This is a genomic window from Bacillus sp. UNC41MFS5 (assembly GCF_000686805.1).
The window spans coordinates 1-57,671 of record NZ_JMLP01000020.1 but is presented as its reverse complement, the minus strand read 5'-3'; the positions used below and the strand labels follow the sequence as shown (position 1 = coordinate 57,671).

51 protein-coding genes, 1 rRNA gene and 2 riboswitches are annotated in these 57,671 nt (G+C 38.8%); of the genes, 43 read left to right on the top strand and 9 right to left on the bottom strand.

Features of this window, described 5'->3' with window-relative positions; genetic code table 11:
• Positions 1-73 precede the first annotated feature (73 nt).
• From BR30_RS33255 to BR30_RS0111975, 11 genes are all read left to right on the top strand, one after another.
• Entirely contained in the window at positions 74-298 is a 225-nt protein-coding gene (locus tag BR30_RS33255; RefSeq protein ID WP_231507687.1) for a phosphoheptose isomerase family protein, read from the top strand.
• 349 nt (positions 299-647) lie between these two features.
• On the top strand, positions 648-1,841 hold the full coding sequence (locus tag BR30_RS33250; protein WP_051633587.1) for an NADP-dependent malic enzyme: 1,194 nt from the start codon (positions 648-650) through the stop codon (positions 1,839-1,841).
• A gap of 142 nt (positions 1,842-1,983) precedes the next feature.
• Complete coding sequence (gene dcuS / locus BR30_RS0112015; protein WP_026565241.1) at positions 1,984-3,588, top strand: DcuS/MalK family sensor histidine kinase; 1,605 nt, start codon at positions 1,984-1,986, stop codon at positions 3,586-3,588.
• Entirely contained in the window at positions 3,581-4,288 is a 708-nt protein-coding gene (locus BR30_RS0112010) for a response regulator (protein WP_026565240.1), read from the top strand. Before dcuS ends, BR30_RS0112010 begins: the two co-directional genes overlap by 8 nt.
• Before the next feature lie 121 nt (positions 4,289-4,409).
• The gene (locus BR30_RS0112005; RefSeq protein WP_026565239.1) at positions 4,410-5,378 is read left to right on the top strand and encodes a 2-keto-3-deoxygluconate permease; all 969 of its coding nucleotides are present in this window, start codon (positions 4,410-4,412) and stop codon (positions 5,376-5,378) included.
• A 213-nt stretch (positions 5,379-5,591) separates the two neighbouring features.
• Complete coding sequence (locus tag BR30_RS0112000; RefSeq protein ID WP_026565238.1) at positions 5,592-7,307, top strand: NAD-dependent malic enzyme; 1,716 nt, start codon at positions 5,592-5,594, stop codon at positions 7,305-7,307.
• A 242-nt stretch (positions 7,308-7,549) separates the two neighbouring features.
• Positions 7,550-8,545 (top strand): LacI family DNA-binding transcriptional regulator, encoded by a 996-nt coding sequence (locus BR30_RS0111995; RefSeq protein WP_026565237.1) that lies wholly within the window; start codon positions 7,550-7,552, stop codon positions 8,543-8,545.
• Between the two features lie 186 nt (positions 8,546-8,731).
• Positions 8,732-10,180, top strand: coding sequence for a sucrose-specific PTS transporter subunit IIBC (locus BR30_RS0111990; protein WP_026565236.1), 1,449 nt, complete (start codon positions 8,732-8,734; stop codon positions 10,178-10,180).
• 58 nt (positions 10,181-10,238) lie between these two features.
• Positions 10,239-11,714, top strand: a complete 1,476-nt coding sequence (locus BR30_RS0111985; protein WP_026565235.1) for a sucrose-6-phosphate hydrolase — start codon at positions 10,239-10,241, stop codon at positions 11,712-11,714.
• A gap of 28 nt (positions 11,715-11,742) precedes the next feature.
• A complete protein-coding gene (locus BR30_RS0111980; RefSeq protein WP_026565234.1) occupies positions 11,743-12,711 on the top strand; it encodes a carbohydrate kinase family protein in 969 nt (322 codons plus the stop codon).
• A gap of 158 nt (positions 12,712-12,869) precedes the next feature.
• On the top strand, positions 12,870-13,154 hold the full coding sequence (locus tag BR30_RS0111975; protein WP_026565233.1) for a LysR family transcriptional regulator: 285 nt from the start codon (positions 12,870-12,872) through the stop codon (positions 13,152-13,154).
• Between the two features lie 136 nt (positions 13,155-13,290).
• On the opposite strand, the gene BR30_RS0111970 is transcribed toward BR30_RS0111975, so the two are convergent.
• The 9 genes from BR30_RS0111970 to BR30_RS0111930 form a co-directional block, all read right to left on the bottom strand.
• The gene (locus BR30_RS0111970) at positions 13,291-13,611 is read right to left on the bottom strand and encodes a DMT family transporter (RefSeq protein ID WP_026565232.1); all 321 of its coding nucleotides are present in this window, start codon (positions 13,609-13,611) and stop codon (positions 13,291-13,293) included.
• A 40-nt stretch (positions 13,612-13,651) separates the two neighbouring features.
• Positions 13,652-13,981, bottom strand: coding sequence for a DMT family transporter (locus BR30_RS0111965; RefSeq protein WP_026565231.1), 330 nt, complete (start codon positions 13,979-13,981; stop codon positions 13,652-13,654).
• Between the two features lie 32 nt (positions 13,982-14,013).
• A complete protein-coding gene (locus BR30_RS0111960) occupies positions 14,014-14,883 on the bottom strand; it encodes a Cof-type HAD-IIB family hydrolase (RefSeq protein WP_026565230.1) in 870 nt (289 codons plus the stop codon).
• A gap of 130 nt (positions 14,884-15,013) precedes the next feature.
• Positions 15,014-15,796: a DeoR/GlpR family DNA-binding transcription regulator gene (locus BR30_RS0111955; RefSeq protein WP_026565229.1), complete on the bottom strand. Its 783-nt coding sequence runs from the start codon at positions 15,794-15,796 to the stop codon at positions 15,014-15,016.
• Between the two features lie 27 nt (positions 15,797-15,823).
• Positions 15,824-16,837, bottom strand: coding sequence for an ABC transporter ATP-binding protein (locus tag BR30_RS0111950; protein ID WP_026565228.1), 1,014 nt, complete (start codon positions 16,835-16,837; stop codon positions 15,824-15,826).
• The gene (locus tag BR30_RS0111945) at positions 16,837-17,712 is read right to left on the bottom strand and encodes an ABC transporter permease (protein WP_026565227.1); all 876 of its coding nucleotides are present in this window, start codon (positions 17,710-17,712) and stop codon (positions 16,837-16,839) included. Before BR30_RS0111945 ends, BR30_RS0111950 begins: the two co-directional genes overlap by 1 nt.
• The gene (locus BR30_RS0111940; RefSeq protein ID WP_026565226.1) at positions 17,709-18,554 is read right to left on the bottom strand and encodes an ABC transporter permease; all 846 of its coding nucleotides are present in this window, start codon (positions 18,552-18,554) and stop codon (positions 17,709-17,711) included. Before BR30_RS0111940 ends, BR30_RS0111945 begins: the two co-directional genes overlap by 4 nt.
• 110 nt (positions 18,555-18,664) lie before the next feature.
• Positions 18,665-19,498, bottom strand: coding sequence for an alkaline phosphatase family protein (locus tag BR30_RS0111935; RefSeq protein ID WP_026565225.1), 834 nt, complete (start codon positions 19,496-19,498; stop codon positions 18,665-18,667).
• Entirely contained in the window at positions 19,488-20,552 is a 1,065-nt protein-coding gene (locus BR30_RS0111930) for an ABC transporter substrate-binding protein (RefSeq protein WP_442852970.1), read from the bottom strand. The genes BR30_RS0111935 and BR30_RS0111930 overlap by 11 nt, the downstream gene beginning before the upstream one ends.
• 405 nt (positions 20,553-20,957) lie before the next feature.
• Between BR30_RS0111930 and BR30_RS38405 the strand changes: the two genes are divergently transcribed.
• The 32 genes from BR30_RS38405 to BR30_RS0111770 form a co-directional block, all read left to right on the top strand.
• A complete protein-coding gene (locus tag BR30_RS38405) occupies positions 20,958-21,089 on the top strand; it encodes a hypothetical protein (protein ID WP_269320608.1) in 132 nt (43 codons plus the stop codon).
• Positions 21,089-22,654: a spore germination protein gene (locus BR30_RS0111920; protein ID WP_442852969.1), complete on the top strand. Its 1,566-nt coding sequence runs from the start codon at positions 21,089-21,091 to the stop codon at positions 22,652-22,654. Before BR30_RS38405 ends, BR30_RS0111920 begins: the two co-directional genes overlap by 1 nt.
• A 24-nt stretch (positions 22,655-22,678) precedes the next feature.
• Entirely contained in the window at positions 22,679-23,779 is a 1,101-nt protein-coding gene (locus tag BR30_RS0111915; RefSeq protein ID WP_026565222.1) for a GerAB/ArcD/ProY family transporter, read from the top strand.
• A gap of 28 nt (positions 23,780-23,807) precedes the next feature.
• Positions 23,808-24,920, top strand: a complete 1,113-nt coding sequence (locus BR30_RS0111910; RefSeq protein ID WP_231507686.1) for a Ger(x)C family spore germination protein — start codon at positions 23,808-23,810, stop codon at positions 24,918-24,920.
• A gap of 350 nt (positions 24,921-25,270) precedes the next feature.
• Positions 25,271-26,278 (top strand): ABC transporter substrate-binding protein, encoded by a 1,008-nt coding sequence (locus BR30_RS0111905; RefSeq protein WP_026565220.1) that lies wholly within the window; start codon positions 25,271-25,273, stop codon positions 26,276-26,278.
• A 122-nt stretch (positions 26,279-26,400) separates the two neighbouring features.
• Positions 26,401-27,108 (top strand): SH3 domain-containing protein, encoded by a 708-nt coding sequence (locus BR30_RS0111900; protein ID WP_026565219.1) that lies wholly within the window; start codon positions 26,401-26,403, stop codon positions 27,106-27,108.
• Between the two features lie 637 nt (positions 27,109-27,745).
• Entirely contained in the window at positions 27,746-28,042 is a 297-nt protein-coding gene (locus tag BR30_RS0111895) for a WXG100 family type VII secretion target (RefSeq protein WP_026565218.1), read from the top strand.
• A gap of 209 nt (positions 28,043-28,251) precedes the next feature.
• The gene (gene esaA, locus BR30_RS0111890; protein WP_026565217.1) at positions 28,252-31,620 is read left to right on the top strand and encodes a type VII secretion protein EsaA; all 3,369 of its coding nucleotides are present in this window, start codon (positions 28,252-28,254) and stop codon (positions 31,618-31,620) included.
• Positions 31,595-32,107 (top strand): type VII secretion protein EssA, encoded by a 513-nt coding sequence (gene essA / locus BR30_RS0111885; RefSeq protein WP_026565216.1) that lies wholly within the window; start codon positions 31,595-31,597, stop codon positions 32,105-32,107. Before esaA ends, essA begins: the two co-directional genes overlap by 26 nt.
• Before the next feature lie 13 nt (positions 32,108-32,120).
• Positions 32,121-32,372: an EsaB/YukD family protein gene (locus BR30_RS0111880; RefSeq protein WP_026565215.1), complete on the top strand. Its 252-nt coding sequence runs from the start codon at positions 32,121-32,123 to the stop codon at positions 32,370-32,372.
• Positions 32,373-32,436: 64 nt separating this feature from the next.
• A complete protein-coding gene (gene essB, locus BR30_RS0111875; RefSeq protein WP_026565214.1) occupies positions 32,437-33,618 on the top strand; it encodes a type VII secretion protein EssB in 1,182 nt (393 codons plus the stop codon).
• Positions 33,619-33,629: 11 nt separating this feature from the next.
• Positions 33,630-38,168, top strand: coding sequence for a type VII secretion protein EssC (gene essC / locus BR30_RS0111870; protein ID WP_026565213.1), 4,539 nt, complete (start codon positions 33,630-33,632; stop codon positions 38,166-38,168).
• Positions 38,155-38,565 (top strand): hypothetical protein, encoded by a 411-nt coding sequence (locus BR30_RS0111865; RefSeq protein WP_026565212.1) that lies wholly within the window; start codon positions 38,155-38,157, stop codon positions 38,563-38,565. The genes essC and BR30_RS0111865 overlap by 14 nt, the downstream gene beginning before the upstream one ends.
• Positions 38,552-38,851, top strand: a complete 300-nt coding sequence (locus BR30_RS0111860) for a WXG100 family type VII secretion target (RefSeq protein ID WP_026565211.1) — start codon at positions 38,552-38,554, stop codon at positions 38,849-38,851. Before BR30_RS0111865 ends, BR30_RS0111860 begins: the two co-directional genes overlap by 14 nt.
• Complete coding sequence (locus BR30_RS0111855) at positions 38,848-39,558, top strand: DUF5081 family protein (RefSeq protein WP_026565210.1); 711 nt, start codon at positions 38,848-38,850, stop codon at positions 39,556-39,558. Before BR30_RS0111860 ends, BR30_RS0111855 begins: the two co-directional genes overlap by 4 nt.
• Positions 39,551-39,877, top strand: a complete 327-nt coding sequence (locus BR30_RS0111850) for a hypothetical protein (protein ID WP_035445450.1) — start codon at positions 39,551-39,553, stop codon at positions 39,875-39,877. Before BR30_RS0111855 ends, BR30_RS0111850 begins: the two co-directional genes overlap by 8 nt.
• Positions 39,878-39,881: 4 nt before the next feature.
• Positions 39,882-41,963: a hypothetical protein gene (locus BR30_RS35190; protein WP_051633581.1), complete on the top strand. Its 2,082-nt coding sequence runs from the start codon at positions 39,882-39,884 to the stop codon at positions 41,961-41,963.
• A gap of 3 nt (positions 41,964-41,966) precedes the next feature.
• Positions 41,967-42,215: a hypothetical protein gene (locus BR30_RS0111840; protein ID WP_026565208.1), complete on the top strand. Its 249-nt coding sequence runs from the start codon at positions 41,967-41,969 to the stop codon at positions 42,213-42,215.
• A 127-nt stretch (positions 42,216-42,342) separates the two neighbouring features.
• Positions 42,343-42,588, top strand: a complete 246-nt coding sequence (locus tag BR30_RS0111835) for an Imm59 family immunity protein (RefSeq protein WP_026565207.1) — start codon at positions 42,343-42,345, stop codon at positions 42,586-42,588.
• Positions 42,589-42,638: 50 nt separating this feature from the next.
• Positions 42,639-43,103 carry a hypothetical protein gene (locus BR30_RS0111830; RefSeq protein ID WP_026565206.1) on the top strand — a complete coding sequence of 155 codons (465 nt, stop codon included), beginning with the start codon at positions 42,639-42,641 and terminating at the stop codon, positions 43,101-43,103.
• Between the two features lie 53 nt (positions 43,104-43,156).
• Positions 43,157-43,549, top strand: a complete 393-nt coding sequence (locus tag BR30_RS0111825) for a hypothetical protein (RefSeq protein WP_026565205.1) — start codon at positions 43,157-43,159, stop codon at positions 43,547-43,549.
• A gap of 191 nt (positions 43,550-43,740) precedes the next feature.
• Positions 43,741-43,995, top strand: coding sequence for a hypothetical protein (locus BR30_RS0111820; protein ID WP_026565204.1), 255 nt, complete (start codon positions 43,741-43,743; stop codon positions 43,993-43,995).
• Between the two features lie 38 nt (positions 43,996-44,033).
• Positions 44,034-44,438, top strand: a complete 405-nt coding sequence (locus BR30_RS0111815) for a hypothetical protein (protein ID WP_026565203.1) — start codon at positions 44,034-44,036, stop codon at positions 44,436-44,438.
• Positions 44,439-44,690: 252 nt separating this feature from the next.
• The gene (locus BR30_RS0111810) at positions 44,691-45,248 is read left to right on the top strand and encodes a DUF6241 domain-containing protein (protein ID WP_051633580.1); all 558 of its coding nucleotides are present in this window, start codon (positions 44,691-44,693) and stop codon (positions 45,246-45,248) included.
• 418 nt (positions 45,249-45,666) lie between these two features.
• Positions 45,667-46,623: an AAA family ATPase gene (locus BR30_RS0111805; RefSeq protein WP_026565201.1), complete on the top strand. Its 957-nt coding sequence runs from the start codon at positions 45,667-45,669 to the stop codon at positions 46,621-46,623.
• On the top strand, positions 46,624-47,844 hold the full coding sequence (locus BR30_RS0111800; protein ID WP_026565200.1) for a DUF58 domain-containing protein: 1,221 nt from the start codon (positions 46,624-46,626) through the stop codon (positions 47,842-47,844).
• On the top strand, positions 47,841-50,054 hold the full coding sequence (locus BR30_RS0111795; RefSeq protein ID WP_026565199.1) for a transglutaminase TgpA family protein: 2,214 nt from the start codon (positions 47,841-47,843) through the stop codon (positions 50,052-50,054). The genes BR30_RS0111800 and BR30_RS0111795 overlap by 4 nt, the downstream gene beginning before the upstream one ends.
• An 81-nt stretch (positions 50,055-50,135) precedes the next feature.
• A riboswitch (purine riboswitch) is annotated at positions 50,136-50,238 on the top strand.
• Positions 50,239-50,387: 149 nt separating this feature from the next.
• A complete protein-coding gene (guaA, locus tag BR30_RS0111790) occupies positions 50,388-51,908 on the top strand; it encodes a glutamine-hydrolyzing GMP synthase (RefSeq protein ID WP_035445460.1) in 1,521 nt (506 codons plus the stop codon).
• Positions 51,909-52,210: 302 nt separating this feature from the next.
• A riboswitch (purine riboswitch) is annotated at positions 52,211-52,312 on the top strand.
• A 113-nt stretch (positions 52,313-52,425) separates the two neighbouring features.
• Entirely contained in the window at positions 52,426-53,754 is a 1,329-nt protein-coding gene (locus tag BR30_RS0111785) for an NCS2 family permease (RefSeq protein ID WP_026565197.1), read from the top strand.
• Positions 53,755-53,977: 223 nt separating this feature from the next.
• Complete coding sequence (gene glcT, locus BR30_RS0111780) at positions 53,978-54,820, top strand: glucose PTS transporter transcription antiterminator GlcT (protein ID WP_026565196.1); 843 nt, start codon at positions 53,978-53,980, stop codon at positions 54,818-54,820.
• A gap of 190 nt (positions 54,821-55,010) precedes the next feature.
• Positions 55,011-57,077, top strand: a complete 2,067-nt coding sequence (gene ptsG / locus BR30_RS0111775) for a glucose-specific PTS transporter subunit IIBC (RefSeq protein ID WP_026565195.1) — start codon at positions 55,011-55,013, stop codon at positions 57,075-57,077.
• Between the two features lie 336 nt (positions 57,078-57,413).
• Positions 57,414-57,671: ribosomal RNA gene (locus BR30_RS0111770) — 16S ribosomal RNA — on the top strand; the annotation flags it as partial.

Below are 57,671 nucleotides of genomic sequence, written 5' to 3'. Positions count from 1 at the left end.
AAAAAGTTAATCCAGAGGATCTTCCAAGATTCATTGAACAAAGCAAAGCAGTGTTCGTATTGCGCTAGTAACAATGAAACCAGATTCATCCATTGGAAAATTAGCTGACGCTGTCGTAGCACTTCCAGGAACGACCAAAACTGATAATAATCGCGAAGATTTAATCTTTGCTCAGCCAATGGGATCAGCGTTCGAACAATTAGCTTTCTTAACTTTTGATGGAATGATAATGAATCTAATGGATGAAATAGGTGAAACATCAGAATCAATGTTTCAACGGCATGCAGATTTTGAATAGAATCTAATAAAAATTGAATATATTATAACTACGAAGACCAGTCATCATAACAGGTGATTGGTCTATTTTTGTTTCCTAAGAAGGAACATCAGTATGTTTGATGAAAAAACATATGGTTTTTTTAATTACAAAAAAGCTTTAATTAATTAATAATTCTATTAAAGCAGTCTGTAAATATATAAGATTGGGTTATATTAATTTGTTTTCAAGGTAAAGCGTTTTCAAAATAGTTAAGTTGTTTTCTTCTAAGGATGATTGTGAAATTGAGCACAGAAGCATGGAAGGCTTAAATAAGCTTTGGAACAATTTTTGGGTCGAAGTAATATTTCTTGAAAAGGGAGAGGTAATCATGGAAACATTGCGTGACAGAGCGTTACAGATGCACCGGGATAAACAAGGGAAATTAGAAGTGAGAGCAAAGGTAGAGATTAATAATGCAAATGATTTGAGCTTAGCATATTCACCTGGTGTCGCAGAGCCTTGTATGGAAATCTATGAAGATCCAAATAGAGTATATGAATACACGATGAAAGGCAACACCATTGCCGTCGTTTCAGATGGCTCAGCGGTATTAGGGCTTGGGAATATTGGGCCGGAAGCAGCGATGCCAGTCATGGAAGGCAAAGCAGCTTTATTTAAGAGTTTTGCTAACGTAGATGCATTCCCTATCTGTTTAAATACACAGGATGTTGAAGAAATAATCGAAACAGTAAAGCGTCTTGAACCAACATTTGGTGGGGTGAATTTAGAGGATATTTCAGCACCAAGATGCTTTGAAATTGAAGAACGCCTGAAAAAGGAGACAAATATCCCTATTTTTCATGATGACCAACATGGTACAGCCATTGTAACGGTTGCCGGATTAGTAAATGCCCTTAAACTAGTCGATAAGAAAATGGAAGAAATTAAAGTGGTAATAAATGGTTCGGGTGCTGCGGGTGTAGCAATTGCTCAGTTGCTAAATCGCTTTGGTGTATATGATGTCATTCTCTGTGATACAAAAGGTGCAATTTATAAGAATCGTGAATATGGAATGAATCCAATTAAAGAAAAGATTGCTAGACAGACGAACCGTAACAATGCAGAGGGGAGCTTAGAGGAAGTCATTGTCGGTGCAGATGTTTTTGTTGGTGTATCTGTTGCAGGTGCAGTAACAAAGGAAATGATTTTAACAATGGGGCGGGATGCGATTATTTTTGCAATGGCAAACCCTGTTCCAGAAATTATGCCAGATGAGGCAAAAGCTGCAGGAGCAAAAGTAATCGGAACAGGACGTTCTGATTTTCCAAACCAGGTCAACAATGTGCTTGCTTTTCCAGGGATTTTTCGGGGGGCTCTAGATGTTCAAGCAACGGACATAAATGAAGAAATGAAAAAGGCTGCAGTATACGCCATTTCTTCGCTCATCACAGAAGAACAACTATCAGAAGACTATGTGATACCGAACCCTTTTGATGACCGAGTAGCATCTGCGGTAGCAAAAGCTGTTGCAACTGCGGCTGTAGAAACAGGTGTAGCGAGGAAATCCTTTGTAACCGTGTAACAAAAGTGAATGGGTGCCATTTTGCTAATTCGATGATTTATGTTAAAGGCTGCTTAAGCTCTTTCATGAGCTTTGCGGTCTTTTGTCATTTTATGCATAAGTCTTATACATACTATTATTATGATATTACTTGGAGGAGATTATGAAGAAAGACAAACTGAGTTTACAAGCCATTATTATTATATTTGTATGCATTGTCGTCGCTTTATCACTTGGAATAACTGATTTTATCATAAGTAAAAGAATTACCTCCAGTGTAGAAGAGACACAGAAAGAAAAGGCCTTAAATGTGGCAAAAATGATTGCCGTTAGCCCGCAAGTGATCGGAGCTTTTGAAGGGAAAGCTAACAAGAAAGAAGTACAAATTTTAACTAATCAAATAAGAGAAAAAACCCATGTTAACTTCGTTGTCGTTATGGACATGAAAGGAATTCGGCTTTCCCACCCAGATCCCAATAAAGTGGGGAAGCACTTCAGGGGAGGAGATGAAGGGCCTGCTCTTAAAGGTAAGGAGTATGTTTCCATTTCAAAGGGAACTCTCGGTCGATCCATGCGGGCATTTACTCCCATAAAGAATTCACATGGAAAACAAATAGGTGCAGTTGCCGTAGGAATTTCTTTAGAAAACGTTACAAAGGCGGTACATAAAGGACGGATGGGGATCGTTATTGGGACGTTAATCGGAATCCTAATAGGTGTAATCGGTGCAGTGGTCCTGGCAAGATACATCAAAAAAATCCTTTTAGGACTCGAGCCCTTCGCTATTGCTAAGCTGCTTGAAGAACGTAGTTCTATGCTCCAGTCTGTGCGTGAGGGAATAATAGCCATCGACCAAGAAGGAAAAATCACACTTGTAAACAGGGCAGCCAGTAAGCTTTTTAAGAGAGCTGGGCTTGAAGAGAACCCTATGGGAAAGAACATTGAAGATTATTTGCCAGAGACTCGCTTAAATCACATTATTAAATTGGGTGAAAACGAATTGGACCAAGAACAAAACCTGAATGGGGTGACCATTTTAGTAAACAGGGTTCCGGTGATTGTGGAAAATGAGCCGGTGGGAGCAATTGCTACATTCCGCGATAAAACCGAGGTCCAATTGTTGGCCGAACAGCTCACAGGTGTGCGTAATTATGCGGATGCTCTCCGTGCCCAGGCACATGAATTCATGAACAAACTTCATGTCATCCTTGGCCTGGTCCGAACTGAACAATATGATACACTTGCTACCTATGTGAGTGAAACGGTTAACCACCGGAAAACAGAAATGGGCTTTGTAACGAAGAAAATTCAAGACCCTGTTCTTGCTGGATTTTTAATTGGCAAACTAAGCTTTGCCAGAGAATCAGGTGCTTCTCTATCATTTGATTGTATAAGTAAACTTCCCAAGCCTGTAAACTCGGAAATCACACATGAGCTGATCACAATCATTGGAAATCTCTTCGATAACGCAATGGAGGCCATTGCGGACAGTCCAAACAAAAAAGTGGACCTTAAACTTGATTATGCAGAAGATATTTTAACAATCGAGGTTAAAGACACAGGGATGGGAATGACGAATTCACTCCAAAACAAAATATTGGATAAAGGTTTCTCTACGAAAGGAGAAAACCGCGGGTTCGGGTTATATCTTTTGTCACAGGCGATTGAAAGACTGGAAGGGGACCTGATTATTTCTTCCAAACCTGGAAAGGGAACAAATTTTGCCGTGTATATACCTTATAAAGCAGAGGATGAATCGAATGATTAGTGTAATGATCGTCGAAGATGACCCGATGGTAGCAGAAATCAATAAACAATATCTTGCTAAAATTGATGGGTTCCGTTTGGCCGCAACAGTCAATTCAGTAGCTGAAGCCATCCGATTTTTAGGAAAGAATGATATTCAGCTCATTCTTCTGGATATTTTTATGCCGGGAAAGCAGGGACTAGAGCTATTGGCATACCTTCGGAAGAATGACCTTGAAATTGATGTCATCATCATTTCAGCGGCCTCAGATCTTGAACGAATTAAGAAGGCATTAAGGTATGGTGTTGTCGACTATTTAATTAAGCCTTTCGAGTTTGAACGCTTTAACGCTGCACTTGCTACCTACCTTGAGCAAACTCGGTTCATTGATAAACAGGATTCCGTTAGTCAGCAGGAGCTTGATCACTTACTTTTGCACAGAGAAGAAGCTGTAGTAGCAGAAGAACTGCCTAAGGGGTTAACGAAGGATACTTTAAAGCAGGTATGGGATGCGATTCATGGATTGAAGGACGGTCCTTTTTCTACTGATGAAGTAGCAAATGTTGTAGGAATATCAAGGGTTTCGGCAAGAAAATATCTTAATTTCCTAAAGGACTTAGGAATCCTTGAAGTCAAGGTGATCTACGGAACGGTCGGAAGGCCAGTATACCAGCATGAATATAACAAATTTAAAGAGCACTTAATAAAAAACTTTTTGTAAGCAGTTTTTGAAACTGCTTACTTTTTTTATTTACAAAAAGAATAATTAAACTTTCATAATCTATGAAAGCGGTTTATACGGGATTATGATAGACATGTAGTAAGACAAAGGAGGATTTAAAATGCAAATTCCAATTAAGAAAACGCTTGATAAAATTCCAGGTGGTCTGATGGTTGTTCCACTTTTTTTAGGGGTATTAACGAATACATTTTTTCCGCAGGTATTACAAATTGGTAGTTTTACAACAGCATTATTCAGTAAAGAAGCATCATCAACCATTTTGGCATGTTTTATGTTTTTAATTGGTTCCCAAATTAATTTCAAATTAGCACCAAAGGCATTAAAAAAAGGTGCAATTTTATTAACAGGAAAATTTATCGTAGGTGCTGGTATTGGTTTAGCTGTAGCAGCGATTTTTGGGCCTGCCGGAATACTAGGATTAACACCATTAGCCATCCTTGCAGCGTTGTTAAATGCTAATGGCGGATTATATGCATCTCTTGCTTCATCGTATGGTGACGAAACAGATGTAGGTGCATATGCGTTATTTTCTTTAAAAGATGGTCCATTTTTCACATTAGTGGCATTAGGTGCATCCGGCCTTGCCACCATTCCTTTTCAAACACTTCTAGGAGTATTAATTCCAATCGTAATTGGAATGATTTTAGGAAATATTGATCCTGATATGAGAAAGTTCCTTGGAAGCAGTAAATTATTATTAATCCCATTCTTCTCATTCCCATTAGGTGCCGGCATGAATCTTTCAACTATTGTTAAAGCTGGGGGGCCTGGGATATTACTAGGATTAATCGCTGCCTTCACTGGAATTGGAGCTTACTTCCTATTGAAGTTATTTAAAGAAAACCCTATCGTTGGTTTAGCAACAGGGTCAACTGCAGGAAATGCGGTAGCTACACCAGCTGTTGTGGCCGCAGCGGATCCAACCTTAGCTGCAGTAGCATCTTCAGCTACTGCCCAAGTTGCAGCTGCTTGTGTTATATCTGCAATAGTCTGTCCGATTATAGTTAGCTATGTATTTAAAAGGACTAAAAAGAAAAAAGCGGAACAATCGATTGCAAGGGCAGCCTGATAAAAGTAACGTAAGTTTTATAAACATAAAAAAGGTAGAAGATAGAACAAAGCAGTCAGCCGGTTTTTACTGTCTGCTTTGTTTAGTTACAAAATAGGGTCATTAAATTAAAAAAACTAGTTTGATAAGGAACATGTTATTAACATGGATTGGTAAGAAATCTATGTACCAATATTGTCTGAATAGCATTTAAGAAAGAAAGAAGGAAACACCATGAATGTACCTGAAAATGTTATTATTACAACATTAAAAGGAAAAGAAGTTCTCACAAATCCTTTTTTGAATAAAGGAACGGCTTTTACGAAAGAGGAAAGGGAAGATCTTGGACTTGACGGTCTGTTACCGCCCCAAGTGCTCACCCTTGATGAACAAGTAAATAGGGTTTATGAACAATATTCGATGCGGACGACGAACCTATTTAAACACGGTCTGCTATATGATTTATATAACCGCAATGTTGTACTGTTTTACCGATTATTGAAAGAACACCTAGCCGAAATGCTTCCCATTATCTACACTCCCACTGTCGGTGATGCGATCCAGTCATACTCTCATAGCTACCGCCGCCCGGGTGGCTTATATCTTTCCATTGATGATCCTGAGGGCATTGAAAAGGCATTTCACAATCTTGGACAGCCCAAAAATGGCATTGATCTAATCGTCGTTACCGACTCTGAAAGTATTCTGGGTATTGGAGACCAAGGGGTAGGCGGTATTAATATTGCGATAGGTAAACTAGCCGTATACACAGCGGCAGCTGGTATTGATCCAAGCCGAGTTCTGCCAGTCGTGCTAGATGTTGGTACGAACAATCAGGCTTTGGTTGCCGATCCTATCTATATTGGCAACAAATTCGCCCGTGTCCGTGGTGAGCGTTATGATCAATTCATTGATTTATTCGTTCAGGCGGCAAGAAAGTTCTTTCCAGAAGTTCTTCTTCACTGGGAGGACCTTGGCAACGTGAACGCTCGTAACATCATGGACAAATACAGTGACAAAATCCTTACCTTCAACGATGACATCCAAGGAACAGGTGCAGTTACCCTTGCTGCTGTTATGTCTGGAATGAAAGTAACAGGGGAATCCCTGAAGGACCAGCGTATTGTTGTCTTCGGACCAGGGGCTGCCGGCATCGGTATAGCTGACCAAATCTCAGAGACAATGGTTCTTGAAGGACTGACCCGAGAAGAAGCTTATGACCGTTTCTGGGCTATCGACTATCGGGGGTTACTAACGGATGAAACACCAGACGTTCTGAATTTCCAGAAGCCTTATGTAAGGAAAACGGATGAAGTCAGAGACTGGGATAGGAATGAGGACGGGATCATTTCATTATTGGAAGTAGTTCAGAGGGTGAAGCCAACCATCCTGATTGGTACTTCCGGACAAGCCGGCGCCTTCAATGAGGAAATTGTGAAAGAAATGGCCAAGCACGTTGAGCGTCCCATTATCTTGCCTATGTCCAACCCAACGGCACTGGCTGAAGCAGTGCCGGAAAACCTGATGAATTGGACAGATGGCAAGGCTTTAATTGCAACCGGCAGCCCGTTTGCCAATGTAGAATACCAAGGTGTTTCCTATGAAATTGGGCAGTCAAATAACGCATTTGTATTCCCGGGTCTTGGCCTTGGAGCCATTGTTGCAAAAGCTGAAGTGATCTCAAAAGGAATGTTCGCAGCTGCTGCTTATGCGGTTGCAAGAATGTCTGACATCAGCACACCTGGAGCATCCCTGCTGCCATCCATTGAAAAACTTCATGAAGTCTCAAAATACGTAGCTATTGAAGTAGTCAATGCGGCGATATACGAAGGAATTGCAAGAGCGGATATCCAAGATGTTGAGACTGCTATTGAAGAGGCTATGTGGAAGCCTGAGTATAAAGAAATAAAGAGTGTAGGTATTTGGACAAACATCCATTCCTATGCATGATTAAATAGTTAAATAAAATGCCTGTACTCCTGGTAATGGATCGAAGTTTCGGTATACCAGGCAGTGACAGGCATTTTTTAGTTTACTAGATTAAATGGGGCCAATTCATTTTTTGAAAAAATAACCCTTAACTACTATGAAAATTAAATTATGTAAGGAACAAAAGAAGGCAATACTAGGTGGATGACTTTTCATGATACTATAATGGTATATGAATTTGAAATGTAATGAGGTTGAGGATAATGAGTACAATTTTAGATATTGCCAAGCTTGCGGGTGTGGCGAAGAGTACGGTTTCTCGGTTTTTAAATGGCGGCTCTGTTGGGGAAGCGACGAAGAAGAAAATTGAACAAGCGATCAAGGAAACCGGGTATACTCCGAATCCATTTGCGCAGAGTTTGAAAGCGAAGAAAACGAATATTATTGGCACGATTGTCCCGCGGCTTGATTCCTTCGCTTCTTCACAAACGTTAATTGGGATTGATGAGCAATTAAAGCAGATGAATTATCAGATGCTGATCTCTAATACAAGTCAAAATCTAGAGCGAGAGATTGAAAGTATTTATAGCTTTGCCAATCAAAAGATGGCGGGGATTATTTTGCTTGCTACCGAGATCACGGATCAGCATATCGAGGCATTTGAAACCGTTAAAGTTCCTGTTCTGCTAATAGGACAAGAGCATGAGGATTTTTATAGTCTGATTCATGATGATTTTTGCGCTGGTTATGAAATGGGGCGGTATGTTCTTGAAAAAGGATATCGGAAAATTGCTTATCTAGGCGTAACGGAACGGGATATTTCAGTTGGGGTAAAGCGAAAGCAGGGCTTTAAAAAGGCAATTCAAGAAGTAGAGGATTGTGAGGTTCGCTTCTATGAGACATTATTCAAGATTCCAGCTGCACAGGCTAGTGCCATGGAAATCATCCATGAATTTCAGCCTTCTATCATTGTGTGTGCGACCGATAATATTGCCCTTGGGGTGATGAAGGCAGCGTATTCAGAGGGGCTAACGATTCCAAAAGATATAGCGTTAACGGGTTTTGGCGGATATGATGTGACGGAAATCATGCATCCGGGCTTAACGACGGCGAAGTTTTTTTATAAAGAAGCGGGGGAAACGGCTGCAAAACATATTGTAGAGTTAGTTAACGAAAGGCCTGTCGAAAAAGTAACCATTTCAAAATTTGAAATTATTGAACGAGAAAGCGTTGACAATTTCTTTAATCGTCCACTATAATAAAAACAACGAAACCGGTTCCAATCAAGAGAACCTTTTCACTTGGTAACAATCGAATTCGGTTTCTCTTTTAATATTTTATTTTTTTAGCATGCTTTGGAACCGGTTCCGCGACAAGGGATTTTATTTTTATTCAAAAATGGAACCGGTTCCTAAAACAAATCAAATGAAAAGAGAGGGATTAAGATGGATCATAAAAAAATTGCACGGGAAGTTCTTAATGCCATTGGCGGTCAGGAAAACCTATCAGCTGCAGCACATTGCGCCACACGCTTACGGCTAGTTTTACATGATGAATCAATCGTTAATCAGGCAGAATTGGATAATATGGATGTCGTGAAAGGGACCTTCTCAACGGGAGGTCAGTTTCAAATTATCTTAGGATCTGGAACGGTGAACGAGGTCTATAAACACTTGGCGGAGATGTCTGGTCAAACGGAAATGTCTACAAGTGATGTGAAAAACGTGGCGACGAAGAAACTGAATCCAATTCAGCAATTCGTCAAAATGCTGTCAGACATTTTCGTTCCGATTATCCCAGCAATTGTCGCTGGTGGTTTACTAATGGGAATTAACAATGTCCTAACGGCTCCAGACTTGTTTATTGAAGGAAAATCTTTAGTGGATGCCAATCCAGAAATGGCGGATTTAGCAGCACTTATTAATACATTTGCCAATGCAGCCTTTGTCTTTTTACCAATTTTAATTGGTTTTTCAGCAACGAAAAGGTTCGGAGGGAATCCTTTCCTTGGAGCCACACTTGGAATGCTAATGGTTCATCCGGACTTATTAAATGGGTATGGTTACGGTGCCGCGTTATTGAAAAACGAAGTCCCGGTTTGGAATCTTTTTGGCTTAGAAATTGAAAAGGTAGGCTATCAGGGAACCGTACTTCCTGTTCTTGCCGCGTCTTTTATTCTAGCAAAAATCGAAACGTCTTTACGGAAGGTTGTTCCCTCTGCTTTAGACAATCTATTAACACCGTTATTGTCTATCTTTATTACCGGAGTTTTAACGTTCACATTGGTAGGACCGCTGACTCGCTCGGCTGGTAATCTATTAACAGATGGTATTGTCTGGTTATATGACACAACAGGTGTCATTGGCGGAATCATCTTCGGTTTACTTTATGCACCAATTGTTATTACAGGTATGCACCATAGCTTTATTGCAGTAGAAACGCAATTACTTGCTGATGTTGCGAAAACGGGTGGATCGTTTATCTTTGTCATTGCGGCGATGTCAAACATTGCCCAAGGAGCAGCGACACTTGCTGTGCTAAAGACAACGAAAAATGCCAAGATTAAAGGAACCGCTTCAGCAGCTGGAATCTCTGCCTTATTAGGGATTACGGAACCAGCGATGTTTGGGGTGAACTTGAAATTACGCTATCCATTTATCGGTGCAATTATTGGTTCTGCCGTCGGATCTGGCTTTGTTACAGTGTTCAAGGTTAAAGCGACTGCGTTAGGGGCAGCTGGTATACCAGGAATCATCTCTATTCGCCCAGATACAATTATTTCTTATGTTATCGGTATGGTCATCGCGTTTGCCGTCGCATTTATCGTCACGATTGTTTTAGCGAAAAGAGACGAAAAAAAAGCAGTTAAACAATCATCTAATCAAGCAGCATAATAAAAGAATGAAAAGGGGAATCCAGTGATTCTCCTTTCTGTATTAGGAGTGAATCAGCATGGAATGGACAACCGAACAACGATACAGAAGCATGGACGACGTGAACGAAGAGGAAATTCAAGGGTTAGCCAAACTAGTGAAACAATGTCCATGGCGGCAGACTTTTCATATTCAGCCGCTGACAGGATTGTTAAATGACCCGAATGGCTTTAGTTATTTTAATGGGGAATATCATTTATTCTATCAATGGTTTCCGCTTGGGCCGGTTCATGGATTGAAGCATTGGTATCATACGAAGTCTAAAGACCTTGTTCATTGGGAAAATGTTGGAATGGGCATTGAGCCGTCGAATGAATTTGATAGTCATGGGGCGTATTCCGGAAGTGGAATAGAGCATGATGGGAAATTATATTTAATGTACACTGGCAACACGCGCGATGAATATTGGAATCGACACCCGTATCAATGTTTGGCAGTAATGAGTCCGGATGGAAGCATTGTGAAAATGGATGCACCGGTGATTGCTGATATTCCAAGTGGCTATACCGATCATTTTCGCGATCCTAAGGTTTGGCAACAGGGGGATCACTTCTACGTGTTAATTGGTGCTCAAAGAAAAAATGAGACAGGAAGTGTCGTTTTATATCGCTCTAGTGATCTAAAAGATTGGCAGTTTGCGGGTGAAGTGAAGACCAAGTTAGGTCAAGATTTCGGTTATATGTGGGAATGTCCGGATTATTTTGAGCTGGACAAGCAAGGTGTGTTCCTTTTCTCCCCACAAGGGTTAAAAGCGGAAGGTGACCACTATCAAAATATTTATCAATCAGGGTATGTAATTGGAAGTCTAATTGATTTGGAGAATATTGAATTAAATCATGGTGCATTTCATGAGTTGGATCGCGGGTTTGATTTTTACGCACCACAATCGACGGTGGATCACCAGGGGAGACGTATTTTAGTCGGCTGGATGGGATTACCGGAGATTGACTATCCTACTGATAAAAATGGGTGGGCACACTGTTTAACACTCCCTCGGGAGCTATCGGTTAAAGACGGAAAGATGGTTCAGCAGCCAGTGTCTGAGCTAGTATTGCTTCGCGGGGAAAAGGTGGAAACAAGTCAAACGGTTGAAAATGAAAATGTTAGTTTGGATAACTTCGAGGGAAACGTCTATGAACTTCTTGCGGAATTCTCTGATAGTACGGCTGAGGAGTACGGTTTGGAACTTCGGGTCGGAGAAATTGAGAAAACCGTGATTAAATATGATGCGGTTGCGAAAAGGGTTGTGTTTGATCGGACGCATTCGGGAGAGTCCTTTGCTGAGCAGTTTGGGACCGTTCGGAAATGTATGTTGGACGCTGAAAAGATTTCGTTCCGAATCTTTGTTGATGTCTCCTCTGTTGAAGTGTTTGTAAATAATGGGGAAGAAGTATTTACCGCAAGGATTTTTCCTGGTGAAAATAGTAATGGAATCCGTGTGTTTGCTCGTGGTGGCCAAACGAAAGTAAAGGCTGTTAAATGGGATATCATATAAACTTTTTAGACTTACTAGAGGTGACAAAATGGGAAAGCTTTTTTCTATTGGTGAAGTGTTAATTGATTTTATTCCTCTGCAAAAAGAGGTGGCCTTAAAGGATGTTTTTTCTTTTGAGAGAGCTCCTGGGGGGGCGCCGGCAAATGTGGCTGCGGCCGTTGCCAAATATGGGCAGAAAGCATCGATGATTTCTAAACTAGGGAACGATGCGTTTGGCGACTTTTTAGTCGAGAAGCTTGTCGAGGCTGGTGTTGAGATGGATAAAGTATACCGGACCGGGGAGGCAAATACGGCCTTGGCATTTGTCTCGTTAAAAGAAAACGGGGAACGCGATTTTTCGTTTTACCGTAACCCTTCCGCTGATTTGCTGTTAAGCGCGGAGGAGATCGAGCCAGTATGGTTCCATGCGGGGGATATTCTCCACTTTTGCTCCGTTGATCTTGTGGAAAGCCCGATGAAACAGGCGCATAAAAAAGCAATCGCGGCTGTTTCAGATGCGGATGGCTTAGTCAGTTTTGACCCAAATGTGCGGCTTCCGCTTTGGGAAAATCCAGAGGACTGTCGTAAGGCGATTCTCGAATTTTTACCGACAGCTGATATCGTAAAGGTTTCCGATGAAGAGCTAAATTTTATTACGGGAATAAAAGAGGAGTCGGATGCGATACGATCGTTGTTCGTTGGAAACGTGAAGGCAGTTGTCTACACAAAGGGAGCTGCTGGTGCGGATTTGTTTTTAAAGGATGAAAAGATCGAATCGAGAGGATACTCTGTTAAACCTGTGGACACAACTGGAGCGGGTGACGCGTTCATGGGCGGATTTTTGTATCAATTGCTAGAATTGAAAGCAAACCCGGCTAACCTCGAGGAAGTGCTACGGGGCAATCATATAGAAATATTGCGATTTGCCAATGCAAGTGGTGCTCTCACCACAACAGGAAAAGGAGCAATCTCTGCTCTTCCGACTAAGGGGGAAGTTGAGGAGCTTATAGAAAAGTGATACTTATGTAGTCTGCAAGGGACCCCTTCGAAATCAGTTTCTTACTCTACTGCTTCAATCTAAGTTTCTTTTCAAACGAATCTTGTTTTTTCGACAATCTGGATAATATATAATATTTATAGATTATAAAACATTTGTTATGGATAAGGATGGAGTACATGGAACTGAAACAAATTCAGTATTTTACTGAGGTCGTGAAACATGGAAGCTTTTCTAAAGCGGCAGAACATCTCCATTTATCTCAACCTAATATCAGTAAAATGGTTAAAAGCTTAGAAGAAGAGTTAAATACAAAATTACTAATCCGAACCACCAGAAAGTTTGAGCTGACCGATACAAAGAAATTACTCTATCAATGCGGGCAGCAAATTGCCCAATCTGTACAGCATTTTTATCAAGGATTTGATGATATAGCAAAAACCACTTCCTATAATAAAAATTAGGGAGTGGTTTTTTGTGTTGTTAAAATTTGCGTACCAAGACTTGTTGGATAACAAGCTTTTCAAGAATACGACCAAAACGAATATCAAGAATTATGAAATGCTTTTAGGAAAATTTGTTGAACTTAAAACCCTGATCTTAATGTCCAGAAGTCATTTTAATACCTGCAGCCCCTGTAATAATACACATAATCAATAGGATTGTTCTTAAACTTCTAGGTTCATTAAAGAAGATCATTCCTGCTATAACACTTCCAATAGAGCCGATACCGGTCCATATTGCATAGGCAGTCCCCACTGGAAGAGAAGTTAATGACAAAGAAAGAAAATAAAAGCTTAAACTCCCAAAAAAAAGACACGCTACAGAGGGGAGCAATTTTTTAAACCCATCTGCACGTTTCAGGCTTATAATACTACCAATCTCGGCAAATCCGGCAATAAGAAGAAAAAACCAAGCCATTGAATCATCCCCAAACCTTGTATAAATCATTTCATTTCCTTTAATGTTTAGGTTGTGCTGGACTAATTTTTATTCCAATTATCCCCAATATCATTAAAGCTACAAAAAATACTTTCAGTTGATTAATAGTCTCTCCCCAAAAAAGCATCCCAGTTACTACTGTTCCCACCGTTCCCAATCCAGTAAAAATGGCGTAACCAGCTCCTAAGGGAATGGAATGTAAAGCTTTTGAAAGTAAAAAGAAACTAAAGATTATAATAACTACCGTTACTATACTAGGTATAATTTTAGTGAATCCGTGTGAATATTTAAGACCGATCACCCAGACAATTTCCAAAAGTCCTGCTATTATGATATAGATCCATGCCATTTTATCACTCTCTCCTTCGGCATTGACACTTATTATTTAACCACGAAGTTCTCCATATATTGATAAATCGCATAAGCTACCCCATTCTCATCATTTTTAAGGGTTGTCGTTGTACAAACAGCTTTTATGGCATCTTTCGCATTTCCCATCGCTACACTGTATCCAACTTTCTGGAACATGGATAAATCATTGTTGCTGTCCCCGATTGCCATAGCCTGATCTAAGGAGCCATTCATCAAGAAAACCAATTTTTCAAGGGACATCCCTTTTGAAGCTCTTTTACTAGTAATTTCAATGTTATGATCAGCAGATGAAACAACCATCAACTCATCAAACTTTTTGAATTGGTTCCATGCTTCCTCTAATTTCTTTTTATCAAAAGAACATGCTAAAATGTTATAGAATTCTTCCTCTTGTTTTAAGATATCATGATAGTTTTCAACTAAAACATATCCAAACTGGTCAAATTGCCTTTCCGCTACTTCAACTAATTCTTTCATATCTGTATTCAAATCTGCGCTTTTCAAACTTTTAATCTCATTATGGAAATGTTCTCTGCCCTTTTTAAGAGTATAAATGGCTTTATCAGTAAACACTTCGTAATAATAATTCCGTTCATCTAACCATTGGAGAATAGATTCGACACGATCTTTAGATATCGTAATAGAGGAAATGCACTTTCCGCTTTTTGAATGAATGGTTGCGCCATTTGTCCCGATTACAAATGGGGAAATCCCGGCTTTTTCACAAATTGTTTGAACATCAAAATAAGCCCGTCCTGTTGAAATAACTACTTCAAAGCCTCTATCTTGAGCATATTGAATCGCCTTAATATTTTCTTCACTAATTTCATTCTGGTCGTTTAATAATGTTCCGTCTAAATCTATCGCAATGAAACTCATGCTATACAGCTCCTTTTCTCATTCTATCTATTAAATTTTCTTTCTAGCTTTTTACCTGCTATCAATAAAAATCTAATCAAAAAAGAGAGAGAACTCCTCATCCGTTACGATATGTCCTTTTATGGATTGACTATGCTTGAATCCAATTGATTTCCTCTAAATTTGAATGATTTCTCCATTCCTCTGGAAAGGGTTGCTCGCAGACAATCACATCGACTTTTTCTAGAGGACAAACTTTACAAAATGTATCGACACCAATTTTAGAGTAATCCGTTAGCAATACAACTTGCTTTGATACCTCGACCATCTTGCGTGAAACTAATGTTTCATGTAAATGATAATTACTAACCCCACTTTGAATAGAAACACCACCAGCTGAAATAAAAGCTTTATCAATATTAAATTGATTTAACATTTGTTCAGTGAGACCGCCGCCTATAGATTGCTGCTTTGGATCAATTTGACCACCTAGTAATAGAATTTGTCCTGTAAACTTATTTTGATTGAGAGATTCGGTCAACACAGACGACACAGGAAGAGAATTGGTTAAAATCGTAATGTCATTTTTATTTTCAATACACTTCGCAAATTCAAGCATGGTTGTCCCTACATCAATGACAATTACATCTCCGTTAGAAATGAGTTCTACAGCTTTTTTCCCAACCTTAACTTTCTCATCTTGATTCACCGTTGTACGTTGTGTGAATGGAGGTTCCTCAAATTCAAAGACTGTTTTAATCGCCCCACCGTAAACCCTCTTTAAAAGTCCTTTTTCCTCTAATATCATCAAATCGCGTCGAATCGTTTCCTCTGAAACATTAAATTGATCAACTAATTCCATAACTTTTACTTTTCCCATTTTGTTCAGTTCTTTTAAAATTTCATTCTTTCTTTCTTCTGGCAAAACAGACATATTTCTTCCCCCGCGATCATTAATAATTTATAAAATAATGCATTCTTTCTTCGGTACAAGAATATGAACGCGTGCTCCTTGCTCAAACATTTTCCCTCGGTGGTGAAGATAGTCTACATGGAAGGCTGACGACTCTGTTTCAACTTCATATCTTAAAACATTCCCTGTCATGGTTACATCTTTAACGATTCCTTTAATTCCCCAGTTCGCTAGTAAATCCAAGCTATCCTCTCCAGAAGAAACTAATTGTATAACTTCAGGACGAATAGCGACTTCATTTCCTTTTAATTCCGTACTACGAACAAGTTTATGGAAAACCTCCATGTTACAAACATTATAATTTCCGATAAATTTTGCAACAAATGTATTGATTGGAGTGGTATAGATTTCTGATGGAGAACCGGATTGAACAACGTTTCCTTTATTCATGACAAAGATTCGATCAGACATCGTCATTGCTTCTTCTTGATCATGTGTTACAAAAATAGTTGTAATATCTAATTCCTTCTGTATTCTCTTCAATTCTTTTTGTAAATTTTTTCTGATTTTAGCATCCAATGCACTTAACGGCTCATCTAATAAAAGTACTTTTGGCTCCATAACCAGGGCACGAGCAAGAGCAACCCTCTGTTGTTGTCCTCCAGATAACTGATGAGGATAAGACTTTTCTTTTCCATTTAAATCGACCATATCAATCATCTTTTTTACTCTTGAATCAATATTTTTTGCCTTCTTCATTTTAAGTCCGTATGCGATGTTATCAAAAACGTTCATATTCGGAAAAAGTGCATAAGATTGAAACACCATACCGACTTCACGCTGACGCGGTGATAAATTAGTAATATCTGTTCCATCAATTAAAATTCTTCCTACATCTACGTCTTCAAGTCCGGCGATTGAACGCAATAACGTACTTTTTCCGCATCCGCTTTGCCCAAGAAGTGTAACAAATTCTCCTTTGTTCAATGTTAAAGAAATGTTATTTAAAACGACTTGATTATCATATCCCTTAGTCACTTGATCGATGGTTACATAGCTCATTAATTTTCACCTTCTAAATTAGTAGTTTTATGATGATGATATTGTCTTTTTAAAAACGTAAGAATTCGCTTCTTATTTGATACAACTGAGTTTTTTTCTTTCTTAAGCGATAGTTTTAATACGGTCGCAGTTAAAAATAAAATCAATAAATAATATGTGATTACAATTGCACTAGTTAAGTGACCACTGCTGTTTAGTTTGTCAGCAAGATAAATTTGAATCGTTTCAAATCGACCTCCGACAAGCAAATTAGCAAAAGCAAATTCACCAAATAATAAAGCAACTGATAATAAAGTAGATACTAAAATACCAGACATAATATTTGGAAGTACCACTGTACGAAATGCCTGAAATTTTGAAGCACCTAGTAATTCAGCTGCATCTACAAGTTGGATAGCATTAAGTGTTCGAAGGCTGTTACGAATACCTTGATACATAAATGGTAGAATGGTTATGAAATAAGCACCAATTAGTATCCACGGTGTCCCGGAAATTTGAAATGGTCCATTTGAATATAGCTTTATTAATCCAACCGCTCCAACAATTGGAGGAATTCCATAAGGAAGCATCGCTATTGATTGAAGCAAACCTTCCCATTTACTGAAATAGACAGTGACGATAAAGATAGTTGGAAGCATAATAAGGACACTAAGACCTACAGTTACAACAATTAAAAACAGTGTTCTTTCGATAGCATCATAAAACCGTGTATCTTGAAATAAATCACTATACCAATGGATTGTATAACTCTCAGGTAAAATGGTATGATCCCATTTACCAGCAATCGAGAATAAAAATGTTCCGACAAGTGGAATTAATAAATACAAAACTAGTAATCCAACAATCACTTTATACAAGATTTTTGAAGATTTCATCGTAAATCCCTCCTAATGCGACGCATCATTCGTTCGTTGAACCACATTGCCCCAATCATAGTCGTTGCTAGAAGAACTCCTAACGCACTACCCAGCTGTGGTTTTAATGTAACGTCACTTGCAACTAAAGAGGCTATTTGCAATGACAATAAGTTATAGTTGCTGCCGACCAATGCATAGGCTGTAGCGTAAGCACCCATCGAATTTGCAAACATAATACTAAATGTACCTATAATACTAGGTAAAAGTACGGGTATTCCAATTCGAAGCCAAAATGAAACTTTTGATCCTCCTAAAAGTGAAGAAGCTTCTTTCCATTGTTGTTTTATTCCTTGATAAGACGGATAAATTAGCATAACAGCAAGCGGAATTTGGAAATAAATATAAACAAGAATGAGGCCTGTCCATGAATATAAATTAAAATCTGCAAACACTTTTAAACCGATCTTGTGAAAAAGTAATGTAAATAATCCATTGTTTCCAAGTAAAATAATATATGAAAATGAAAGGGGAATCCCCTCGAAATTCGAAGTCACATTAGTAAGCATTAGTAATCGATTTTGTATTTTTTGAGAAAACTTAGTAAACGAATAAGCTACAATTACCGCTATAATCACAGAGGTTACAGCTGAAAATAATGAAATAAGAAGGCTGTTTTTAATTCCTTGCATATAAAATTTACTTTTAAATACTGTTAAATATTGATTAATCGTTACGTGAATTCCATCATCTGTATAAAAGCTATTTTTAATCATTGCCACTATTGGCCCAATTTCAAAACCAATTACAAATAAAATAAATGGCAATAAGAGAGCTAATAAGTAAATTTTTTGTTTATTCATTTTTCGCAACACTTCTCCCTCCTCTATGTTTAACAATTTTGGAATTGGATTAACAATAAGGCTGTTAAACCAATTCCAGTGTTCATTTTATTGTTGCATTGAACATTCATTTAAAGGGTAACTTCTTCTTTTAGTCCTGGTAATCGATATGAAATCATTTTATCTGACGGTTTGATATTTAAAAGCTCACAAACAAGTGGTGCAAAAGCTAATTGAGGAATTACCTCACTGTAAACACCTGGCTTAACTTTTGGGCTAATGATAAAAAGTGGAACATCACGCTCACCATCAGTTATGCCGCCATGGTTGCCGTATTCGCTCATTCCATGGTCAGAAGTAATTAAAATATGGTAACCTTCTGAGATCCAAATTGGCAGAAGCTGAGCTAATAAGCTTCCCATTTTTAAAATTTGTTCACGATATTCTTTCGATTCCGAACCATAAATTTCGCCTTTTACATCTACCCCTAGCGGATGAATATATAAAAAGTGTGGATCGTACTTTCTACGCAAAGCTTCTGCATCCATTAGGACATGACTATCTGGATAGTCATCATCCCAATAGAATTTTCCATATTGAATCGCTTTTGACTCGTCATCTTGCTCACGATCTTCAATAAATTGGAATGGTGCACGATTATAAAGTTCGCTTACCCAGTAATAAGATGCTGTTGCATTTCTTAAGCCGTTTTCTTTTGTAAGATGGAAAAGACTTTTCTCTGTAGATAGACGGACGGTTTGATTTGACGTAATTCCATTCGTTGATGCCGGTGTACCCGTTAGTAACACTTCATATAATGGACGAGAAAGACTTGGAAGCTCCGATTTCATTTTATAAAGTGCCGCCTGATTTGTTTCAACTAAATGTTGAATAAATCCTAGTGCCTCACATGCTTTATCGTATCGCATTCCATCTACAACAACCGTTATCACTTTATTTAACATTTACTAACACCTCTTCTTGCCATAATTGTGGTAAAGTACTTGCAGTTTTTTCCCAAGCTTTTTGATCTTTTACTGGTGTTACTTTTTTGTATTCTTCTGTTGGAAGTAACTTGTCTGCTACTTCTTGCGGAAGTTTTACATCACGAATTGGACGAGCAAATCCTTTTGCTAAGTTAATTTGACCTTGATCACTTAAGATATATTCTCTTGTTGCCATCGCTGCATAAGGATGTTTTGCATATTTGTTAATAAGCGTTGTATAACCACTTACGACCGAACCTTCTTTTGGAATACATACATCAAATTGGTCGCGGTTGATTTGGCTAGCATAATTAAGTGCATTGAAATCCCAAACAATTGCAACTTCTACTTCGCCTTTTTCAATGTTAGCTGGTTTAGCGTCTGTTAGACTCAGACGGCCTTGTTTAGCAAGCTTAGCGAAGAAGTCAAGTCCTGGTTTAATATTCGTTTCATCACCGCCGAAAGCCATTGCCGCTGCAAGAACACCCATCTGATTCTGTGCTCCGCGTTGAACATCTCCAATTGTTACTTTGTAATTTCCTTTTAAAATATCATTCCAAGATTTAGGTGGATTTTTCACCAAATTTTTATTAGTAAGAAATGCGATTGTTCCTTGGTATCCAACAACCCAATCTCCATTATCATCTTTCGCCCATTTTGGTATTTCATCCCAATGAGAAGTTTTATATGGAAGGGTTAATCCTTTTTGTTCAGCAATTGGTCCAAAAGAAATCCCTACATCCCCGATATCAGCTGTTGCATTATCTTTTTCTGATTCCATTTTCGCAATTTCTTCTGCACTAGATAAATCTGTATCACTGTGCTTCAAAGTATATTTTTTCGTTACATTATTCCACGTTTCTCCCCAGTTAGCCCATGAATCTGGCATACCGACACTATTAATTTCACCCTCTACTTTTGCTTTTGTTTCAATTTCTTTCAGGGTTAACGAACTTGGATCCTTAACAACTGGAGCAGCCTCCTCTTTAGTAGCTCCACAAGCAGCTAATCCTAGTAAGCTAACTCCTAACATCACAGCTTGAATAGACTTGTAACAATTCTTCTTGAATGTGTAATTCATAAAAAGTGCCTCCATTTAGTGTGGGATTTTTAAAGTTCGTTACTGTTTATTACGGATTAATCATAATATAACAATGTTAATCCCACATAAATCCAACGTTAAGATATTGTAAATCAGCTCTTTATTTCTCTAATTCATCAGCTTTGGGAAAATGTTGTTTACTATCTTTGTGGGTATTGCTCAATTTGAGAGAGATTTAACTTTTGAAGGACAAAAGAAGAAAATATACGAAAACAGAAGGATAAATTACTATTCTAAAAATCGGTTAATTTTAACAGCAAAAGTAAATAATACAATCAATGTCTATTAAAACGTTTCTAACGAATATACTTCTGAGCATTTATAGGAGAGCTTTTTATGTTGAAGAAAATTCTTTCTCTAATACCGGACTATATCATTTTCGTACAAGCATTTATTACATTTTTAGTTCCACTTGGATTTTTTAAATTTTTCAAATGGATTCATTCATTAGAGAAGAGTGATGATTAGTGAAATGGCGGAAGCTAAACAAAAACCAGATGAAGATTGGAGAATCTGCCCAAAAAGCAAAACAGGATATACAGCCATTTCAAGAATCTATTAATGAAATGACAGGTAATTTTACGGCAGATTTGAATCTAATTCGCCAAGAGATTGGGCATAATTCAGATGTGAAATTTCGTGAGTTTCAAATGGGAACAACGGGTATTCGTATTGCCATTATTTTTATAGATGGGTTTGCAGATGCGGAGGTAATTAATAATCATATTTTGGTTGATTTCATGTCGGCTTCACCAAAAGAAACCGGCCATCCACTAAAAAACTCCTCCTTAAAAGAGTATATTAAAAACCAAGCTCTTTCTGTATCCGGCTTAAATGAAGTTCGTACTCTTAAAGATATAACCTCCGGAGTAATGTTTGGGTCAATTGCGATTTTAGTCGATGGTCTAGAAGACGTTTTCCTGGTTGGCGGTGCTAAAGCTAAAACAAGAAATATTGATGAGCCGGCTACTGAGGCATCGGTACGTGGACCCAGGGTAGGCTTTATTGAAAATTTAAAGGATAATACAGCTCTTCTACGGCGGCATGGCAAAGATCAAAACTTATCCATAATCAGCACTCAGGTAGGAGAGCGGTCCAAAAAAGAACTAGTCATTATCTACATGAAGGATATTGTGGACCCTCATTTATTAGAAGAGGTTAAGCAACGGATTAATAAAATAAAAATTGATGATGTACATGACTCTAGTTATATTGAACAATTAATTGAAGATAATTTTTTAAGTCCATTCCCGCAAGTGCAAAGTACAGAACGACTTGATCGTGTTATGGGTTCTTTGATGGAAGGAAGGGTAGCTTTACTGTTGGACGGCTCACCTTTTGCCTTAATTGTTCCTGTTACCTTCCATATGCTGTTGCAGTCTCCTGAGGACTATTACGAAAGATGGATGGCTGGGACATTAATTCGTATATTGCGTTATTTTTCAGCCTTTATTGCTCTATTTGTTCCTTCTTTATATATTGCTTTTATTTCCTTTCATCCGGGATTAATTCCAACCAAGCTCATTTTTTCCATTGCAGCCACCAGAGAGGGAGTTCCTTTTCCCCCTCTAATTGAGGCACTCATAATGGAATTATCTATAGAAGTATTAAGAGAAGCCGGGCTTCGTTTACCAAAACCAATTGGACAATCGATAGGGATCGTGGGGGGTTTAGTCATTGGAGAAGCAGCAGTGCAAGCAGGAATAGTTAGTCCAATCATGGTCATCGTAGTTGCTGTCACGGCCATATCTTCATTCACGATCCCGCAATATAGTGTAGGGATTGCATTAAGAATGCTTCGCTTTGCCTCAATGCTATTTGCTAGTGTGTTTGGATTATATGGAGTCGTTCTGTTCTTCCTGTTGCTATGCAGCCATTTGGTGAGGCTTAAAAGTTTTGGCATTCCATATCTGAGCCCTGCTGTATCATTTCGATTGAATGATTGGAAGGATTTCATGATACGGGTCCCCCTATTCCTAATGAAACGCCGTCCAAAACTGTTGCATCCAAAAGATTCAGTAAGAAAAAGGTAACGGTTCGAAAGGAGTTGACTAATTATGACCTCCAGTCCTTTAGATCAAATAACTTCTCATCAAGCAGTAATGTTTATCACAAATTTTATTTTCGGTGCAGGGATTTTAACACTGCCCAGAACCATGACAGAGAAAGTCCAAACTCCCGATTCTTGGATCGCAATAATTGTTAGTGGATTAATTATTACACTTATATCAGTAATAATATTAAAACTATGCCAAAGATACCCGAACGAAACTTTCTATCAATTTAATCAAAAACTTCTTGGGAAATGGATAGGATCGCTGCTAAGTTTAACAGTTATCTGCTATTATATTGCGTTGTCCGCATATGAGGTTCGAACTATGGCTGAAACTACACGATTATTCTTACTTCAGGGAACTCCAACATGGGCTATTATGATGCCATTTTTGTGGATAGGTCTATACTTAGTTCAGGGAGGGGTAAATGCCATTGCACGGTTATTAGAAATTATTTTTCCAATTTCGGTTCTTTTTCTCCTTTTGGTCATGTTTTTAGGCATCGAATTATTTGAGGTTGATAATTTACGTCCGGTGTTAGGATCGGGGGTTAAGCCTGTCTTGAAGGGGTTAACAACCTCCTCTCTTTCCTTTGCAGGCTTCGAAATTCTCCTCTTTATTTATATGTTCATGAAAGAAAAAAACAAGGTAACAAAAGTTCCAATTCTCGGAGTTGGAATACCCTTTATCTTTTATACTATTACAGTGGTAATCGTAATAGGATCCATGTCAGTAGACGCGGTGGTGTCACAAACATGGCCTGTACTTACGTTTATTCGAAGCTTTGAAATCACAGGCCTTTTTTTTGAACGGTTCGATTCCCTCCTTCTTGTCATTTGGATTATGCAAATATTCGCTACGTATGTCATTGCTTTATTTATTGCTACTCTAGGATTAAAGCAGATTTTTTCGAAAAATACTCACGCGTTTATTTATAGTTTAATACCGCTCATTTATTTAGTTTCTATGATTCCTAAAAATATAAATGAGGTATTTAAAATGTCAGATATAATTGGTAATTTCGCCCTTTATTTATTTTTTATTATGCCGCTTGTCCTTTTCATTATCTCAAAGGTGAAGGAAAGAAAATATGAAAAAATGTAAACCTATACTAAGAAATTCTTTTGTCTCGATGCTTTTACTTTTTCTGCTGTCTGGTTGCTGGAGCAGCAAGTCCATTGAAGATCTAAATATAGCTGTTGGCACAGCTGTAGATAAATCAAAAGATGGAAAAATACGATCTACTCTTCAATATGTAATACCAGGTGCAATCGGTAATTCAACTAACAAATTACCACAACAAAAACCTTATATTAATGTCTCTGCAACAGGAATTTCACAAGAACCAATCGGTTGGGAAACGACCTTACGAAGAGAAGGTTCTATTTCAGGGGCACATGAAAAAGCAGTGATTATTGGGCAAGATCTTGCTCGTGAAGAGCCAATTAGAGAAATAACAGATTTGTTCTTTCGGGATATCGATATTAGAGGAAGTACCTTAATCTTTATTTCTAAAGGAGAAGCTGCACGAACTCTAGAATCAAAGGAAGCCGAAGTCATTCCTGCTTTACGCTTGGTAGAAATTGCAAAACAGGAACTTACAACTAGAGCTTTGAGGCACCTCTCTTTAATGAAGATTTGGGGGAAATCGAACTCTCAGACCAGCTTCCTTATACAACTGATTGATTTAAAAAAGGGAGAAATTGATTTTAATGGAGCGGCCGTAATAAAAGGAAGAACAAACAAGATGATTGGGATTCTTAATAAGGAAGAGATTGAAGGCATAAATTGGATAACAGGAGAAGGTAAAAGCGGAGCAGTAAAAGCCTTCCAAAAAAAGTCGGATAAACCCACATATTATCAGATTCAGTCAATGAAAAGCAAAATTAAGCCGCATGTTACCGGTGGTAGAATTTCGTTTGATGTAAAAATTGAGTCAGAGGGAAGAATCGCTGAATATTGGAATCCTCACTTTAAGCCTGCTTTTAAGAATAAAACTATTAAACACATAGAAAATGCGGCTGCGAAAGAAGTTACGCACTTAGTAGTGAATACCACAAAAAAAATGCAAAAGGAATTCGGAGTAGATGTTGGAGGATTTGGCAACCAGTTGCGAATACAATATCCTAATGTTTGGAAAAATGTGAAGGGCAATTGGGATGAAACATTTAGTGAGATTCCCATCACCTATGATGTATCGATTACGATAAAGGATTACGGAATGATTGGATCAAAGAAAAAATAAATAACTGTTGTTAGTGCAAAAGACAATACTTGTTTTTCATCTATTGAATGAACTTAAAAATAAGGGACTGAACCTAATGTTCAGACCCTTGTAATGTTTCCTTTAAATCCACATTGTGGTATATCTAATTTTTCCGTATTAGGTGCAAACAGGTATTGCTAGACTAACATCTAACACAAAACTATTATTCTATAGGGTGGTGTTTTTACTATTGTCTAACACTCAGTGCATGTGTTAGAATCTGAATATTATAAATTTTCTAAAGTTGATACTAATAAAGGAAATCGCTTTCTTTGTTGTTCACCAAGAGGATACATAATATAGTAGATTAATTTCGGGAGGATTAACAGATGAGAAAGAGTTTAGCGTTAGTATTGAGTGGAGCATTATTATTGCTTTCAGCATGCGGAGGGGGAAGTAAGGAAACTGGAGGAGAGGGAAAAGAAAAAGAGAAAGAGAAAGTCGTTAAAATAGGCATTACACAAATTGTGGAACATCCGTCTCTTGATGCTGCACGAGAGGGTTTTGTCGCGGCTCTGAAGGATGCCGGCTATGAAGAAGGAAAGAACTTGAAACTTGATTACCAGAATGCCCAAGGAGACATGAACAATAATACATCCATTGCCCAAAAATTGGTTGCAGACAAGAATGACCTAATTTTGGCTATCGCCACGCCCAGCGCTCAGGCAGTAGTTAACCAGACGAAGGATATTCCAATATTATTTACCGCCATTACGGATCCAGTCGGGGCGGAACTTGTCCAAAGTTTGGAAAAGCCAGGCGGGAATGCGACAGGTACATCTGATACCCACCCAGATGCGATAAAGAATACGATTGATGCCATTAAAACTTTTATTCCCGATGCCAAAAAGGTGGGCATCATCTATAACAACGGTGAACCAAACTCTGTTGTAAATGTTAAACATGCTAAAACAGCTTTAGAGGCAGCGGGTCTTGAGGCAGTTGAAACTACCATAACAGCCAGTACTGAAGTAAAGCAGGCGGCCGAGTCAATGGTAGGGCGTGCGGACGTATTATACATTCCAAAGGACAACACCGTCGTTTCTGCCCTAGAATCGGTTATAACCGTAGCCAATGCCCAAGACATCCCAACATTTGTCGGTGAAGGTGATTCTGTCAAACGTGGAACCTTCGCATCTTATGGGTTTGACTACCACGATCTGGGCTACACTACCGGTAAAATGGCTGTAGAAATTCTCAAAGGTAAAAAGCCAAATGAAATTCCTGTAGGCTTCCCGGAAAACCTGGAGCTGTTCATCAACAAAAAAGCAGCCCAGGAGGAAGGAATCACCTTAACAGACGAGATGCTAAAAGACGCGAAAATAGTGGGAGAATAAAATCTCAACTTAAAATAGCCTGCCTAAAACACGGCAGGCTCATTTTTGTTTCATATCGCGGGGCGATATGACTTGCAAATATATCAAATAACCTTCATATTTAATAGAAAAGGAGGTCCGATATGCGACGCGATATACAATCAAATGAACGAGCTTACTCTTCTAAAGAAGTGGCAGAAGAAGTGGGGATTGCAACACCGACTGTTCGAAAGTACGGCCAGATCCTAGAGCGGAATGGATATGAGTTTTTCAAAGATGGCGATCGGCGTATTTTTGTTCAATCTGACATCGCAGCGCTTATAGCGTTACGCGATACGGACAAGCCACTAGACGATACAGCTAAAGAACTTGCGCATCAACAAAAGGAAAGATTAGTAGAATTCAATGAAACGGATATAGCGCTACCTGATACATATGGAAATTTACCCCAGGACCCCAATCAATTAAAAGAAATCTTAATGGTTTTGGTTAATGAACTCGCAGCCACGCGTGAAATGAATGGCCAACTGACAAACGATATGTCACAGTTGAAAATAACAGTTTCCCGGCTTCAGCAAGATCACCATGTAATAAGTTCTAATATTGCTAATTCCGCGCAAAAAACACAAGCAAAAATTGAAAAATTGACTGAACAACAAAATACCCATTTCGAAACATTGCTGCAACAAGAAATTCAAAAAAATGAATCCTTACAAAAAGAGATACAAAGTATACGAGACGAACTGGAAAAAGAATGGCGTTCACAGAATGATTTTAATAAACGTTTAGAAGAAGCGATACAAAAACCTAAAGAAAGATGGGAATGGATTCTCTCCATATTCCGAAAATAAGGTGCCTGTATAGGCTTTTTTTTTGCTTAATTGTTTCGTATCGCTGGGCGATACGGACATTCCTCCAAATTTCAACAAATTCCCGGGAAATATCTACAAATTTTGAGTAGATATCGACAAAATTAGGTGTGTAGATAACACTTTGTTTTGCTGTAAGAAAGTAGCGCTTTACCCAAGTTACCTAATAAGGAAAAAACAAAAAGAGGCTTCTCATTAATCCAATTTTTGAGAAGCCTCTTTTTTTCGTTTCTTAATTTCAACATAGCTACCCATCTCATCGTCCTGTCAAGTAAAGTTTGTGTATTTAGAACTGTGCATGGAACCCAATTCAATCCAAAAAAACAGGCAAATAGTTCTATGAATTTTCATATTCCCTTATTTTTTGACTGAAAACCATCCCATTGTCTTACTGAGAAAGAATTATATTTTTCTCATATTCCTCCTAAAAAACCCTAGTTTCAAAAATAAATAGAAAGAAAGTACTAGGAAAAATCTTACTTCAATCCGGGGGGATTTGAATGTTGAATGAACCTGTGATAAAAAAAGGATAGGAATTTACTTCCAACTTAGTGTTAATGCGCTGGAAAAAGATAAATCACTTCCAGGGCAAACTATAGGTAGAGGAGATGGAGAACAAGTGGCTGGACAAATTCGTATGACCCCAGCGGAGTTAAAAGCTAAAGCGACTCGCTATGGGCAAAGTTCACAACAAATTGAGCAAATTCTAAGAGATTTAACTAATTTACAAAATGAACTTCGTGGTGAATGGGAAGGCCGTGCCTTCCAAAGATTTGATGATCAGTTTAACCAATTGAAGCCAAAGGTACAAAATTTTGCTCAATTGATGCAAGAAATTAACACACAATTGAACAAGACAGCGGATGCAGTTGCTCAACAAGATGAGCAATTATCGCAGAATTTTGGGCTTAATTAATCCGGTTGCCTGACATCTGGAAGATTAACATTGGATCAGTGGAATAATTCATTCGGGACTATGTTCCCAATAAAACAAAAGCCACGCGACAATTGTTGTGTGGCTTTTATTCTTTGTTTGCCGTAGCAGGCAATCTCATAAGTCTCCTAAACAATAAAAATAGAAATCATTAATTTATTACCTACTAATAAATTTCAGGGGTTGAGTGAATGAAAAAGATTGAGCGAGGTGTCATATTATTTCTAGTTCTGATCCTTGCGCTATCTTCAGGAATCTCTTATCTGGCATTGAATCAAGTATCCAAAAGCAAAGCCAACAATGATGACGAGAAAATGACAGTAGCATTGGTCAATGAAGATCAAGGTGCACGATTTAATGATAAGAACTATGAATTTGGTGCTGAATTTATAAAGAACATTGAAAAAGATGATACCCATGACTGGTATGTTGTTAGTCGTGGTGTCGCGGAAAGCGGACTTGAGCGGAATGTCTACAATATGATGATTGTTATTCCGAATGATTTTACCGAAAAGGCATTATCAATAGATTCGAAATCGCCAGAGCGGGTAGTTTTGAACTACAAAATTAATGCTTCCGAAAACGGCAATATGAAAGCGAAGGCTGAGAAAACAGCGAGCTCCATCTTAGGAGATTTTAATCGTCAAATTATTGATGTTTATTTTGCTAGTGTCATCGGCAATTTGCATGATGCTCAAGACAATATAGGTACACTGGTAAATAAGGAACAAGTATATACAAACTTCTATAATCATACTATCCATCGTCCCTTAGCAGGTTACACCGCTCAGTTTGGAGCCGTGAAGAGTAACACAAAGATATCAAGAGACAATTTTACCGGCTTACAGGATCTATTAAAAGGATTTGAAACTAGCCTGGGTGAGGATGCAAAAGCAAGCAATACCTATCAATCCAGCTTTTTGGATTACACGAAAATGCAAGCTGCAAATGGTCTTTTAGCAAAAGGTTTCTCCGGCCAGCTTAGCCTGTTAGATAGTGAGATGAATCATGGCGATGTCATGCAGCAATTGGATTCTTTAACTTCAACCAACAAGGCCATAAATGATCAGTTCCATCAAAACGATAATCAGTCAGCTACCATTTTATCAGAATCGGCTGCCCTTCAAGAGTATTTGACGAACACGAAGGGAAAAATGGATAAATTGGATACAGAATTGTCGGAAACATTGGCATCTGATATGCAGCAGGTAATTACCGAGAAGCTTAAGAAGGAAATAAAGAATAGTTCAGGTCAAGAGCAAAGTGTATCCTTAAATCATATGTTTGCAACTCCAGATAAAAATGCTCGGGATACATTACAGAAGCAAATTGATCAGCTGCCGACAATGGATAGTAATGATTTAGACGGCCTAGGTTTAAGTAATCAAACAATCACACAGTTAAAAAATGTCATAGCTGTAACCAATAAATACAATCAAGAGTTTGGTTATACTCCTAATCAAGAAGAGAATAGTATTCCTTTGTCAGAAAAAGTAAAACAAGTTAAACGTGATTTAGTGACAAATGGAGTCACCCTAACAGATAGTATCCAGTTGGAGAAAAATAAAAAGAATGGGCAGGAATTTACACTTTCCATCCCAAAAGAATTTGAGATTAAGAGAGTTTTATTATCATTACCAACAAATAGCCAAGAAGTGGATTACACTGAGGCGTTTCTGAGTCACCATAAAATTAAACTGCCTTCAACAGATGAGGGACAATTCACTGTAAAGGTTCATGTGTTCTTGAATGATAGTGATGCACTCCTTGACGTTTTCCAACCAATCACATGGAGTTGGGAACTCGATCAGAAGGATATAACAGATGTAGATCAGCCAGAACAGCCAGATTCACAAAAAGAGCCACAAGAGCCAGAAACCGCAAACGAAAATATGGCTGCAACAGAAACCCAAACAGATTCAAATGGTTTATCTAATGAAAATGACCCAACCATAGCAACGGAAGAAATGGGCGAGAGTACAACTGAAACAACGGACGAAAAGCCGGTTGATAATCAAAAGCCGACTCAACTAAGTGACAATGATAATGAAAGTAAAATTGAGAGACTGGAAATTCTAAATAACCATATTACCCACCAAGTGATGTCATCACTTACAGAGGAATCTCCAAGTGTTCTTATCAATGCATCAAGCGACAATGTCAGTGACTTTCAAAAATTATTGTCACTGTATGATCTATATTTTGGGATTGGAATGGATCAGTTTAATCGTCCCGACCTGGTAAATGATTTGAATCAAACTAGTCTGACCGATATGGCAACAGAGGATTCTCTGTATTATTTATTTAATAAACAAGACATTGTTGACGTATTAGCCGCTTACGTTGCGGAACAAATAACAGAGGAAGTGAGACAACAGACGGCAGATGTCAAAGGCAAAATAGATGAATATATGCAGCTCGTTAACGATGCCAACCAAAATGCAGCCCAAATGTCGGAAAGGATAAAGGAAACAACGGCACAAGCAGAAACTTTAAATACGAACCTTTCTGACACGTTAAAAGATTTAGGGGCATGGCGCGAAGCAAGTCTTAAACTTCAAAGTGAACAAGCAAAAGTTTTGCTGAATGGGGAAGAAGAGCAACAGACCGTTCTATCCATTGGAAATGAATTTAACACGCTGCTTGCTTCAAGCCAATCTCTAGCGGATCAGTCGAGAACTAATTTAGATTCTGCGGATACGGTTTATCAAACCTTCGATGCCATCGATCGTCAAGCCAAGGAAATTCAAGCTAGTGGAACGACTTTAGTACAGCAGGCAGGTGACCTTTCTAATAATCTAACGAATAAATTGGCTGAGGATCAAACCTTCGCTGGCAATTTCGCAGGCGTCCTCGCCAATAGCCGAATTGGTGAGCGGCCGAATGAAGAGTTGTTAAGCTTTCTTTCAAATCCGGTCGAAACAAAGAATGCTGGGGTCATCACTGCAGGTGATACCTTTACTCCCTACTTTGTTGTCTTGATCTGTTTCATTGTTGCGTTATTTACTGCTTATGTTCTCTCCAATCATGAGCGGAAACGACTGCAAAAGGATTCATTTGCGGGAGAAAGAACCATAGTCGCCAATAATACACCAATCACAATTATTACTGTAAGCATTGGCCTGATCGAGGGGCTGGTAATCGGGCTGATGTCTGGCAAGATGCTGCAAATGGGTGAAGGCAAGTTCCTGCAATGGACTACATTAATCACATTAATCATGGTCACGCTGCTGTTAGTGGCAACTTATTTACTACGTCAGTTAAAAATGGCCGGTATGTTTATCCTTTTGGTGATCCTAAGCCTCTATTTATTCTTAACCGAAGCACTTGGACGTCACTTTGACCAATTCTCTCTAGCTGCTAAATTAAGAGACTACTCACCGTTGCAATATATTGAGACGTTATTAATGAAGTTTGGCAGTGGGGCATCGGATACGAAGTGGATTATTTTCGGCTTAGCAGCCTTGACGGTTATTAGTCTTGCAGGCCATTTGTTTGTCTCGAATCGTTTTGTAAAAAGCGAGGAGGTTAATCATGAAGGAATTAGTGAAGCTCTTTAGTGTGATTGCTGCTTTTACAGGATTCCTTTTGATGTTTTCACTCCAGTCTATGGCGGATGAAACCCTTGATTATAGTGGGAAAATTCGATTGCAAACGGACCGGATTGGCCAAGACGCAGGGGAAAGGGAAAACTTAGCCACATCGGATGATCAAGAAACGGAATTGGAAAAATTGGCGCCCGACTTGTTCAAGGAACAAGCACAGGATGCCCTCAAGACGAAACAAATAGAGCTGGAACAATCCACTTTAGATTTACAACAAGGTCTTTTTGTTGTGCCAAGTAAGCCTGATATTACTTTGAAAAACGCCGAAAAGGTACTGTTTTCGAGTAATTATACAGTTCAACAGACTCCAGCACCCATCCAGAACGAGGCTGAGAATCAAACAATTGATTATTTAAACACCAAAACCCTCACGACGTTCTTAGGGATGATCGTCCTGGGCTGTGGCGGAATCTTTACACTGATGAGAAAAACGCTGGGGTGAAGGAGGGAGCAGCATGCCTAGTCAAACACACATTAACGTGACCGTTGATTTTAGCAGATGGGGCAAAGGGCAATATGACGTTAGAATCCCTGCGCACCAACCGATTAAACAACTGCTAGTGAATTTGGCAGAATCCTTGTATCTTGATATTCCAAAGGCACCACTTTTTGCAGTAAAGCTCTCCAATAAAGAACTCTTATTGGCAGATGACGACCGGCTTATCGATTATCCCATAACCAATGGAGATCTTTTACTAGTCTTATAAGTATATAGAAACAGGCCTATCTGATGAGAAGATAGCGCCTGTTTCTTAAAAGGAGTTAGAACACATGAATGAAAAAAGCATCCAATGGGAGTCAATCACATACAAGTTTCTCATTCTTAATAATAAATGGAAGCTCGATCTGCCGAAATCACAAACACGAGTAAAAGATGTTCGCCAATTGGCTTTAATTAATCATGACTCAGATTTATTCGTACCTGCCATCGTTGATGAAGGAGACGACAAGTTTACCTTCTCATTTGAAGTCGATCCACGGGCTCACACATGGGATGACGTACAAAAGCTAAACCGAAAAGATAAACTACGCCTGTTGTGTAATCTCGCTCGATTTAGAAAAATCCTAACCACGCGCATGACCTTCTTCTTACATCCCGATAATCTGATTTTTGATGATAATCTTTTACCATCTATCGTGTTTCGCGGTATCCGGGAGTTAATTCCCCCATATGAACTGAATGAAGATAAATTTATTCTCCAATACAAATGTTTAATCGTGGCATTATTTTCAAAAAAGTATACCTTTGACGACCTCTATTCTGGTTCTTTAGCAAATGCCAAGGATTCCGCATTTGAACGTCAAGTGGGTGAACTTCAGGAATTCGCTTCTTTAGTCAATTTTTTGGAAGAACAGTACATAAAGGAAAAACAAGAGTTAGAAAAAACCATAGTAAATGTACCGAAAAAGAGATTTCGCCTTTATAAACAATTAACCTTTATCATGATTGCACTTGCCGTTATTTTAGCAGTGCCGCTCGTGTATCTGACTTTTGTCAAAACACCTTTTCAAGCGCATCTCCTCGAAGCGGATCGTCACTTTTTATCTTTAGATTATGGAAATGTGATTACTGATTTACAAGATCAAACACCAGAAAAATTACCTGAAACCAGTAAGTATGTTCTTGCTTATTCTTTCATTAAAACAGAGAAGCTTTCTGATGATCAAAAAGAAGTAATCTTGAAAAATATTAGTATAAAAAGTGATCCTAATTATTTATTGTATTGGATTTACAATGGTCGAGGCGATTTTACCAGAACCATCGACCTTGCCAAGTATATTGATGATCCTCAATTAATCATGTATGGACTAATCAAACAAATAGAACAGGCGAAAAATGACCCTGATTTAAGTGGGACAGAGCGTGAAAAGAAAGTTCAAAAATATCAGGAACAATATGATTCATATGCTGAAAAATATGGTCTGGAATCCATATTAAACCCGCAGAACTGAGGGAGAGAAAGATGACACAACGATTATTACTTCTGAGCTATAAAGGTCAATTGCATAAATGTCATTTAACCATAAGTGAACCAAAAACAATTACAGTCGGAAATGTTTGGTCGAACACGATTACATTTATCGATTTTCATCCAGAACAGTCCATTATGTGGGATGGTACTTCATGCACAATCGGTTCACAGCAACTGCGGGTCAACGAATGCCTTACAATAAACACTCATGATGACGCCATCCAGATTTATATCATGGAAGAAACTGAGTGGTATGTCTACGATACAACACGAAACTTAAGTATTACATTTGGTGCTAATGATTACGATGATATAAGAATCAAGAACTCAACCTTGGATTTTGTACTTATTCGCGAGAAGTTAGGAGACCCTTTTAAACTTGAAGTCTTTGATGGTGAGATTTACCACAATTATGTTCGGACAACAGGTGTAGTGCAACTAGAACCAGGAGACCAGCTTTTTTTTGAAGGAATGATGATGAAGCTTGGTCAGGACGGACTTGAAATTCTTGGAGCAGAATCAATCATTGCCACGAAATTAATTCGTTTATTTGGCATTCACCAGAAATTCGGCAGTCATTACCCTGACTATCATCGGTCACCAAGGATTATCTACCGTGAGCCTGAGGAAAAACAAAAAATTGCTAACCCCTCTAATAAACCTGGAAAACCGAGTGAACAGCTGGCACGGGTGATCGTTCCGCCGCTGGTGATGATTGCAGCAATGATATTAGTCTCTTTGTTTCTGTCAAATGGGTTCTATATCATCATTATGCTTGCTATGACAGTAACCACGGTCATTTTTTCCATCACATCCTATCTAAAAAGTCTGAAGCAATACCGTTTGGATATTAAAGAACGGGATACAAGCTACCGAGAGTACTTGAAACAAAAAACACAGCAATTATATCAAGTAAGTGAAGAACAGCGGCATGCACTCCATTATCATTTTCCAGACGTGCAGCAATTACGGGATATGGCCATGAAAGTGAATTCCCGCGTTTATGAAAAGACCAACTTACATCATGACTTTCTTATGTACCGTCTTGGATTGGGCCGGATTGATTCGAGCTTCGAGATTGAATTCAATATCGAGGAGTTTTCCCTTGTAAAGGATGAATTGGTGGATGCAGCCCGCCAGCTTCGGGCTCAGTACCTCAAATTAGAGGGAGTCCCGGCAGCGACGTCACTCATAAACGGACCTGTTGGGTACATCGGGCAGCGTTCTCTTGTGCTTGAACAATTACAGATGCTGGTGATGCAGACGGCTTTATTTCACAGTTACCATGATGTACATTTTGTCACGATTTTTCCAGAAGAAGAAAAGGGAAAATGGGAATGGATGCGCTGGCTTCCGCATGCTAGTTTACGAGAACTAAACGTAAGGGGATTTGTTTATCACGAACGGTCCCGCGATCAAGTGCTAAATTCACTTTATCAGATTTTAAAAGCACGAAAGCTTGCTATCAATGAGAAAAGTAATAAAAGTGAAAAAATGTATTTTACTCCTCATTTTGTTGTGCTGATAACTGATGAAAAGATGATATTGGATCATTCTGTAATGGAATATTTTAATGAAGACCCAAGTGAATTAGGAGTTTCCCTTGTATTCGTGCAAGATGTCATGCAGTCTCTTCCAGAACAAGTAAAAACGGTCATTGATATTCGTGATGCTTCCACTGGAATGATGATCCTTGAGAAGGGTGAATTGGTCAATCGGAAATTCACTCCAGATCAATTTCCGGAAGCTTTTAATAAAGAAGATTTCTCACGTGCGCTGGCATCGCTTAATCACCTGCAAAGTTTAAAAAACTCGATTCCAGAAAGTGTGACTTTTCTCGAAATGTACGGTGTAGAGAAAGTGGAGGAGCTCGGTATTGAGTGGCGGTGGCCTCGAAATGAAACATATAAAAGCCTGGCTGTTCCACTGGGATTGCGGGGGAAAGAGGATCTTGTCAATTTGAACCTCCATGAAAAAGCACATGGACCACATGGTTTAATCGCTGGAACGACGGGTTCTGGTAAATCAGAAATTATTCAGTCGTATATTCTCTCGCTTGCGGTAAACTTTCATCCGCATGAAGCCGCGTTTCTGCTCATTGATTATAAAGGCGGAGGAATGGCAAATTTATTTAAAAATCTCCCGCACTTGTTAGGAACGATTACAAATTTAGACGGCACACAATCGATGCGAGCACTTGCTTCGATTAAAGCCGAATTACAAAAGCGCCAGCGTGTATTTGGCGAGTATGATGTCAACCACATTAATCAATATCAAAAGCTCTATAAATCAGGTGAGGCAAGTGAACCGATGCCCCATCTATTCTTAATCTCAGATGAATTCGCTGAGCTCAAATCCGAGCAGCCTGAATTTATGAAGGAACTGGTTTCGACAGCCCGTATTGGACGGTCTCTGGGGATTCATTTAATTCTGGCTACCCAGAAACCTAGTGGTGTTGTGGATGATCAAATATGGTCCAACTCTAAATTTAAGCTTGCACTCAAAGTCCAAAATGCCAGTGATTCGATGGAAATCTTGAAAACGCCGGATGCCGCAAATATCACACTGCCTGGCCGTTCTTACTTACAAGTAGGGAACAATGAAATCTATGAACTTTTTCAAAGTGCGTGGAGCGGTGCCGATTATATCCCAAATAAAAATGAACAAGACTTACTGGACACGACCATTTATGCCATTAATGATCTTGGACAATATGACATCCTCTCGGATGACTTAAGTGGTCTATCGACTAAGAAGGAGATAACAAAGGTTCCAACCGAACTGGAAGCAGTTGTGGATTATATTCATGCCTATGCAGCTGAAAACCGTATCGTTGATCTTCCTAGACCATGGCTGCCACCGTTAGAAGAGCGGATTTTCCTTTCTGATTTTGCTGAAATGAACTACAAAGAGTCATGGTATGGAGACAAGAAACCGTTGGAAGTGACCTTCGGCTTGGTAGATCTCCCGGAAATGCAGGCACAAAAACCACTTACCCTGAATCTTACGAAGGATGGTCATATTGCTGTCTTTTCTAGTCCAGGGTATGGGAAGTCAACCTTTTTGCAAACGGTGGCCATGAATATTGCTAGACAACATAGTCCTAAACGAGTCCATTTCTATTTGATTGACCTCGGAACGAATGGGTTGCTGCCATTGAGGGACCTTCCGCATACAGCAGACACGATTATGGTGGATGAAGAAATAAAACTAGGTAAACTTTTTCGACGTCTGCAGCATGAATTGAAAGAACGTAAGCAACGATTAAGTAAATATGGTGTCGCCAATATTCAAATGTATGAACAAGTAAGTGGAGAAGAAGTCCCCGTTATTCTTTTAATCATCGATACGTTCGATTCCATTAGTGATGCTTCCTACCGAGACGATTTTGAAAAAATGGCTGCGCAGATTGCCAGGGAAGGTGTTAGTGTAGGAATCCATCTGGCCATTAGTGCGGGGCGTCAAAGTGTACTGAGGGCCCCTGTTCTAGCCAATATTAAACATCAAATCTCTTTATTTATGATTGATGGAATGGAGCCGCGGAATATTGTCGGAAGAACGGATTTACAAATTGAAGAAGTTCCTGGAAGAGGCTTGGTTAAAATAGAGCAGCCAACATTATTTCAAACGGCTCTGCCTGTCGAAGGTGACGACACGCTCTCGATTATCAATCGGATGCAAGAAGAGAGTAAAGAGATGCGGAAAGCTTGGCATGGGGAGTTGCCATTACCAATTCCAATGGTTCCAGATGTTATTGAGTTTGCTCCTTTTATTGAAAAACAAGAGACGAAAACGATCGTAAAGAATGGCGGTATCCCGTTTGCGGTCGATTTTGAAAATGTAGAGCCAATGGAGTTAACTGTCATGGAAAATCAAAACACATTAATCTTAAGCGATCGCATGGACGCTGTTGAACAAACATATCTAACACTGATTTCCAGTATCTCTATTAATCATCACATTGATGTGGGATTAATCGATAATGTTTCTTCAAGATTTAGAGTTTATAAGGAAAATGTGAATCTTTATGCGGACCATGCTGAAACAATGGATGTCTTTGTGGAGCGGCTCCAGCAGTTATTTGAAACAAGGGAAGATGCCTTCCGTCAAGTACAAACAGCTACCAACGGGCGGGCGACCAGGAATGATTTTCTGAAGGAAGTTCGCCCAATGGTTGTCTTCATCACGGATGTATCATTCATTATCGAATCGATGTCGTTTACTAGCCAATCGACGCTGGCCAGTCTAATCGAAACGGGTGCGAGAACAGGAATTTATTTTGTGATGGGAGCTGTCCATGGCGCATTAGAAAGACAATACGACGATATCGCCACAACAGTGAAGAAACAAAAGGCGGGAGTCTTAATTGGAAGAATTACGGATCAGAGCATACTTGAGGTCTTGAATCGACCTTACAAAGAGCAAAACTTACTTCCTTATGAAGCCTACTACATTAGACAAGGCAAAGCAGAAAAAATCAAAATTGCGGCTCCCTACGTAAATAGAGAGGAAGTGAATGTCCATGTTTGATTGGTTTAAAAGTGATACGGAGAAAAAAAGAGATGATTATTATGAGCTGTATGAGAAGCTCAAGAGTGCCATTTCGGAACACAATCATAAGGTTTCAGAAGCAAATGAAGCCTACAGTTCCTATCTAGGTACGATTCCGTATCTATCTCATTCAGATATACCTTCAAATGATTTTGAAACGAGCAGGGAAGAAGTAACGGAAAAGTTAAAACAGTATTTTCACGTAGATCAAGACAAGCGGAGTTCACTGGTTGCTGCGAAGAATAAGGCATATGAACGATATGTTCATTATAAGGATTTGGCCATTAAAGAAGAGGAAGCGGAAAGAGTAAAAAGAGAAAAGGAATTGAAAGAGCTACAGGAGAGATTGGAGCGATTGATCAGTGGGGACCGTTAGAATTGATGGGGATAAGGTAAATGAAGCGAAGGCTGCGGCTAAGGCATTAGAGCAATCGATTGAACAAACCTATGAATCTTGTGAACAACTAATTTCTTACCTTCATTCGGCTAAATGGAGCGGGAAATCTAGAGATTCCTTTTTAAGTTATCTAGAAATCATTCAGAAATATCATCATGATCTGAAATCTGCTGTCGCTAAACAAACAACAGCGTTAAACAACCTTGATGGCTACTTCGATGATTTCCTTCAAGATGGCTCAGTAAGGGAAGTGAAGAATTTATGATGGAACGTTCAACAGATACGTTTTCAGTGGCTGAATTATACCTTTTAGCGGCAGCTTTTGGTGGTAATGTTCTTTTTGGCTTGCCTGAGAAAGAAGTTTACCAATTAAAAGGCGAAGAGGTATTTAAAGAGGCCCATGACCGGCTGATTGAGAAGAAAATCATCACACCAGAGGGAAAGATAACAAGATCAGGGTCACTAATTATCCAAACCGTAGAATTTTATCATCAAAGCCAGAAATACGTTCGTATCAATAATCTTCTCTTTGCCTTCCGTGAACGTGAAAGAGACGAGGTCATTGTGCTGGTGGAGTTGGAAGCACCAGGTAATTATCAGTTACGGATTACTTCTAAAGCCACACTTCTAAAAATGTTAAGTGAACAATTTCCGGTGATTGTAAGAGAACCGGTTGAAATGGAAAAAGCGTTCCTAAAAAAAGAATTATCCAATCAAGAAAGACGCGAGACAGAGAGTTTTGAACCGGAAGAGATGTTTATGAATTTAGAATTCTTCCATCTTAAGGAGGAACATAAAGACCGATTTAATTGGCACTATTATCAGCAGTGGATTATCTTTACGAAAGACGAAAAGTTAATCATGGTCGATACTGTAAATAAAAAATATTACCATGCTAGTCAATATTGGTTTTTGAAGGTCCTATTTGACGAAATGGATTTCCCTTATAAGGAGGAGAAGTCATATGCTTAAAGCTGATGGGGGCGGTACGAGCCTGCTCATCAATGTAAATCCTGATGAGATGACAACAATTTTCACCTTATTACAGGCAATTATTACGGAACTGGAGACCAATGCCGCCCCGAATATTGAAAAGCTGGGAAGTATTGATTATTACACAGAAGGAAAAGCAAAGAAAGCCATGGAAGTATATGCGGAGGCGAATCAGAAGGTAATGGATTTATATGACAATTACTCCCGAGCGGCTGCGTTGGTGATTGATATCCTAAATACGATGATGCAGGCAGACGAAGCAATCGCCGAGCAAATCATTGCGAAACTGGGGGTATGATTGAATGGATGTAAAATATATCCCGTCAGACTGGGAAAAGATGAAAGACGGCATTGGAGATTTAATTGGCCTTGGCCGCTGGGGCAAAGGAATGATTGATACGCTGAAAGATCTAAGTGATAACTTAGAGGATGCTGAGTCTGATATCACGAACTATGATAGTGATGGGGTCATAACCTTTCATCACACCAGTCAAAAAAGCAAGTACCAGGGATTATTTGAAGACTTCGAGATATTACACAACTTTACTGGGAAGGTCGGAGAGATTGTTGACCGCACAATTGATCAGCCATTCTATGAAGATATGGATGCGTTTGTCGAGGCAATGCGGGATTTAACGATTTCCAATTATACGACAACTAATCGAGTTGGGGTGACAGAGACTCAGTATGTCTATGCGGGTTACGGTCCTGCTCAATCGTTTGAAGTGCCTAAAACGGAAGTAAGTTTGGATGACTTGTTTAGTGGAGATAATTATTATGCAAGTCAAATGAAGCTAGAATACGATGCCTGGAAAGAACTTAATCCAGACCAGGATTTCTCGCAAGAAGAATATCAACAAGCCGTTTTAAATACACGTGCTTTTGAGTATGAATCGATTCGGAACCAACAAGAAAACAAAGAATTTTGGGTGCAAATTGGGACGTTAGTAGTCATTGTAGGGACGACACTCATCTGTCCTCCGGCAGGTATGGCTTTAGGGGCAGCATATGGCGCGATGGAATTGAGTTCAGCTGTTTCCGGCAAGGATTGGGTATCAGGCCGGGAGCTTGGGACAGGGGAACGCTGGTTTCGCGGACTATTAGCTCCATTGGATATTGTTCCTGGTGTCAGCGGGTTAACGAAATTCAGCAGTACCGTAAGACTTGCCAACGTAGGAGATACGATAGGACAACTAGGTTTAAGGACTGGTGCTCAAGGGAGTTTCCGCCAAGGTGTCATACATATCGACAATATGGTTAAAACAGCCGGTCAGCAATCCCTTACACGTTTGAAGAGTGCCTCAGCGGCTATATTAGATACGACAAATGTAGTGAAAAGTAAATTGGCAAAAGATACACTAGAAGCAGGAAGGTTAGTTGATTCCGCAATAACTCATGCGAAAAACATAACCCCGTCGCGGCGGATGGGCTTGGCATTTGACGATGCGGGCGATGTTGGAAAGGTTCGAATCCCTGTTGAGAATACTCATGCGGTGGAGATTAAGCTGAAAGATGTGTTGAGCAGGATTGATGGGGTTAATCTTGGAAGTAAGGGTTCTAAAATGGAAAGTACATCTGTTAAAGAAGAATTTAAGGCTGATTATTTTAAAGAATCCTTTAGAGATAGAGATGATTTTAATGCGTTTTTAAGAGAGAATGTTTGGAGTGACAAAACTCTGTCTAATGTCGATAAGGTAAAAATAATGCGAGAAAATTTTGAAATGTTAACTGCAGAACAAAAGGTAGACTTTAATGTTGTCGGGGATCATAAATTTTTAACGAGTGAAAGCAATTATACTGATTGGGGAGATTGGCCGCCAGTGAATTGGCCGGAATTTCCAGGGTTGGATAAAACAAAGCCAATTTTATCCGTATCAAAAGAACATCCTATACCTGAAAATCTTGATAGAATAGGTTCACCGTATGGTAATAATTTTGCGGTAATTCCAGAAAATGGTGTTCCGCTTAATATGGATGAACGAGCAATTTGTTATATTGATAATCCTTCGGCATATCACACGTACTTGTTTGATTCTACTCACTATTTTGATGCTATTGATTGTATAAGAAATAAAGACGTTGATAATTTAAATAAAATAATAGATGAAATAAATCTTAATAAGGAATATGGTAAAATTTTGCATGCTGATAAAAATGACTTAATTACTTGGAACTTGGAATACAATAAATTTCAGAATAATCAACTGTTGAAAACTATGTGTGAAGAAAAAGGGATCGATGCAACATATGGTGTTATGGGAAAAGCCGCTCCTTGGTATGATGAAAGTATGAATACTATTTTGGCAAATGGAGGAGCTGGACAAATAAACACACCTGTCTCGGGCTATGTTTTAAAACAATTAGGTATACTGAAAGAGGGATAAACTATGACTAGAGTAGAATATGATAATTATATTGTTAAACAAAATATAGATATTTCAAAATTAAATATAGTGATTGGAGATAAGAAAGAAATACCATATATTACAGGATGTTTTCAAGAGGATGGAGTTTGGAAATTATATATGGTAGGTGAACGACAGGATTTTGATATCGTGCAACAAGGATCAGAAGAAGAAATATTTGATTTAATGTATAGTATTACAGAAAGTAGAAGGAAACGTAATAACATATAAAAACATAAGCAATTTAGAGAAAAAAGCCAATTAAAAGGTAATGTATTTATATAATGCGATTATTATAAAACCTTGATTGGCTATATGCCTTTTAAGGTTTTTTTGCTTACAGTTAAGGAGAATTAATATGACGCATGAAGAAGCAAAAGAAATTATAAAAAACGAAGGGCTGCAACGTTTTAATTGGTATAATGATCATCTATTAAGAGAAAATGAAGTAGGGATAAGTGGTAATAATATTAATTGGGAAGTATATGTAACTGATGAGAGAGCTAGTGTTGTCCAAGGTTCCATAACTGTATTTGATAATGAAAGTGATGCGCTTGAAAATTTTATTAGAAGATTGAGAACAGAGAAAATATTGTTTCAGTAAATTTATATTATTCCTATTTTAATAGGAACTAATAGAAGTGTGGTGGGAATGTGAATAGAGAAGTTGCTATTTACAAAAATAAAAAATATCGAGCTTCCATTAATAGAGTTGCAGGGGAAATAAGAAAAATTGAATTATTTTCACACCGAAAAGAAATAGATTTTAGGCCCGCAATGTCGGCATATACTAAAGATTTATATGTAAGAGAAGTAAATAAGGAAGATGTAACAGAGTTATTTCGTGAGTATTTTATGGCCCAATATAAAAATTATGAATTCTTTGTTGTTGGTCATTTCAAGGATAGTAAAGAGATAGAAATTGTTACAGTCGATCCTAATATAGGAAGAGAATGTAATCTGGACTATCAAGATAGAGATCTTTTTACGAAAAGACTTGGCCCGAATGATGATTATCAACTTATTTATGTTAAAGAGAATTATTTGAGGAAAACAACTACTAGAAAAGAAGTGACATTGGAAGAGTCATACGTAATAGATAACGAGAAGTATGAATAAGTGGATTTGAATGAAGGGATGAATCGAGAAAAGCTCAGATAGAGGTGAATGTAATGTTGAAGTCAGGAATATATGGTAAGTACAGAGGAACTGAATATGAAATAACCGGGGATATGGATAATAATGTTAAGATTATAACCGAAGAAAAAGGAAAAATTGATAGTACATTTGAGGATCTTTATAATACTGGGGTATATTCAAAAATAGTAGATCCAAGCGAATTAGTGGATTGTGTGAGTATTGCCCTTTATGGAATTATCCAAGGGGAGAAAGTCCAAATTTTACAGGAAAAAGGAAATGAGTACCAAGTGGCCGCAGTCTCTTCACTTATTGGAAATGATTTAAATCTACCAAGAGTAGATCGTGATACATGGCTTGGATGGGTGCCTAAAAGTAAGGTAAAACTCATGGAAGAAAAAACAGCTATTAATCCAGGAGATTTATAAATATTGTGGTGAGGGATTTACTTTTTCCAATCAATAACGCAATTTTTTCCCCAGTCATAATAAAGTGAACATGCTTACCGTCGCGTTTGATTTCTATTTCCGCGGGAGCTCCCAAAGTGATGCGCTTGACAATTTTATTAAAAGATTGAGGAAAATATATTATACCAGTAAATAAGAGAGTGAATAGAATTATGACAAAAAATGAATTTTTAAATAAGATTTCAAATGAAAATCCTAATATTGGTGCATATCAGATTGAAACGGATTGCATTACAGAAGCCTCCTTTGTCTTAGGATGTTTTTATGACGGTGAGGATAGAATTTGCAAAGTATATGAAACCGATGAGAGAAGCTTTACATCGATTATTTTTAAAGCAGAAGATGAAAATACTGCTTATGATAAACTATATAAACTAGTAGGCATACATGAAAGATTAAATAAATAACTCTAGGAGTATTTTGTAAATACAGTGGAGGGATAAACATGATAATGGATAAATTAATGGCAGGAACATTAGAGGTTGGTGGGATTACTATCAAAAGCATAACTACTTTGGATAGTTTTAGAAATAAAAATTTAAATATTAAGATTAGAGAAGAAAATTCCACTAGAATTGTGTATTTTTTGTCTCCACAATCTATATATTCAGAATCATTTCTTATCCAATTAGTATTTACTGATGAAAAAATAAGTAAGGTTACCCTGAGAGCTTATTCGGATATGGAAGAAGACTGTATGACTATCGCTAAAAAACATAGAAAATGGTTAATTACATTATTGGGTGAACAATTGGGAATTAAAAACCAAATAGAATTTGATTGGGGCGTAATTAACCCATGGGTGGACATGCGGAGTAGTCAAGCAGAGATTCATTTAACATATTTCTAAACCAGCATTCAAGGATTCAAAGTCAAATGGGCTTGGCATCCCTTTTTTATATAAATCCAAAAAGATGATAGATATTATAAAGAATTTCCGGAAAATTCAATTTAAGCGAAGGAACAAATGGTAGGAGAAGGAATGTAATGGTAAGTCTACTCTTTTTATTGAGTAGACTTTTTTTATGATAGATTTCCATTTTTCAAGAGGTTTTAAAGGAAAATATAGGGGAAATGTGGAATTATTTAGTTTAAGCCTATCTTGGAGGGATGGAGTGACACTCCAGAACTTCTGATTAGAGGAGCAGAAGAAGCAATGAAAAAAATACCTAAAAAAATATGGATACCTGTCGTACTCGCGGTGTTAGTGGCTGGGGGTTATTTATATTTTGATAAAGAAAATGTCTCTGTTAGCGTAGGAACTGCCCCAACTGGTGAAAAAGTAGTTCAAGTCCATGAACAAACTAAAAAGGTTGATCATGAAATTCCGCTTAGTATAAGTGAAAATGCTGTTCAGCAAGCCATACATAATATGTCACACCAAAAGGTTTTAGCAGACAAAAAGTGGGGTGCACTGCCTTTAACGCCTGAGCGGGTGAAAAGATTACTACAAGTGGTAGAAGCCAATAAAAAAGTATATGAGAATAGTGATGTTTATTTAACTATATTAAAATCTTGGGATAAAGGCGATTTCGATTACGTGGTTATGAACCACAATGCCATTTGGGAGCTGCAGGGCGGCACGGTTGGAAAAGCCAAAGGCACAGCTTCACCTGAAGAAGAAATGAAATTTATTCAAGAGAATTATGATGTAAAGTAGTGAAATTCATGATATAGCACGTACCCAATCCCAAAACTCTTTGGTCTGCTTCTTTTGATGAAGTAGACTTTTTTTGTTTAAGGCTGTGTAAAGGTTAAGGTTGATTTTGACACTCTGTTGATTGGAGTGGAAGGCACGAAGACTCCTGCGGGAGTACGGGGCAGGGGAGACCCCGCAGGAGCAAAGCGACGAGGAGGCTTCCCGGCACGCCCGCGGAAAGCGAAGTGCCTGGAACGGAAATCAACAGACAAGTTTAACACAGCCTTGTTTAGAGGAACCTTTTTTATAGCATCTACTTCTAATTTTTACCTAGTTTTGAATATTGTGTGTCTGCATATAAAGGAATATTTTAGGAATATATAGAATACTTAAATGGAATGCCCAAAAATAGGTATAATCCGCTCGAGGAGGAATCACCTTGTCTTTTGATCAAAAGAATCCCACAATAGAGAAAATCCTAGTAAACATTGAAAAGGTTATGATTGGAAAAAGGGACGTTGCTGAACTTAGTCTGGTTGCCCTTTTAGCTGGCGGCCACGTCCTCTTAGAAGACGTACCAGGTGTTGGGAAGACGATGATGGTCCGTGCGTTGGCCAAGTCGGTGAATGCCAATTTCCGTAGAATTCAATTCACTCCGGATCTTCTGCCATCCGATGTAACCGGAGTCTCCATATATAATCCAAAAGAAATGGAATTTCAATTTCGCCCCGGTCCGTTAATGGGGAATATCATACTTGCCGATGAGATTAACAGGACTTCCCCGAAAACCCAGTCAGCCCTTTTAGAAGGGATGGAGGAAGCAAGTGTCACCATTGATGGTGTGACCCATCAACTGAACAAGCCATTCTTTGTTATGGCAACGCAAAATCCGATCGAATACGAAGGGACCTATCCACTTCCCGAGGCACAGCTTGATCGTTTTTTATTAAAAATGAGAATGGGTTATCCAGACGTACAAGAGGAAATGGAAGTGTTGAACAGAGCGCAAAAGGTCCCGCCGATTGAGGAGTTAACTCCCGTCATTGACCTTGAAGGTCTTCTTGATTTACAAAAAGAGATCAAAGATGTGTTTGTCGATGATACGATGAAGCGCTACATTGTCGATATCGTTAACCGTACAAGGGGCCACGGCAGTGTCTACCTTGGGGCAAGTCCAAGGGGATCGATTGCCTTGATGAAAGCAGCTCAGGCCTATGCGTATATGTTTGGCCGCGATTATGTTCTTCCTGATGATATTCAATATCTAGCTCGATTTGTCTTATCCCACCGGATTATTTTAAAGTCGGAGGCAAAATTCGAAGGGATTTCGGCTGAAGATTTAGTGAACCAGGTGGTTGCCAGAGTTCCGGTTCCAGTTCAAAGGTTAGTGAAATAAATGAAAAAAACTTGGATGATATTGAAAAAAGTATGGAAGTTTATCCTGCTGCTTTTTTTAATTTTATTAGCTTTCTCCTATGCCATGTTTCAAGGGGGATTTGTGAGCTGGTTTTTATTTTATAGCTTTTTACCCTTTGCCATTTATTGTGCTGCCATCTCTTTTTATTCTTTAAATGAACTAGAAGTAACAAGAATATTGCCAAAAACAGATTTTAATGCCGGAGAACCTTTAAAGGTAATTGTTACAGTAAAAAGAGCAAAATCATTTCCGCTTTTTTATTTACTGATTGAGGATCAGTTAAATGAATCCTTGAAATTTGCTCCCCAGCAAAAGAAACCGAAAGCCCTGCTACTCCCGGGCTTAAAAAAGGAATTTTCCTATGAATATATCATTGCTGAACTGCCGCGCGGGGAACATTTTTTTGAATCCTTTACCTTGAGAGTTGGAGATCCGCTTGGTTTATTTGAAAAAGAAAAAAAGGTCGCCTTGGACGGTAAAATCATTGTCTATCCAGCGTATACAGAGTTATTATATCGATCATTCGAAAATCATTATGATTCTGGTCTGACGGCTTCAAGGGAACGAGTCCAACGTGATACATCTATGGCGACTGGGGTTAGGGATTACCAGCCGGGTGACCGCTTCTCATGGATTAACTGGAAAGCATCCGCTAAACGAAATATCCTTATGACAAAGGAATTTGAACAGCGACAATCACATGATGTCGTTGTGGTCATGGATTGTGTCCCGACGAAGCAGTTTGAGCCTGTTGTCTCCTTTACAGCCTCATTATTGCGGGCTATTTTGAAAAAAGGAGCCCAGACCGGTCTGTTAACGATTAGCAACGAACGTGCCTCTTTCCCCATTCGCGGTGGAGAACAACATCTCCAGCAGCTTTTTTTTCATCTAGCAAAAATAGAGGCGAAATGTATATCTCCGTTTGAAAAGGTGTTGGATACAGATGGTCTTCTCATTCAGCAAACGGTTTCGTTTATGCTAATCACCGCACAAATTACGAAACCCCTGATTGAAAAAGCAAGCTTCCTAGGTCAGCGAAAGGGAGGATCAATTACGCTTTTTCTGATTAAAGGAGAGAAAGAAGCACCGACAGATGAGGAACGCTCGCTAATGGCAATCGCTAATGCGCGTGGAGTCCGAGTTGTCTTGGTTCAGGAAGGCGAACTCGCGGCAGCCTTTTCGGAGGTGAACTTCCGGTGATCAAAAAAGATTTTTCATCCTTTTTGTTATACACATTTAGCTTTTTACTATTGAGTGAATGGCTGCGGCCAATTGAACAATTAACAGAAACTGATCATATTGAGATGTTTTTTATCTTTATTGTGATTTCGTTTGCTGTATCTTACTTTCATTTGAAATGGATTTGGAACTTTAGTGTCAAAACGATCTTTATTTTATTCGCTATAAACCAACTTCACTATGATGAAGGGTTCTTTGATTCAACGTGGATTACGACCTTCTTTAGAGATACCATTGATAACTTTGGTCTACTTACAGCAAGGAATTGGAATGGCTTATCCAACGAGTTCAGGACATTGTTATTTTTCATCTTGCTTTGGCTAATGGTGTACTTAATCAATTACTGGATCTTAAACCGAAAGCGGATCTTTATATTTTTCTTTATGACCCTAGTCTATATTACTGTTTTAGATACATTTACGCCTTATATTGCCAAATTCGCCATTGTTAGAACGGTTGTGGCTGGTTTTGCGGTGATGGGTATGCTGACATATTACCGAATCGTTCAAAAAGAAAATGTCAGCACTGAACCGACTTTTCTGCGAAAGTGGATGGTGCCGCTGGCTGTAATGATTTCGTTAAGTGTTGTAGTTGGCATAGCCGCACCGAAAGCCGCACCAATTTGGCCTGACCCAGTTCCATATCTAACAGCCAATAACGACAAAGTTCCTGAACGTAAGGTGAGCGGAGTCAATCGAATCGGTTACGGAACCAATGATGAACAATTAGGTGGTCCATTTATAGGGGACAACAACCGTGTCTTTCAGTATGAAGGGAACGGAAAGAATTATTGGAAGATGGAAACAAAGGATATGTATACAGGAAAAGGCTGGCTGGCCTCTGGTACCACACCTATAGCCTTTCGTCAGGAAAATCTTGTCCCTGTCTTTTCGGTGCCTGACACCGTAGAGACCATTAAAGAGTCCTCGCGGGTGGTGACAAGTCCAGAATATAATTTCAACTTTCTTATGTATCCTGCCGGAATAACCAAAGTTTTAAAGATGCTTCCTGGAGGCAATCGATATGAAATCGATACGACGAATGAGCGAATCAGCCTTTTGTCTAATGACGATATCCCTGCTGTACCACAGGTCTTTACCGTTGAATATAAAAAACCAAAGTACAAAGCTTCAGACTTAGTCCAAACATCGAGCTATGATCCAACTATCATCAATGAGGAATTTTATCAAAGATATACACTCCTGCCGGAGAATCTCCCGCCACGAGTGAAAGAATTAGCAGAAGAGATTACGGCCACAAAAACCAATTGGTTTGATAAAGCAAAAGCGATAGAAAGTTATTTTGGAAGATCCGCGTTCACTTATGACCAGAAAAATGTCGCGGTGCCTGACACCGAAGATGACTATGTTGATCAATTTTTGTTTGAGACAAAAAGGGGTTATTGTGACAATTTTTCCACTTCGATGGCTGTGATGCTACGAACACTCGGGATTCCAACGCGTTGGGTAAAAGGGTTCACAGGCGGAGATTTCCTCCAATATAGTGATGAGACTTCAGGGACTCAAGTGTATGAGGTAACAAATAATAATGCCCACTCTTGGGTTGAGGTCTATTTTCCGAATCAAGGCTGGGTGCCGTTTGAGCCAACCAAGGGCTTTTCAAACGAAATAATCATCAATTACGAAACCAATGGCCCATCATCATCCAATAATCAAGAAACCAGCCCGTCGCCAGTGAAAAAGCCTCAGCAGGAAGAGATTGAGGATCCTAATAAAGCAAACGATTCGAAGTCATTCTTTGATGTTAAAAGAATCTGGGCAGAGATCCAATTGTTTGTGAAAAACAATTGGAAGCGGATGGTTCTCATAATCATAATAGCTGCTGCAATTGTGGGTATTCTTTACCGCATTCGCGGTAAATGGGTTCCGTACTGTCTGTTAGCGGTTTTCCGATTTAAGAAAAAGGACGAAAACATCAGTGCTGCCTACTTAGCTTTGTTGGAACAGTTTGAACGCTACGGTTTAAAGCGGAAGGATAACCAAACACTACGAAACTATGCCCGTTATATTGACTCCTTCTTTTCAACAAGAGAAATGTCACAATTGACGGCTATTTATGAAAATTATCTATATCACCAGCAATTACCAAAGGGAACCTGGAAAGAATCGCATGAATTGTGGGAAAATTTAATCAAAAAGACAATTGCTTGACCAGAAAAACAACCTATTGTTACAATATGTACTAATTCATGTTTAGTATTAGCATCTGCTAAAAAAGGTGCCAATGCTGTTCAAAATATAGTACGTTTCCTTCATATATCCTCGAAAATTTGGTTCGAGAGTCTCTACCGGGTCACCGTATAATGACCTGACTATGAAGGCAGGATTTTTCTGTGGTCTTATTACGAGAAAACTAGAATTCTGCCTTCCTGATATTTTTATGGAGGGGAGAATTCTAGTTTTTTTTATATCCTTTGCTGTAAAGGTTCATAATAACTATAACTTGAGAAGATTGAGGTGGATGCTTTGCCAGGCAAGCATGAGATGATTATTGTATTAGATTTTGGGAGTCAATATAACCAGTTAATTACCCGCAGGATTCGTGAATTTGGGGTATACAGTGAGCTGCATCCTCATACGATTACAGCTGAAGAAATACGTCAGTTAAACCCAAAAGGGATTATTTTCTCCGGTGGGCCAAATAGTGTGTACGATGAAAATTCCTTCCGCTGTGATGAAGCGATTTTTGAAATGGGTCTGCCTATCCTTGGGATTTGCTACGGGATGCAATTAATGACCGTCCATTTTAATGGTAAGGTTGAAAAAGCGAAGGAACGTGAATATGGAAAAGCAACGATGACGGTACAGAATCCATCTGCGCTATTTACCGGCCTGCCAAATGAGCAGACCGTGTGGATGAGTCATGGTGACCTTGTCGTGGAAGCCCCTGCAGGTTTTACTGTGGATGGCACAAATCCAACTTGTCCGATTTCTGCCATGAGTAATGAAGAGCGAAAGCTTTACGCTGTGCAGTTTCACCCGGAAGTACGTCATTCTGTTTATGGGAATGAACTGCTAAGGAATTTTGTCTTTAATGTGTGTGAATGCACTGGTGATTGGTCGATGGGCAATTTCATTGAAATGGAAATGGCAAAAATTCGTGAGACGGTAGGCAATAAAAAAGTTCTTTGTGCTTTAAGTGGCGGGGTGGACTCTTCCGTTGTTGCTGTGCTGATTCATAAGGCAATCGGTGACCAATTGACCTGTATTTTTGTTGACCACGGTCTGCTTCGTAAAAATGAGGCAGAGAGCGTGATGAAGACTTTTTCTGAAGGCTTCCATATGAATGTAATCAAGGTTGATGCCAAAGACCGTTTCTTATCGAAACTCGAAGGTGTTTCTGACCCTGAGAAAAAGCGAAAAATCATTGGTAATGAGTTTATTTATGTATTTGATGATGAAGCGACAAAACTGGAGGGTATTGAGTTTTTAGCTCAAGGCACGCTTTATACTGATATTATTGAAAGTGGTACGGCAACTGCACAAACGATTAAGTCCCATCATAATGTAGGCGGATTACCGGAAGATATGCAATTTAAACTAATCGAACCGCTAAACACCCTATTTAAGGATGAAGTCCGAGCTCTTGGAACCGAGCTAGGTATTCCGGATGATATCGTCTGGAGACAGCCATTCCCTGGCCCGGGTCTTGGAATCCGTGTGTTAGGGGCTATTTCAGATGATAAACTGGAAATCGTCCGTGAATCAGATTGGATCCTGCGTGAGGAAATTAAAAAAGCCGGGCTCGACCGGGAGATTTGGCAGTATTTCACTGTATTACCGGACATTCGCAGTGTCGGTGTAATGGGGGATGCAAGAACCTACGATTACACGATTGGAATTCGTGCGGTGACCTCCATTGACGGAATGACGTCCGATTGGGCAAGGATCCCTTGGGATGTCTTAGAAGTCATTTCAACAAGAATTGTTAACGAAGTAGCTCATGTCAACCGGGTGGTTTACGACATTACCAGCAAGCCACCTGCAACAATAGAGTGGGAATAAGAAAAGCGGAAGCGCCTTGTTCAGGGGCGACAGGCATAAGACGAGCCGGCGAGAAGGTTGCTCTTTAACCTTCTTGACGGATTGGCTTATGACCCCGAGCCCCTAGGCGCTGGAGCTAGACCATAAGAAAAACGAAGAACTGGAACCGATACTAGGTTCCAGTTCTTATTTATTTTGGAAAAAGTGACTATTTATTTCAAGAACACCCATATTCACGAACAATGTTAAAATTTATTTTAATATCGTTCGTATTTTTTGTTTACAAGATGTTTCTTTCCTGCTAAAATAAAAAACGTGTTAAGAGAAGTGAATAATAATTGCATCGTATAATCTTGGGGATATGGCCCAAAAGTTTCTACCGAGCCACCGTAAATGGCTTGACTACGAGGCAGTGTTTAATATAAGAGGTATGCTTTCTATTCCTCTATTTATTGCACATGCCTTACGTCAGCTCCGGTAGAATAAACCGGAGCTTTTTTGCATAAACAATAAAGAAAGAACCTTAGGGGGAAAAAGAATGCATAAGTATTTTGAGTTTGAGAAACATGGGACAAATTATCGCCGTGAGTTTATTGGGGGACTAACCACCTTCTTAGCAATGGCTTATATATTAGTTGTTAACCCGTTGACATTGTCATTAGCATCCATAAAGGACTATCCCGATGCTTTACGAATGGATTATGGTGCAGTATTTGTGGCAACTGCGCTTGCATCGGCACTAGGTTCGATTGTCATGGGGCTTCTTGGAAAGTATCCACTAGCGCTTGCTCCGGGAATGGGCTTAAATGCGTTCTTTGCTTATACAGTGGTATTAGGGAGCGGAATTCCTTGGCAGCATGCCCTTGGTGCAGTTCTTATCTCAGGTGTATTTTTCTTCTTATTGACTCTCACTGGCCTGCGTGAAAAAATCATAAACGCAATTCCAGTTGAATTAAAACATGCTGTTGGTGCTGGGATTGGCTTGTTCATTACGTTTATCGGATTACAAAATGCTGGAATTGTGGTCAATAATGATGCAACACTAGTTGGATTAGGCGATTTGACTGCAGGACCTACACTGCTTGCTATTTTTGGTATCGTCGTAACAGTAATTATGATGACTAAAGGTATTAACGGAGCCGTTTTTTATGGGATGGTCATCACAGTAATCGTGGGAATGATCTTTCACTTAATTGATATGCCGACTAAAGTAGTTGATTCTGTTCCAAGTTTATCACCGACGTTTGGTGCAGCCTTCTCTTCGTTCGGAGATAGCTCTTTTTATTCAACAGCCATGCTTGGAATAGTGCTTACCTTCTTGTTTGTTGATTTCTTTGACAATGCTGGGACACTTGTCGCAGTAGCTAACCAAGCGGGAATTATGAAAGACAATAAGCTTCCTCGAGCTGGACGCGCGCTAATTTCGGATTCGATTGCAACAACTGTTGGTGCTGTACTAGGTACATCAACCACAACATCTTACATCGAGTCGTCTGCAGGGGTTGCCGCTGGTGCTAGAACTGGATTTGCAGCCTTAGTAACAGCTGGATTCTTTATTTTATCGCTGTTCTTCTTTCCGTTATTATCGGTTGTTACTGCACCTGTAACAGCACCTGCGTTAATTATTGTTGGGGTGTTAATGGTATCTTCATTAGGAAAAATTGATTGGCAACGTTTTGAAATTGCGGTACCGGCATTCTTAACAATGATTGCGATGCCGCTGACTTACAGCATTGCAACAGGTATTGCAGTTGGCTTTATCTTTTACCCAATCACAATGATCATCAAGGGTCGAACAAAAGAAATCAACCCAATTATGTACTTCTTCTTTGTGATTTTTGTGCTATATTTCATTTTCTTAAAATAACGTTAAAGGGAACTGTGGGCAGCCACAGTTCCTTTATTTTTTATAGCTCTGTTAAACTTGGCTGTTGAATGACTTTTAACAGAACCTTTTTTCAAAAAATAAAATTCGAATAAATTACCAACTAACACGACATAATGTTGTCGAACATTGTCGTTGACTTCCTGTTTTCTGTCTTTTATTCTGTAATTACAAAGGTAAAATGGGAGAAATGGGGAAAAAGGGTATGGCACAGCTGAAAATTGAAAAGGTTTTAAATAATAATGTATTGATTGCTGAACACCCTTCCTATGGTGAAGTAGTTTTGATTGGCAAAGGGATCGGCTTTAATCGCAAACACGGTGATTTAATTGAAAAGGACTCTGCTGAAAAACTCTTTGTCTTAAAAAATGAAAAAGAGCAACAAAATTATATTAAATTGCTGCCTTTTATTGATAACGAATTTTTAGAGGTCATCATATCCTCGATTGAGTTAATTAAACAACGAACGAATTCGATGTTAAATGAACATATTCATGTTGGCTTAACCGACCATCTAATGTTTGCTTTAACACGAGCGTCACAAGGGATGGAAATGAAAAATCCCTTTTTAGTGGAGACGAAGGCGCTTTATCGCCATGAGTATGAAGTGGCTAAAGAAGTTGTCCAGCTTATTAAGGATAACACAGGCATTAGCTTTCCAATCGGTGAAATTGGATTTATCGCTCTGCACATTCACAGTGCAATAACCAATAAGGATCTTTCTGATGTAAACCAACATTCTCAGCTTGTCAGCAGACTGGTTGTTATGGTCGAAGAACAGCTGGAGATTGAAATAGATAAAGAAGGAATCGATTACATGAGGCTAGTTCGCCATCTCCGCTTTGCAATTGAACGAGTAGTGAACGGTGAAAAAGTGGATGAACCAGAAAAAATTTCTTCCCTCTTGAAAGATGAATATCCTATATGCTATAATCTCTCATGGAAGCTCATAAAAGTGATGCAACAATCCTTAAAATTGAAAGTTTTTGATGCAGAAGCAGTATATCTGACGATGCATTTACAACGACTTCAAAAAAAATATAAATAGCACTTATTCATTTTACGTGTTACTGATTCGATCAGGCATGAGTAAAAAGTTTAATTGAAACTAGGTTAATGGGGTAGTCTATACCCATAGCTTTAATCAATTAGACCTTTACTCATGCCTTTTTTGTCGTTACTTCTCTTGAATATGTAACCGCTTTATGAGCTATACAAAAAAATAGGAGGTATTTTTTATGTTTAAAAATGCTTTTGGTGTTTTACAAAAAGTCGGTAAAGCACTTATGTTACCGGTCGCGATCTTGCCTGCTGCCGGGATATTATTAGCAATTGGTAATGCGCTTCAAAACCCAACATTAATTGACCTCGCGCCATTCTTAGATAATAGTGGCATTGCGATGGTTGCGAAGATTATGGAACAGGCCGGTAGTGTAATCTTCGGAAACTTGTCATTATTATTTGCTGTTGGGGTTGCGATTGGACTAGCAGGAGGAGAAGGTGTTGCTGGACTCGCTGCGATTGTAGGGTTCCTTATTATGAATGCAACAATGGGAACTGCTTTAGGCATTGATGCAGATGCACTTGCGAAGAATCCTCAAAGCTATGCTTCCGTATTAGGTATACCTACACTGCAAACGGGTGTTTTTGGTGGTATCATCGTCGGGTTGATTGCTGCTTATATGTATAATAAATTCTTCGAAATTGAATTGCCATCATATCTAGGTTTCTTTGCTGGTAAGCGTTTCGTTCCGATTGTAACTGCTGCAAGTACTGTTCTTTTAGGATTGCTAATGATTCTTATCTGGCCGCCAATTCAATCAGGCTTGAATGCATTCTCTACGAACATGGTTGATGCCAACAGAACGATTGCTGCCTTTATCTTTGGGGTAATTGAACGTTCATTAATACCATTTGGATTGCATCATATTTTCTATGCGCCATTCTGGTATGAATTTGGAAGTTATACCAATGCTGCTGGTGATCTTGTACGTGGTGACCAACGTATTTTCATGGAACAAATTAAAGATGGTGTCCAAAATTTAACTGCGGGTACATTCACAACAGGTAAATACCCATTCATGATGTTTGGACTTCCTGCAGCTGCACTAGCGATTTACCATGAAGCTCGACCAGAAAAGAAAGTGTTTGTAGGAGGATTAATGGCTTCTGCAGCGTTAACTTCTTTCCTAACTGGTATTACAGAACCAATTGAATTCTCATTCTTATTCGTTGCGCCAGTATTATTTGGTATCCACGCAATCTTTGCTGGGTTATCATTTATGACTATGCACTTGTTAAATGTAAAAATCGGGATGACCTTCTCAGGTGGTTTAATTGACTATATTCTATTTGGATTAATTAACCCGCAAACAAATGCTTGGATCGTTATTCCGGTAGGTCTTGTCTTTGCGCTTATCTATTACTTTGGTTTCCGCTTTGCGATTCGCAAGTTTAATTTAAAAACTCCAGGTCGTGAACTAGAGGAAGAAGAAGACCAAGCACCATCAGGAAAATCGGGTTCAGGTGATTTAGCAGCCAATATTTTAGATGCTATGGGTGGAAAAGATAATATTGCTCATTTAGATGCATGTATTACACGTCTTCGTGTATCTGTTAATGATATTAAAAACGTGGACAAAGCTGAATTGAAAAAACTTGGTGCGGCTGGTGTCCTAGAAGTAGGAAATAACATTCAAGCAATTTTTGGACCACGTTCTGAAACAATTAAGGGTCAAATGAAAGATATTATGTCCGGTAAGAGACCTCGTGCTACTTCTGTTGATACAGTGGAAAAAAGTCCAGAACAAAGTAATGTGAATTCAGATGCAATTCAAAAGGCACGTGAGAATGAAGTGTTTGCAGCACCGCTTAAAGGGGAAATAAAGCCGATTACGGAAGTACCTGATCAGGTGTTTGCTGGAAAAATGATGGGCGATGGCTTTGCGATTGTACCAGCCGAAGGAACAGTTGTTTCACCAGTAAATGGAAAAATCGTAAACCTATTCCCTACTAAACATGCTATTGGTATCTTATCTGATACAGGGCGTGAAATCTTGATTCATGTTGGTATTGATACTGTTAATTTAAAAGGTCAAGGTTTTGAGACGTTGGTTGCTGAAAATGACATTATTGAACAGGGACAGCCGTTATTAAAAGTTGATTTAAATTACATTAAAGAACATGCAACATCTACAATTACTCCGATTGTCTTCACGAACTTAGCCGAAGGTGAAAAAGTTGTACTGAATAAACAAGGTCAAGTCGAATTGAAGCAAGAAGGAATAATTAAGATTACCAAGTAAGAGGAAGCTGGCCCTAGTGAAGGGGCTGGCTTTTCTATATATTATAGAAGAAAGTTGGAATGGAAAAATAATCTTAGGTTTTTGTTGACGTGACCTAGGCAGGATGGTATTATATTAAAGCAATCGTTATTGATGAGTTAACAACTTATTAATGTTAAAAACATTGATAAAAAAATGTTGACAATGAATGACTGAAATGATATATTTATAAAGTTGCTTCGAACGAAGTAACGAGATTGTTCTTTGAAAACTAAACAAACAAAATCGTGCAAACAAACAATAAATTTTAGTTTCAGAAATGAAACTAAGCCAACGTAACAAATGAGCTAATCAACTTTCTTGGAGAGTTTGATCCTGGCTCAGGACGAACGCTGGCGGCGTGCCTAATACATGCAAGTCGAGCGAATCAATAGGAGCTTGCTCCTGTTGGTTAGCGGCGGACGGGTGAGTAACACGTGGGCAACCTGCCTGTAAGACTGGGATAACACCGGGAAACCGGTGCTAATACCGGATAATCCTTTTCCTCTCATGAGGAAAAGCTGAAAGTCGGTTTCGGCTGACACTTACAGATGGGCCCGCGGCGCATTAGCTAGT

Excerpts from the sequence above, each read along its gene's own strand:
- BR30_RS33255 (WP_231507687.1), top strand. The coding sequence starts at position 74 with ATGAAACCAGATTCATCCATTGGAAAATTAGCTGACGCTGTCGTAGCA.
- BR30_RS33250 (WP_051633587.1), top strand. The coding sequence starts at position 648 with ATGGAAACATTGCGTGACAGAGCGTTACAGATGCACCGGGATAAACAA.
- dcuS (WP_026565241.1), top strand. The coding sequence starts at position 1,984 with ATGAAGAAAGACAAACTGAGTTTACAAGCCATTATTATTATATTTGTA.
- BR30_RS0112010 (WP_026565240.1), top strand. The coding sequence starts at position 3,581 with ATGATTAGTGTAATGATCGTCGAAGATGACCCGATGGTAGCAGAAATC.
- BR30_RS0112005 (WP_026565239.1), top strand. The coding sequence starts at position 4,410 with ATGCAAATTCCAATTAAGAAAACGCTTGATAAAATTCCAGGTGGTCTG.
- BR30_RS0112000 (WP_026565238.1), top strand. The coding sequence starts at position 5,592 with ATGAATGTACCTGAAAATGTTATTATTACAACATTAAAAGGAAAAGAA.
- BR30_RS0111995 (WP_026565237.1), top strand. The coding sequence starts at position 7,550 with ATGAGTACAATTTTAGATATTGCCAAGCTTGCGGGTGTGGCGAAGAGT.
- BR30_RS0111990 (WP_026565236.1), top strand. The coding sequence starts at position 8,732 with ATGGATCATAAAAAAATTGCACGGGAAGTTCTTAATGCCATTGGCGGT.
- BR30_RS0111985 (WP_026565235.1), top strand. The coding sequence starts at position 10,239 with ATGGAATGGACAACCGAACAACGATACAGAAGCATGGACGACGTGAAC.
- BR30_RS0111980 (WP_026565234.1), top strand. The coding sequence starts at position 11,743 with ATGGGAAAGCTTTTTTCTATTGGTGAAGTGTTAATTGATTTTATTCCT.
- BR30_RS0111975 (WP_026565233.1), top strand. The coding sequence starts at position 12,870 with ATGGAACTGAAACAAATTCAGTATTTTACTGAGGTCGTGAAACATGGA.
- BR30_RS0111970 (WP_026565232.1), bottom strand. The coding sequence starts at position 13,611 with ATGGCTTGGTTTTTTCTTCTTATTGCCGGATTTGCCGAGATTGGTAGT.
- BR30_RS0111965 (WP_026565231.1), bottom strand. The coding sequence starts at position 13,981 with ATGGCATGGATCTATATCATAATAGCAGGACTTTTGGAAATTGTCTGG.
- BR30_RS0111960 (WP_026565230.1), bottom strand. The coding sequence starts at position 14,883 with ATGAGTTTCATTGCGATAGATTTAGACGGAACATTATTAAACGACCAG.
- BR30_RS0111955 (WP_026565229.1), bottom strand. The coding sequence starts at position 15,796 with ATGTCTGTTTTGCCAGAAGAAAGAAAGAATGAAATTTTAAAAGAACTG.
- BR30_RS0111950 (WP_026565228.1), bottom strand. The coding sequence starts at position 16,837 with ATGAGCTATGTAACCATCGATCAAGTGACTAAGGGATATGATAATCAA.
- BR30_RS0111945 (WP_026565227.1), bottom strand. The coding sequence starts at position 17,712 with ATGAAATCTTCAAAAATCTTGTATAAAGTGATTGTTGGATTACTAGTT.
- BR30_RS0111940 (WP_026565226.1), bottom strand. The coding sequence starts at position 18,554 with ATGAATAAACAAAAAATTTACTTATTAGCTCTCTTATTGCCATTTATT.
- BR30_RS0111935 (WP_026565225.1), bottom strand. The coding sequence starts at position 19,498 with ATGTTAAATAAAGTGATAACGGTTGTTGTAGATGGAATGCGATACGAT.
- BR30_RS0111930 (WP_442852970.1), bottom strand. The coding sequence starts at position 20,552 with ATGTTAGGAGTTAGCTTACTAGGATTAGCTGCTTGTGGAGCTACTAAA.
- BR30_RS38405 (WP_269320608.1), top strand. The coding sequence starts at position 20,958 with ATGTTGAAGAAAATTCTTTCTCTAATACCGGACTATATCATTTTCGTA.
- BR30_RS0111915 (WP_026565222.1), top strand. The coding sequence starts at position 22,679 with ATGACCTCCAGTCCTTTAGATCAAATAACTTCTCATCAAGCAGTAATG.
- BR30_RS0111910 (WP_231507686.1), top strand. The coding sequence starts at position 23,808 with ATGCTTTTACTTTTTCTGCTGTCTGGTTGCTGGAGCAGCAAGTCCATT.
- BR30_RS0111905 (WP_026565220.1), top strand. The coding sequence starts at position 25,271 with ATGAGAAAGAGTTTAGCGTTAGTATTGAGTGGAGCATTATTATTGCTT.
- BR30_RS0111900 (WP_026565219.1), top strand. The coding sequence starts at position 26,401 with ATGCGACGCGATATACAATCAAATGAACGAGCTTACTCTTCTAAAGAA.
- esaA (WP_026565217.1), top strand. The coding sequence starts at position 28,252 with ATGAAAAAGATTGAGCGAGGTGTCATATTATTTCTAGTTCTGATCCTT.
- essA (WP_026565216.1), top strand. The coding sequence starts at position 31,595 with ATGAAGGAATTAGTGAAGCTCTTTAGTGTGATTGCTGCTTTTACAGGA.
- BR30_RS0111880 (WP_026565215.1), top strand. The coding sequence starts at position 32,121 with ATGCCTAGTCAAACACACATTAACGTGACCGTTGATTTTAGCAGATGG.
- essB (WP_026565214.1), top strand. The coding sequence starts at position 32,437 with ATGAATGAAAAAAGCATCCAATGGGAGTCAATCACATACAAGTTTCTC.
- essC (WP_026565213.1), top strand. The coding sequence starts at position 33,630 with ATGACACAACGATTATTACTTCTGAGCTATAAAGGTCAATTGCATAAA.
- BR30_RS0111865 (WP_026565212.1), top strand. The coding sequence starts at position 38,155 with ATGTCCATGTTTGATTGGTTTAAAAGTGATACGGAGAAAAAAAGAGAT.
- BR30_RS0111855 (WP_026565210.1), top strand. The coding sequence starts at position 38,848 with ATGATGGAACGTTCAACAGATACGTTTTCAGTGGCTGAATTATACCTT.
- BR30_RS0111850 (WP_035445450.1), top strand. The coding sequence starts at position 39,551 with ATGCTTAAAGCTGATGGGGGCGGTACGAGCCTGCTCATCAATGTAAAT.
- BR30_RS35190 (WP_051633581.1), top strand. The coding sequence starts at position 39,882 with ATGGATGTAAAATATATCCCGTCAGACTGGGAAAAGATGAAAGACGGC.
- BR30_RS0111840 (WP_026565208.1), top strand. The coding sequence starts at position 41,967 with ATGACTAGAGTAGAATATGATAATTATATTGTTAAACAAAATATAGAT.
- BR30_RS0111835 (WP_026565207.1), top strand. The coding sequence starts at position 42,343 with ATGACGCATGAAGAAGCAAAAGAAATTATAAAAAACGAAGGGCTGCAA.
- BR30_RS0111825 (WP_026565205.1), top strand. The coding sequence starts at position 43,157 with ATGTTGAAGTCAGGAATATATGGTAAGTACAGAGGAACTGAATATGAA.
- BR30_RS0111820 (WP_026565204.1), top strand. The coding sequence starts at position 43,741 with ATGACAAAAAATGAATTTTTAAATAAGATTTCAAATGAAAATCCTAAT.
- BR30_RS0111815 (WP_026565203.1), top strand. The coding sequence starts at position 44,034 with ATGATAATGGATAAATTAATGGCAGGAACATTAGAGGTTGGTGGGATT.
- BR30_RS0111800 (WP_026565200.1), top strand. The coding sequence starts at position 46,624 with ATGAAAAAAACTTGGATGATATTGAAAAAAGTATGGAAGTTTATCCTG.
- guaA (WP_035445460.1), top strand. The coding sequence starts at position 50,388 with ATGATTATTGTATTAGATTTTGGGAGTCAATATAACCAGTTAATTACC.
- BR30_RS0111785 (WP_026565197.1), top strand. The coding sequence starts at position 52,426 with ATGCATAAGTATTTTGAGTTTGAGAAACATGGGACAAATTATCGCCGT.
- glcT (WP_026565196.1), top strand. The coding sequence starts at position 53,978 with ATGGCACAGCTGAAAATTGAAAAGGTTTTAAATAATAATGTATTGATT.
- ptsG (WP_026565195.1), top strand. The coding sequence starts at position 55,011 with ATGTTTAAAAATGCTTTTGGTGTTTTACAAAAAGTCGGTAAAGCACTT.